44 protein-coding genes (2 of these 44 cut by a window edge) are annotated in these 57671 nt (G+C 71.3%); 27 read left to right on the top strand and 17 right to left on the bottom strand.

Annotation, left to right across the window (positions count from 1 at the left end; genetic code table 11):
* Window positions 1-437, bottom strand: the 5' portion of a protein-coding gene (locus ADL29_RS02495; protein WP_245689099.1) for a phosphatase PAP2 family protein. The gene continues 259 nt to the left of window position 1, outside the view; only the first 437 of its 696 coding nucleotides appear in the window; its start codon is at window positions 435-437; the stop codon falls past the left edge of the window.
* A gap of 171 nt (window positions 438-608) precedes the next feature.
* On the opposite strand from ADL29_RS02495, the gene ADL29_RS02490 reads away from it, so the two are divergent.
* Both ADL29_RS02490 and ADL29_RS02485 read left to right on the top strand, forming a co-directional pair.
* Window positions 609-1010, top strand: a complete 402-nt coding sequence (locus ADL29_RS02490) for a BlaI/MecI/CopY family transcriptional regulator (RefSeq protein WP_053922098.1) — start codon at window positions 609-611, stop codon at window positions 1008-1010.
* The gene (locus tag ADL29_RS02485) at window positions 1007-1963 is read left to right on the top strand and encodes a M56 family metallopeptidase (RefSeq protein ID WP_053922097.1); all 957 of its coding nucleotides are present in this window, start codon (window positions 1007-1009) and stop codon (window positions 1961-1963) included. Before ADL29_RS02490 ends, ADL29_RS02485 begins: the two co-directional genes overlap by 4 nt.
* 13 nt (window positions 1964-1976) lie before the next feature.
* On the opposite strand, the gene ADL29_RS02480 is transcribed toward ADL29_RS02485, so the two are convergent.
* Together ADL29_RS02480 and ADL29_RS02475 are read right to left on the bottom strand one after the other, a co-directional pair.
* A complete protein-coding gene (locus ADL29_RS02480; protein WP_053922096.1) occupies window positions 1977-3461 on the bottom strand; it encodes a sensor histidine kinase in 1485 nt (494 codons plus the stop codon).
* A 1-nt stretch (window position 3462) separates the two neighbouring features.
* Window positions 3463-4230, bottom strand: coding sequence for a response regulator transcription factor (locus ADL29_RS02475; protein ID WP_053922095.1), 768 nt, complete (start codon window positions 4228-4230; stop codon window positions 3463-3465).
* Window positions 4231-4490: 260 nt separating this feature from the next.
* On the opposite strand from ADL29_RS02475, the gene ADL29_RS02470 reads away from it, so the two are divergent.
* The 3 genes from ADL29_RS02470 to ADL29_RS02460 all read left to right on the top strand — a co-directional run bounded on the left by ADL29_RS02470 (window position 4491) and on the right by ADL29_RS02460 (window position 6535).
* Entirely contained in the window at window positions 4491-5045 is a 555-nt protein-coding gene (locus tag ADL29_RS02470) for a GH25 family lysozyme (protein ID WP_053922094.1), read from the top strand.
* Between the two features lie 111 nt (window positions 5046-5156).
* Window positions 5157-5987 carry an ammonia-dependent NAD(+) synthetase gene (gene nadE, locus ADL29_RS02465; protein WP_053922093.1) on the top strand — a complete coding sequence of 277 codons (831 nt, stop codon included), beginning with the start codon at window positions 5157-5159 and terminating at the stop codon, window positions 5985-5987.
* Between the two features lie 185 nt (window positions 5988-6172).
* Window positions 6173-6535 carry a hypothetical protein gene (locus tag ADL29_RS02460; RefSeq protein WP_046925909.1) on the top strand — a complete coding sequence of 121 codons (363 nt, stop codon included), beginning with the start codon at window positions 6173-6175 and terminating at the stop codon, window positions 6533-6535.
* An 83-nt stretch (window positions 6536-6618) separates the two neighbouring features.
* On the opposite strand, the gene ADL29_RS02455 is transcribed toward ADL29_RS02460, so the two are convergent.
* The 7 genes from ADL29_RS02455 to ADL29_RS02425 form a co-directional block, all read right to left on the bottom strand.
* Complete coding sequence (locus ADL29_RS02455) at window positions 6619-7485, bottom strand: cytochrome c biogenesis CcdA family protein (RefSeq protein ID WP_053922092.1); 867 nt, start codon at window positions 7483-7485, stop codon at window positions 6619-6621.
* Window positions 7482-8297: a DsbA family protein gene (locus ADL29_RS02450; RefSeq protein ID WP_046925911.1), complete on the bottom strand. Its 816-nt coding sequence runs from the start codon at window positions 8295-8297 to the stop codon at window positions 7482-7484. Before ADL29_RS02450 ends, ADL29_RS02455 begins: the two co-directional genes overlap by 4 nt.
* A 58-nt stretch (window positions 8298-8355) precedes the next feature.
* Window positions 8356-8814 carry a hypothetical protein gene (locus tag ADL29_RS02445; protein ID WP_053922091.1) on the bottom strand — a complete coding sequence of 153 codons (459 nt, stop codon included), beginning with the start codon at window positions 8812-8814 and terminating at the stop codon, window positions 8356-8358.
* Between the two features lie 86 nt (window positions 8815-8900).
* Window positions 8901-9428 (bottom strand): ATP-binding protein, encoded by a 528-nt coding sequence (locus tag ADL29_RS02440; protein ID WP_425424188.1) that lies wholly within the window; start codon window positions 9426-9428, stop codon window positions 8901-8903.
* A 287-nt stretch (window positions 9429-9715) separates the two neighbouring features.
* On the bottom strand, window positions 9716-10483 hold the full coding sequence (locus ADL29_RS02435) for an enoyl-CoA hydratase/isomerase family protein (RefSeq protein WP_046925914.1): 768 nt from the start codon (window positions 10481-10483) through the stop codon (window positions 9716-9718).
* Window positions 10484-10567: 84 nt separating this feature from the next.
* A complete protein-coding gene (locus ADL29_RS02430; protein WP_053922090.1) occupies window positions 10568-11815 on the bottom strand; it encodes a L,D-transpeptidase in 1248 nt (415 codons plus the stop codon).
* Window positions 11816-11990: 175 nt separating this feature from the next.
* A complete protein-coding gene (locus tag ADL29_RS02425) occupies window positions 11991-13301 on the bottom strand; it encodes a L,D-transpeptidase (protein WP_245689098.1) in 1311 nt (436 codons plus the stop codon).
* Window positions 13302-13585: 284 nt separating this feature from the next.
* Here ADL29_RS02425 and glgX point away from each other — a divergent pair, with 284 nt between their 5' ends.
* The 3 genes from glgX to ADL29_RS02410 all read left to right on the top strand — a co-directional run bounded on the left by glgX (window position 13586) and on the right by ADL29_RS02410 (window position 19791).
* Window positions 13586-15868: a glycogen debranching protein GlgX gene (gene glgX, locus ADL29_RS02420; RefSeq protein WP_053922089.1), complete on the top strand. Its 2283-nt coding sequence runs from the start codon at window positions 13586-13588 to the stop codon at window positions 15866-15868.
* Between the two features lie 198 nt (window positions 15869-16066).
* Window positions 16067-17920, top strand: coding sequence for an ABC transporter ATP-binding protein (locus tag ADL29_RS02415; protein ID WP_053922239.1), 1854 nt, complete (start codon window positions 16067-16069; stop codon window positions 17918-17920).
* Window positions 17917-19791, top strand: coding sequence for an ABC transporter ATP-binding protein (locus tag ADL29_RS02410; protein ID WP_053922088.1), 1875 nt, complete (start codon window positions 17917-17919; stop codon window positions 19789-19791). Before ADL29_RS02415 ends, ADL29_RS02410 begins: the two co-directional genes overlap by 4 nt.
* A gap of 61 nt (window positions 19792-19852) precedes the next feature.
* On the opposite strand, the gene ADL29_RS02405 is transcribed toward ADL29_RS02410, so the two are convergent.
* A complete protein-coding gene (locus tag ADL29_RS02405; protein ID WP_053922087.1) occupies window positions 19853-20032 on the bottom strand; it encodes a hypothetical protein in 180 nt (59 codons plus the stop codon).
* Between the two features lie 502 nt (window positions 20033-20534).
* Here ADL29_RS02405 and ADL29_RS02400 point away from each other — a divergent pair.
* From ADL29_RS02400 to glgB, 7 genes are all read left to right on the top strand, one after another.
* Complete coding sequence (locus ADL29_RS02400) at window positions 20535-22817, top strand: M4 family metallopeptidase (RefSeq protein WP_107094865.1); 2283 nt, start codon at window positions 20535-20537, stop codon at window positions 22815-22817.
* 308 nt (window positions 22818-23125) lie between these two features.
* On the top strand, window positions 23126-24766 hold the full coding sequence (locus ADL29_RS02395) for a M4 family metallopeptidase (protein ID WP_053922085.1): 1641 nt from the start codon (window positions 23126-23128) through the stop codon (window positions 24764-24766).
* Between the two features lie 468 nt (window positions 24767-25234).
* Complete coding sequence (locus ADL29_RS02390; RefSeq protein WP_053922084.1) at window positions 25235-26530, top strand: sensor histidine kinase; 1296 nt, start codon at window positions 25235-25237, stop codon at window positions 26528-26530.
* 484 nt (window positions 26531-27014) lie between these two features.
* Window positions 27015-29018 carry an alpha-1,4-glucan--maltose-1-phosphate maltosyltransferase gene (locus ADL29_RS02385; protein WP_053922083.1) on the top strand — a complete coding sequence of 668 codons (2004 nt, stop codon included), beginning with the start codon at window positions 27015-27017 and terminating at the stop codon, window positions 29016-29018.
* The gene (gene treS / locus ADL29_RS02380) at window positions 29015-30736 is read left to right on the top strand and encodes a maltose alpha-D-glucosyltransferase (protein WP_046925924.1); all 1722 of its coding nucleotides are present in this window, start codon (window positions 29015-29017) and stop codon (window positions 30734-30736) included. Before ADL29_RS02385 ends, treS begins: the two co-directional genes overlap by 4 nt.
* 221 nt (window positions 30737-30957) lie before the next feature.
* The gene (locus ADL29_RS02375; protein ID WP_053922082.1) at window positions 30958-32400 is read left to right on the top strand and encodes a maltokinase N-terminal cap-like domain-containing protein; all 1443 of its coding nucleotides are present in this window, start codon (window positions 30958-30960) and stop codon (window positions 32398-32400) included.
* A gap of 75 nt (window positions 32401-32475) precedes the next feature.
* Entirely contained in the window at window positions 32476-34773 is a 2298-nt protein-coding gene (gene glgB, locus ADL29_RS02370) for a 1,4-alpha-glucan branching enzyme (RefSeq protein WP_078970662.1), read from the top strand.
* 136 nt (window positions 34774-34909) lie between these two features.
* Here glgB and ADL29_RS02365 read toward each other — a convergent pair whose 3' ends face one another.
* Window positions 34910-36316 (bottom strand): cation:dicarboxylate symporter family transporter, encoded by a 1407-nt coding sequence (locus tag ADL29_RS02365; RefSeq protein ID WP_053922081.1) that lies wholly within the window; start codon window positions 36314-36316, stop codon window positions 34910-34912.
* A 174-nt stretch (window positions 36317-36490) separates the two neighbouring features.
* On the opposite strand from ADL29_RS02365, the gene ADL29_RS02360 reads away from it, so the two are divergent.
* The 8 genes from ADL29_RS02360 (at window position 36491) to ADL29_RS02325 (ending at window position 46473) form a co-directional block, all read left to right on the top strand.
* Complete coding sequence (locus ADL29_RS02360; RefSeq protein WP_053922080.1) at window positions 36491-38158, top strand: sensor histidine kinase; 1668 nt, start codon at window positions 36491-36493, stop codon at window positions 38156-38158.
* Complete coding sequence (locus tag ADL29_RS02355) at window positions 38155-38835, top strand: response regulator (RefSeq protein ID WP_053922079.1); 681 nt, start codon at window positions 38155-38157, stop codon at window positions 38833-38835. The genes ADL29_RS02360 and ADL29_RS02355 overlap by 4 nt, the downstream gene beginning before the upstream one ends.
* A gap of 68 nt (window positions 38836-38903) precedes the next feature.
* Window positions 38904-40268 (top strand): extracellular solute-binding protein, encoded by a 1365-nt coding sequence (locus ADL29_RS02350; RefSeq protein WP_053922237.1) that lies wholly within the window; start codon window positions 38904-38906, stop codon window positions 40266-40268.
* Window positions 40265-41173, top strand: coding sequence for a carbohydrate ABC transporter permease (locus ADL29_RS02345; RefSeq protein ID WP_078970661.1), 909 nt, complete (start codon window positions 40265-40267; stop codon window positions 41171-41173). The genes ADL29_RS02350 and ADL29_RS02345 overlap by 4 nt, the downstream gene beginning before the upstream one ends.
* 8 nt (window positions 41174-41181) lie before the next feature.
* Window positions 41182-42006, top strand: coding sequence for a carbohydrate ABC transporter permease (locus ADL29_RS02340; RefSeq protein WP_053922078.1), 825 nt, complete (start codon window positions 41182-41184; stop codon window positions 42004-42006).
* 119 nt (window positions 42007-42125) lie between these two features.
* Window positions 42126-42827, top strand: a complete 702-nt coding sequence (locus ADL29_RS02335; protein ID WP_053922077.1) for a helix-turn-helix domain-containing protein — start codon at window positions 42126-42128, stop codon at window positions 42825-42827.
* A gap of 190 nt (window positions 42828-43017) precedes the next feature.
* On the top strand, window positions 43018-43815 hold the full coding sequence (locus ADL29_RS02330) for an ABC transporter ATP-binding protein (protein WP_053922076.1): 798 nt from the start codon (window positions 43018-43020) through the stop codon (window positions 43813-43815).
* 93 nt (window positions 43816-43908) lie between these two features.
* Window positions 43909-46473: an ABC transporter permease gene (locus tag ADL29_RS02325; protein ID WP_053922075.1), complete on the top strand. Its 2565-nt coding sequence runs from the start codon at window positions 43909-43911 to the stop codon at window positions 46471-46473.
* A 148-nt stretch (window positions 46474-46621) separates the two neighbouring features.
* Here the strand turns inward: ADL29_RS02325 and ADL29_RS02320 are convergent, their stop codons facing one another.
* A complete protein-coding gene (locus tag ADL29_RS02320; RefSeq protein WP_053922074.1) occupies window positions 46622-47647 on the bottom strand; it encodes an ATP-dependent 6-phosphofructokinase in 1026 nt (341 codons plus the stop codon).
* Between the two features lie 249 nt (window positions 47648-47896).
* Between ADL29_RS02320 and pta the strand changes: the two genes are divergently transcribed.
* From pta to pyk, 3 genes are read left to right on the top strand one after another with little or no spacing between them, the layout of a single operon-like run.
* Window positions 47897-49993: a phosphate acetyltransferase gene (gene pta / locus ADL29_RS02315; protein WP_053922073.1), complete on the top strand. Its 2097-nt coding sequence runs from the start codon at window positions 47897-47899 to the stop codon at window positions 49991-49993.
* A 29-nt stretch (window positions 49994-50022) separates the two neighbouring features.
* Window positions 50023-51258 carry an acetate kinase gene (locus ADL29_RS02310; RefSeq protein ID WP_053922072.1) on the top strand — a complete coding sequence of 412 codons (1236 nt, stop codon included), beginning with the start codon at window positions 50023-50025 and terminating at the stop codon, window positions 51256-51258.
* Window positions 51259-51318: 60 nt separating this feature from the next.
* Window positions 51319-52746: a pyruvate kinase gene (gene pyk, locus ADL29_RS02305; protein ID WP_053922071.1), complete on the top strand. Its 1428-nt coding sequence runs from the start codon at window positions 51319-51321 to the stop codon at window positions 52744-52746.
* Between the two features lie 101 nt (window positions 52747-52847).
* Here the strand turns inward: pyk and ADL29_RS02300 are convergent, their stop codons facing one another.
* The 4 genes from ADL29_RS02300 to ADL29_RS02285 form a co-directional block, all read right to left on the bottom strand.
* A complete protein-coding gene (locus tag ADL29_RS02300) occupies window positions 52848-54005 on the bottom strand; it encodes a hypothetical protein (RefSeq protein WP_245689097.1) in 1158 nt (385 codons plus the stop codon).
* Between the two features lie 85 nt (window positions 54006-54090).
* Window positions 54091-54660: a DUF6114 domain-containing protein gene (locus ADL29_RS02295; protein WP_053922069.1), complete on the bottom strand. Its 570-nt coding sequence runs from the start codon at window positions 54658-54660 to the stop codon at window positions 54091-54093.
* A 132-nt stretch (window positions 54661-54792) separates the two neighbouring features.
* Window positions 54793-55410, bottom strand: coding sequence for a DUF6230 family protein (locus ADL29_RS02290; RefSeq protein WP_053922068.1), 618 nt, complete (start codon window positions 55408-55410; stop codon window positions 54793-54795).
* Between the two features lie 612 nt (window positions 55411-56022).
* Window positions 56023-56991 (bottom strand): tetratricopeptide repeat protein, encoded by a 969-nt coding sequence (locus tag ADL29_RS02285; RefSeq protein ID WP_053922067.1) that lies wholly within the window; start codon window positions 56989-56991, stop codon window positions 56023-56025.
* Window positions 56992-57389: 398 nt separating this feature from the next.
* Between ADL29_RS02285 and ADL29_RS02280 the strand changes: the two genes are divergently transcribed.
* A protein-coding gene (locus ADL29_RS02280; RefSeq protein ID WP_046925941.1) for a TetR/AcrR family transcriptional regulator crosses the window boundary here: on the top strand, window positions 57390-57671 show its start. 366 nt of this gene lie beyond the right edge of the window; 282 of the gene's 648 nt are visible here — the first part of the coding sequence; its start codon is at window positions 57390-57392; its stop codon lies beyond the right edge, outside the window.

Raw genomic sequence — 57671 nt, 5'->3', positions numbered from 1 at the left:
GCCGCCAGGGCGGAGGTGGTGGCGTGGCCCGAGGGGAAGGAGTAGTGGGCGGCGTGTCCGGCCCAGTCGGCGGCGGGTGGGCGGGGGCGGGCGAGGAGTTCCATCAGGCCGTAGCGGAGGGCCTGGCCCACGGCCAGTACGGCCACCGTGCAGGCCGCCGCGCGGAGCCGGCCGAGCGGGTGGCGCCCGGCCAGCAGACCGGCGAGCACCGCCATGAGGTACGGGACGGCTCCGGTGCCGGTCGCCGTGACGGCGCGGGCGAGGGAGCTCAGCGGCTCGCCCCGGTGCACGGTCGTCCAGTGGTGGGCCGCGCGTTCGGGGGCGAGCGGGGTTCCGTGGCGTACGGATACGAGGACTGCCGCGGCGGCGAACAGGGCGGCGCAGAGCGCGGCGACGACGAGCGGGGGCAGGAGGCGGCGCGGCCCCGTCCGGGTCACCGCGCGGCCGCGGGGGGTCGCAGGAGCATGGAGGTTCTCCTTCGGGATGCCCGTGGGTGTGCCGGACGGTTCACCGGACCGTGCTGCCGTATGGCCGGTCCGGCCGACTACAGTCGCGTAGACGGTATCGGTCGAGGGAGCCGTAGACGACCACCAGGTGGAGGGCGTTCCATGTCGGAGACCCCAGAGACACCACCCGCGCCACGTCGCCCCGCCGGCGAACTGGAGGCCGGTGTTCTCGCGGCGCTCTGGGCGGCCGCGGGCCCGCTGACCCCCGCAGAGGTGCAGGCCGCGCTGGGCGGCCGGCTCGCCCGGACGACCGTCACGACGATCCTCACCCGGCTGTACGGCAAAGGAGCCGTCTCGCGCTCGCGGGCCGGGCGGGGCTATGCGTACGCGCCGGTACACGACTCCGCGGGGCTGACCGCCCGCCGGATGCGCAGCGAGCTCGACAAGGAGGACGACCGGGGCACCGCGCTGGCCCGCTTCGTGTCGGAGCTGACGGCCGAGGACGAGCGGCTGCTGCGCGCCCTGCTGGACGGGGCGGACGACACCGGGGACGGCACGCCGTGATCTTCGCCGTGTGGATTCCGCTGCTGGTGCCGCTGCTCGCCGTACCGGCCGCCCGGCGTCTCGCCGAGTGGCTTCCGCCGCGCGCCGCCGCGTGGCTGCTGACCGGGTGCGCCGCCGCGCTGGCCGCCTGTGCGACCGCGGCGCTCGTCCTGCTGGCCGCCGCCGGAGCGCTGCGGCTGCCCGCGGTCGCCGCCCCCGGGCATCTCCCGCTGCCGCTGGCCGGCGGCGATCCGGCCCTGACCGCCCCGGTGGCGTACGCCGCGGGCACGTTGCTGACCTTTTGCGCGGTCGCGGCGGTCCGCCGGGCGCTGGGCCACCGCGCCGAGCTGCGCACCGCCCGGCGGACCGCCGACGCCCATGCCACGGCCGGCGACCTGTGCGTCCTGCCGGACCCGGCGGCCGATGCCTACGCCCTGCCGGGCCGGCCGGACCGGATCGTGGTGACGGCCGGGATGCTGCGGGCCCTGACTCCGGCCGAACGCGAGGTCCTCTTCGCCCACGAGCGCGCCCATCTCACCGGCCGCCACCACCACTTCCTGCTCACCGTCGCACTGGCCGCGGCCTGCCATCCCCTCTTGTGCGGCCTTCGCGCACCCTTGTCGTACGCGCTCGAGCGCTGGGCCGACGAATCCGCCGCCGCCCAGGTGGGCGACCGCCGCCTGACGGCGCGCGCCATCGGCCGCGCCGCCCTCGCCGGCTCCCGGCCTTCCCCGCACCGCCCGAGCGCCGTCCTCGGCGCCACGGCGGGACCGGTCCCCCGCCGCGTCGCCGCCCTGCTGTCCCCCGGCCGGCCGGTGGCCCGGCCGCGGACCCGGTCCGGCGCCCGCCGCCTGGCCGCTGCGGCAGTGCTGGCCTGTGTGGCGTGCTCGGCGGCCGGTGCGCTGGATGCCGCCGCCGATCTGCATCGGACGGTGGAGAGGGCGGAGACGGCGCAGGGCGAGGCGGGGAGATGAGGGGAACCCTCGGTCAGTCCCCCACGCCCGCCCCGTCCCGGTACCCCGCCCCCGTTGCGGCGCTTGAGGCGCTCGGTCCCCTCCCCACCGTGAAGCCCAGGACCGCGCCGCCACCGGGCCGGCGGGCGGCGAAGGCATGGCCTCCATGGGCGGTGGCGATCTCCCGCACTATGGCCAGGCCCAGGCCGGAGCCCGGCAGCCCCCGGGCCGCCGGCGCGCGGTAGAAGCGGTCGAAGACGCGGGTGAGGTCGGATGCGGCGATGCCGGGGCCGCGGTCGAGGACCTCGATGCGGGCGCCGATCACCCGGACCTCGATGGGTTCGGTGCCGCCGGCGTCGAATTTGGCGGCGTTCTCCAGAAGGTTGGTCAGGGCCCGGTGGAGGGAGGCCGGACGGCCCGCTGTCCGGGCGGGGCGGATGGTGTCCACGGTGATGTCGCGGCCCGTACGGCGGCGGGCGGAGGCGGCGGCCTTGCCGACCACATCGGACAGGCGCACATCGCAGAGCGGGTCGTCGTCGCGCCGGCCGGCGGCCAGGCCGACCAGCTCGTTGACCAGATCGGTCAGCTCGCGGGCCTCGCCCGCCAGGTCGGCCAGGAGTTCCTCGCGGGCGTCCGGCGGCAGGTCCTCGAACCGCTTGAGCAGCGAGATGTTCGTACGGAGCGAGGTCAGCGGGGTGCGCAGCTCGTGGCCCGCGTCCTGGACGAGCCGCTGCTGGTCCTCGACGGAGTTCGCCAGCCGGCCGAGCATGTCGTCGAAGGCCCGGCCCAGACGGGCGACCTCGTCGCGGCCCGCCACCGGGACCGGCACGTCCAGCCGCCCGTGTTCGGCCACGCTCTCGGCGACCGAGGTGAGCCGGATCAGCCGGCCGGTGATCCGGCGGGCCAGCCACCAGCCGGCCGCCCCGGCGAGCGCGATGACGGCGGCCGCCAGGAGGGCGGTGCGCTGCTGGAGCGCGGCGAGCAGATCCTCGGTCCCGCTGAACTTCTGGGCGACCTGGACCGCCCCGCGCCCGCCGCCCAGCGCCACGGTCGCGACGTGGTACTCGTCGTCGCCCACCGTCGCCTCCCGCCCCGTGCACCGGCCCGCGTGCCGCTCCCCGGCGATCCTGCGCTCCCGGGGCCCGGCCGGCAGCGGCGGACGGCCCCGGTCCACGATCCGGCCGCCGGGGCCCAGGACCTGGACGTCGGTACGGGTAGGGCGGGTGAGGTCGTCGCGCGGCCCGTCGTGGTCGGGGTCGGCGGCCGTGTAGTCGGCGGGCTCGAACGTCTTCTCCCGGACCTGGGTCCGCAGATCCCGTACGACCTCGGAGAACACCGACTTCTCGTCCACCCGCACCAGCCGGGCCGCCGCGTCATAGCTGAGGAAGCCGACGAGGACGGTCACCACCGCGGCCCCGGCGGCGAAGGTCAGCGCGAAGGCGGTGCGCAGGCTGGCCGGTTTACGGGTGCACAGCCAGGCGCCCAGGCGGTCGCGGAGGCGGCGGCGCGGCCCGGCCATCTCAGTGCTCCCGGAGGACGTAGCCGACGCCCCGCACGGTGTGGATCAGCGGGCGGCTGCCGGGCACATCGACCTTGCGGCGCAGGTAGCCGACGTAGACGGCGAGGTTCTTGGAGCCGGGGCCGAAGTCGTAGCCCCAGATCCGGTCGTAGATCGTGGCGTGGTCGAGGACGATTCCGGCGTGCCGGGCGAGGAGCTCGAGCAGCCCGAACTCGGTGCGGGTCAGTTCCAGCTCGCGTCCGCCGCGCCAGGCCCGGCGCGAGGGGCCGTCGATGCGCAGGTCGGCCACTTCGACCAGGCCGGTGTCGCGGCTGCTCGCACCGGCTTCGTCGCCGCCCTCGGGGTGCTCCCATTGGTTCTCCGACGGGCCGCCCTGACCGCCCTGACCGCCGTCGGCCTCCGGGGCCGTACGCCGCAGCAGGGCCCGCAGCCGGGCGAAGACCTCCTCGACCTCGAAGGGCTTGACGACATAGTCGTCCGCGCCGGCGTCCAGTCCGGCGATCCGGTCGGCGGTCTCGACGCGGGCGGTGAGCATCAGGATCGGGGTGCGGTCCCCTTCGGCGCGCAGCACCCGGCACACCTGGAGCCCGTCGACGCCCGGCATCATGACGTCCAGCAGGATCACATCGGGCCGCTCGCGGTGGGCGGCGGCCAGTGCCTGGATCCCGTCGGCGACGGCGGTGACCCGGTACCCCTCCAGGGTCAGGGCACGCTCCAGCGCGGTGCGGATGGGGCGGTCGTCCTCGGCGAGCAGTACCAGATGGGTCACCCGGCAAGTCTGCCAAGGCCGCGGCGGTGCGATGGGGGGTCCCCCCTTGGCGGCCGGGGAGCCTCGGCCGCGGGGGCGGCGCCCGTTCCGGGCCGGCCGGCCAACACCTCGGTTCCGTACGGAACTTCGCCGCCATGATCTGGCGTCCCCAGGGGTGAACATGCCCGACTGCGGGAACTTCCCGGAGACTTCGGGCAGTTGATGCAGATGACGCTGAGATGACGGTTCACACGGCAGGTCCGATCGGCAGGAGGCCGCGCATGCTGCATGGTGTCGATGTCAGTTCGTACAACGCCTCGTATTCCACGGAGGGGCTGGACTTCGTATTCGTCAAGGCCACCGAAGGCCGCTCCTACATCAATCCGCACCAGTCGGCGCAGGCGGCGAAGGCCCGTAAGGCGGGCTGCGTGGTCGGCTTCTACCACTTCCTGTGGCCGGGGAACATCGCGGCACAGGCCAGATACTTCGTCGAGAAGTGCGCCTCGGTGCAGGGCGACATCCTGGCCGCCGACTGGGAGCGCACGGGCGAGGGGACGTATGCGAGCAATGCCCAGAAGGACCAGTTTCTGCTGGAGGTCAAGAAGCTGCGGCCCACCCACCGCGTGATGCTCTACTGCAACCGCGATTTCTGGCTCAACCACGACACCACGTCGTATGCCGCGGACGGGCTGTGGATCGCCGATTACGTCTCCGCCGGGCATCCGCGGATCAAGGCGAAGTGGCGTATCCACCAGTACACCGACCGGCCGCTGGACAAGGACGTCGCGGACTTCGAGAGCAGGGCCGCGCTCAAGAAGTGGGCGCATCCGGCATAAGGTTTCCTCCATTGGCATCATTCGAACGGCGTCCGCACGGCCTGTCCACGGCCTGCGGACGACCGGCACCCGGCGCGCGACCAGCGCCCGCACGACACCGAAGGAGCAGCCGTGAGCGAGTCAGCGGCCCAGGCCCTGCAGGAGGAGATCGCCCGGGATCTCCAGGTGAGCGCGTCCTTCGACGCGGAGCGGGAGATCGAGCGCCGGGTGACGTTCCTCACGGAGCGGCTGACGTCCACGGGGCTGCGGTCGCTGGTCCTGGGGATCAGCGGCGGGGTCGACTCCACGACCACGGGCCGGCTGTGCCAGCTCGCCGTGGAGCGGGCCCGTGCCGCCGGGCACGACGCCACGTTCTTCGCGATGCGGCTGCCGTACGGCGTCCAGGCGGACGAGAAGGACGCCCAGCTGGCGCTGGAGTTCATCCGGGCGGACCGGGAGCTGACCGTCGACATCCGGCCTGCCAGCGATGCGGCGCTGGCCGCGGCGGTGGACGGCGGCGTCACCTTCCGTGACGCACATCACCAGGACTTCGTCCAGGGCAACATCAAGGCCCGGCAGCGCATGATCGCGCAGTATGCGGTCGCCGGTGCCCATGACGGCCTCGTCGTGGGCACCGACCACGCGGCCGAGGCCGTCTCCGGCTTCTTCACCAAGTTCGGCGACGGCGCGGCCGATGTCGTCCCGCTCACCGGTCTGACCAAGCGCCGGGTGCGCGGTGTGGCGGAGGCCCTGGGCGCTCCGGCGGAGCTGGTGTGGAAGGTCCCGACGGCCGACCTGGAGACGCTGGACCCGGGCAAGCCCGACGAGGACGCGCTCGGTGTGAGCTACGACCAGATAGACGACTTCCTGGAGGGCCGGCCGGTCGACGACGCCGCCTTCCAGGCCATCGTGCGGCGCTACCGCCTCACCGACCACAAGCGGGCGCTGCCGATCGCGCCCTGAGGCCGCCCGCGCGCCCAGCCGTCATCCGCCGTCCAGGCCCCGGTCACCGCTTCGGTGCTAAACCGTGGGCCCGGGCGGGCATGCATGCGGCCATGGGAAGCCGCGAAGTGCGACCTCAAGATCAACCACCCGTACCGGATCCTGCCCAAGATCCACTGTCAGTGGGGGCGCCTACGCTCCGGGGCATGGGTTACGCAGACCTGCGCGAACTCCAGTCCGCGCTGACCACCGCCTCCGACATCGCCGCCGCCCTCCAGCGCGCGCCCACCCGCCGGGACGCCGACCAGCTCGTCGACGTGCTCCGGCGAGCGCTGAGCGTCGCCGGCGCGCTGGGCGCCGAAACGGGCCCGACCGGCTGCGCCGAGCACCCCCATGGCGCGGTCGACCCCTTGTACGGCGACCCGGAGGATCCGCTGCCGCCGGGTTACGGCAAATGCCTGCTCTGCAACGACCGCCGGCGGCGGGCGGACGCCCACCATCCGCATCCGCGCCTGCGCCCGCGCCGCCCGCATCTGCAACTGCACCGGCGGCCGCGGCAGAGCGCGTAGGGCCTTCCGCCCTGATCCGCCGGGACAGGCCCGCACCGCACGGGAAACTGCGGGGCGCCCCGCCCCGCGGCCCCGGCCGCCCGCTACTCCTGCCCGCCGTCCGCCCGCTTCGCCGGGTGCTCCGGCCGGTCCGGCCGGTCCGGCCGCAGCGCGATCCGGGCCAGCACCCCGGCCACGATCAGCGCGGCCACCGCGATCAGCACGACGTCCGGTACGCCGTTGCCGATCTTCGCCACCCACTCCTCGAGGCCGAACTCCGCCTCCGCGTCGAGGATGCCGGGCAGCGCGCCGCCCCCGTTGAAGAGCAGGAAGAGCACGCCGATGCCGATGAAGAAGGCGCCGGACAGCACGGAGGTGGTGTGCAGCCGCAGCCTGCCGACGGCGAATGCGCGGCCGCGCAGCCAGCCCCGGGTGCCGAGCTGGAACCGGTCCCACAGCAGCGCGAGAACGAACAGCGGCAGCGCCATGCCGAGCGCGTAGACGGCGAGCATCGAGGCGCCGTACACCGGTGAGCCGCTGACCGCCGTCACCGTCAGCACCGCGCCCAGGATCGGGCCCGCGCAGAAGCCCGTGAGGCCGTAGACACAGCCGAGGAGGAAGGTGGAGACGGCCGAGCGCGGGGTGATCCTGGCCGCGGCGGCCTGGGCGCGCTTGGAGGCGAAGCCCAGGCCCAGGATCTGGGCGACGCCCATCGCGATGACGACCCAGCCGCCGAGGGCGGTGAGCAGATCGCGGTGACCGTTGAAGAGCCGGCTGGCCGCCGTGCTCGCCGCGCCGAGCGGGACCAGGGTCGTGGCCAGCCCCAGATAGAAGACTCCGGTGCGGGCCAGCAGCCGCCCGGGGTCGGCGAGCGAGTACGCGAAGAACGCCGGCAGCAGCAGTGCGCTGCACGGGCTGACCAGGGCGAGCACCCCGCCCAGGAACGCCGCGAGGTAGCCGATGTCGGTCACTTCCCGGCCGCCTCGTCCTTCGCCGGCTTCTGCTTCGCCGCCCGCGCCGCGGCGTCCTCGATGGCCTGCGCGAAGACCTCGGTGGGCTGGGCGCCGGACACCGGCCGCCCGTTGACCAGGAACGACGGCGTGGACTGCACGCCGAGGCCGTAGCCCTCGTCCTGGTCGCGCTTGACGGCCCGCCCGGCGGCCGCGCTGTTCATGTCCGTACGGAACTTCCCGAGGTCCCGCACCCCGCTCTCGCGCGCGAGGTCGACGAGCTTGTCCTCGGCCAGCTCGTCGCCGTGGCGGTTCTTGGCGTACAGCTCGTCGTGCAGCTGCCAGAACCTGCCCTGCTGCCCGGCGGCCCAGGAGGCGCGCGCCGCCCGCTCGGAGTCGGCGCCGCGGATGGTGAAGTTGCGGAACTCGATGCGCAGGGTGCCCGCGTCGACGTACTTCTTGATCAGCTCGGGCTGGGTCTCGCGGGTGAAGCGGCCGCAGAACGAGCACTGGTAGTCGGCGTATTCGACCATGACCACCGGGGCGTCCTTCTTGCCGACGGCCAGCGGGTCGCCGTCCTTGCGCCGGCTGGTGCGTTCGGCGAGGTCGTCGAACATCTTCTGCTGTGCGGCGTCCTCCTTGGGCTGGGCGGAGGCGGCGGCCTGCGGCGCGCCGCTGCCGCCGCTGCCGCGGTCGCCCTCCACGGCCTTGCCGACGGCGATACCGATCGCGAGCACGGCCACGACGAGGGCGATCACCGCGCCGACGGCGGCCAGTCTGCGGGCGGGAGAGGCGGCGGCAGCGGACGTGCGGGGAGAGGTGGATTTGGGCATGCGGGAGCTCCAGACGTACTGAGGAGAGGAATTCGGGCCGTGCGCGTGCGGCAGCGGCCTACATCCGCAGTACGGGCAGGAGCGCGGTGTGATCGGCGGCGGACGAGGCGTCCGTCGGTGGCCGGGCGAGCGCCCACTGGGCGGCGGCGTCGGCGGCGAGCGGCGCGGGGCCCGTGACGGCGGGCGCGAGGGGCTCGGCGCGGTGCGGGGCGGGCAGCGGGACGGATTCTTCGGGCGCGGGGGCGTGCCGCGAGCAGCGCTTGACGGCGTCGGCCACGGCGATGGGGGCATCGGTGGCGTGCGGGCGGCCGGGTCCGGCGTCGGCCGTCCGCGCCGCGGGAGCGGCCGCCGTCGCCGCCTGGCCCGCCGTCGCCGCCTGGCCCGCCGACCAGGCCTGATCGCCGCCGATCCGGCAGAGCATCGGCCCGAAGGTGACCGCGAGGAGGAGCAGCAGGGTCACGGCCGGCGACCGGCGCACACGGTGCCTGTGCCGGTGCGGGTGGCTGGACCCGGGCATCTCCCCTCCTCCTGCGCGCGAGCATGAACAGCCCATCCTACGGACCGCCGGCCGTGCACCGGGGCCCGCGGGGGCCCGGGGCCGCATCAGCGGTCGCCGACGCGCATCTCGAACCAGGTCGTCTTGCCGCGCGGCAGCAGATCCACGCCCCAGCGGTCGGAGAGCTTGTCGACGAGGAAGAGGCCGCGGCCGCTGGTGTCCATCTCGTGCACCGGCATCAGACAGGGCAGCCCGCGGGACGGGTCGCGCACCTCGATACGGATCCAGCCGCGGCGGCGCAGCATCCGCAGCCCGAAGCAGCGGGCGCCAGTGTGCCGTACGGCGTTGCCGACCAGTTCGGAGACGAGGAGGACGGCCTGCTCGGCGAGCTGCGGCGACAGGGACCACTGCTTGAGCAGGACGCAGCCGGTCAGCCGCCGGGCGATGCGCGCGGACTGGGGGCGCGAGGGCAGCCGTACCTCGTCCAGTGTGGGTTCGCCGGCCAGATCGAGCCCGGAAAGCGGACCGCCGGCCACCGGTGCCGGTGTGTCGGCGCCCGCTCCGGGGGTCTCCCAGCGCCCGGCGGCCGTGCCACTTTCCGGCCGCGGCTGCTCCATACCTTCGAGGCCCGCCATGTCCCCCATCATGGCTGCTACTTGGCGGTCGCGTTGGCGGAACCCACGGAATCCCTCGCCCGGAATCGTAGGTTCCGCCATCACTGCGGGACTTGCGCCAACGACGGTCAAGGCTCCCCAGCACCCCGACCGACCTGCGACAACCTGCCGCGGCGGAAAGGTCGGCGGGCGAGAGAACCGCGCCGTGTACAAGGTGGCCTTAAGGCGGGCTTAACTTTTCCGCAATTCGCCCACACGAGGCATCGCGTCCCGGCCAAACACCACCCGACCCGCCAACATCACCGGTCTCAGCGGAACTTGGCCTTGCCGGGCCCCTCCTCGACAAAGCTGCGCATTCCGGTCTCCCGGTCCTCGGTCGCGAAGAGACCGGCGAACCAGTTGCGTTCGATCGCCAGGCCGGTGTCGATGTCCGTCTCCAGGCCCGCGTCGACGGATTCCTTCGCGGCCCGCAGCGCCAGCGCCGGACCGGCCGCCAGCCTGGCCGCCCAGGCGTGCGCCTGCTCGTAGACCTCGGCGGCGGGCACCACCCGGTCGACCAGGCCGATGGCGAGCGCCTCGTCGGCCTTGACATGCCGTCCGGTGAAGATCAGGTCCTTGGCCTTGGACGGGCCCACCAGCCGGGCCAGCCGCTGGGTGCCGCCGGCGCCCGGGATCAGACCGAGCAGGATCTCGGGCTGGCCGAGCTTCGCGCTGTCGGCCGCGATACGGAAGTCGGCGCACAGGGCCAACTCGCAGCCGCCGCCGAGCGCATAGCCGGTCACCGCGGCGACCACCGGCTTCGGGATCCGGGCGACGGCGGTGAACGCGTCCTGCAGGTCCTTGGAGCGGGCGACCATGGCCGCGTGGTCCATGGCCTGCATCTCCTTGATGTCCGCACCGGCCGCGAACACCTTCTCGCCGCCCCAGATCACCACGGCGCGTACGTCGTCGCGGCGCGTGGCCTCGCCGGCCAGCTCGCGCAGCCGGTCCTGGGTGGCGATGTCCAGTGCGTTCATCGGCGGGCGGTCCAGGCGGATGGTGCCGACGCCGTCGGCGACCTCAAGGTTCACAGTCATAGGGGAAGGTTAGTCCGCGTTAACGCGGAAGGGCCCGGTGCGCTGTGTCACAGTGCACCGGGCCGAGCGCCCGTCAGGGGCGCCCTACTGCTCGGCCTTCCACTTCTCCCACGAGAGGTTCCAGTCGCTGAAACCGTTGTCCGGCTGGATCGTTTCGTCATGCGAGTTCTTGACGATCACCACATCGCCGATCGTCGAGTTGCGGAAGAACCAGGCCGCCGGGGTGGAGCCGTCCCCGCCGCCGCGCTGGTCGAACAGGCCCACACAGCCGTGGCTGGCATTACGGGTGCCGAAGGTGGGCTTCCCGGACCAGTAGTTGCCGTGGATGAAGGTGCCCGAGGTGCTCAGCCGCATGGCGTGCGGCACGTCCTTGATGTCGTACTCCCCGCCGAAGCCGACGGTGTCGCCGTTCATCCGCGTCACCGGATGCTTCTCGCTGATCACCATCTGGCCGTTGTAGGTCTCGGTGCCCGGCGCGCCGGAGGTGATCGGGATGGTCTTGATCTTCTTGCCGTCGCGGACCACGGTCATCTGCTTCGACTTGGCGTCGACGGTGCTCACCTGGCTGCGGCCGATGGTGAACGAGACCTCCTTGGCCTGGGTGCCGTAGACACCGGGGCGGCCCTCGACGCCGTTGAGATCGAGCTTGAGGGTGACCTTGGTGCCGGCCGCCCAGTACTTCTCGGGGCGGAAGTCGAGGCGGTCGTTGCCGAACCAGTGGCCCTCGACCGGGACGGACGGCTTCGCGGTGACCTTGACGGCGTCCTCGACTGCCTGGGGATCGGTGATGCCGCGGGTGAAGTGGATCGAGACCGGCATCCCGACGCCGACCTGCTGGCCGTTCTCGGGGGTGTACTGGCCGATGAAGGTGTTCTTGGGGACGAGGGTGGTGAACGTGGAGTGCTCGGCGGCCTCCCGGCCACGGTCGTCCACCGCCACCGCGTCGACGGTGTACTTCGTCGAGGCGCCGAGATGGCCGCTGGGGCGCCAGCGGGCACCGCCGCCGGATATCTTCCCGGCTATTTCATTACCCTTGCCGTCCTTGACCGTGACCGACTTCAGCCGGCCCTTCTCGGCGGTCACCTTCAGCGCCCCGGTGGTGGCGACGTCGTCCGCGCCGTCCTTGGGGGCAATCGTTACTGCGGCCTGCGAGGCGGCCTTGTCGCCCCCGCCGCCCGCCTTGCCGCCCGTCTTCCCGCCGTCGGATCCGTCGTCGCCGCATGCGGTCAGCACCAGCAGCATCGAGCCGAGCAGCAGCGCGAGCGCACCGCCGGCCCCGTGTGGCCTCCGCCGCCGGCGAGCCGGCTCCCCCCGATTCGGCTGCACATTCACGACTTGCACCTTTTCCCTCGCGGCCCGCGGTCCCCCGCACGCGGACGCACCGCGCGCTCGTCGTTAGATAACCACACCGCACTGACAGTGAGAGCCCCCGCCGATGTCACCGTTCCGTCCCAAGTGCGCGGCATATGCCGCATATGCCGCTGCGTCACCTCGGGGCGCTGCCGCATCACCTCAGGGCGCTGCCGCGCTTCCACCGTTCCCACGGAATGTTCCAGCCGCCCAGGCCGTTGTCGGGGGCGACGGTGTTGCCCCGGCGCCCGCCCCGGGAGTGGCGCACCTGCACGGTGTCGCCGACGATCGAGTGGCGGAACAGCCAGCCGGCCGGGGTGTCCCGGCCGCCGCCCTTGACGTCCTTGAGGCCCACACAGCCATGGCTGGTGTTGGTGCCGCCGAAGATCCCCGGCCGTGCCCAGTAGTTGCCGTGCACAAAGGTCCCGGAACGGGTCAGACGCATCGCATGCGGGACGTCCGGGATGTTGTAGTCGCCGCCGAAACCGACGGTGCGCCCGTTCATCCGGGTGACCGAGCGGCGTTCCAGGATCACCATCTTGCCGTTGTAGGTGGGGTTCTCGGCGTCTCCCGCGGTGACCGGGAAGGTGGCCAGCACCCGGCCGCCCCGTCGCACCGTCAGGGTGTGCCGGGCGGCGTCGACGGTGGTGATCTGGTCGCGGCCGACGTGGTAGTGGATTGTCTTGCGCTGGGTGCCGTAGGCGTCCGGCCCGGCCTTGACCCCTTGCAGCCGCAGGTCTAGGGAGATGTCGGTGCCGGGCTCCCAGCGTGCACGGGGGCGGAAGTCCAGCCTCTGGTTGCCGAACCAGTGGGCGGCGACCTCGACAGCGGGGCGGCCGCTGACCGTGACGGCGCGTTCGACGGCCGCGCGGTCGGCGATCGGACGGCTGAACTCCAGCGAGACGATCATGCCGGTGCCGACGGTGGTGTGGTCCTCAGGCGTGAAGAAGCCGACGAAGGCGCCCGGAGGCGCGGAGGTGGTGAAGGTGGTGTGGCGGGCGGCGCGGTGGCCTGCGCCGTCCCGGGCCACCGCATCGACGGTGTACCGGGAGCCGGGGGCGAGTTCGCCGGGCGCCGGGCGCCAGGTCAGGCCGTCCCGCGAGATCCGCCCGGTGACCCGCTGCCGCCCCGCGTCCCCGGTCCGCAGGACCTCGACCCGCTCCAGCCGCCCGGCGGGCACCCGTACCTCGAACCGGCCGCCGGTGCCCACACCGTGCGCGCCGTCGTGTGGCACGACCCGGATCACCTCCTCCGGGGAAGGCGGCCGGCCCCCCGGGAGCCCGTCCGAGGAGCCGCAGCCGACCGGCAGCAGCGCGGCCACCAGCGTGGTCAGGACGGTGCGGGCGGTACGGGCGGTGCGGGGACGGGGCACCCGCGTCCGCGCACGGCCGGGCGCCGGGTTCCTCTCCAGATCCGTCGCCGGGCCGTGTGCCGGCCCCTTCGCTGAGCGCATGTCACCGCCGGTCATGCACCGAATTGTGACGGATGACAGGTAAGCGATCGGGAATGTCGGGCCGACGCATGTCACGGGGCGGCGGATCACCGGGCGTCATCGGACGTCATATGGGTAACGGGCCGGTGCCCCCGCACCCTCGCGGACGGAAAACGTGCGGCAACGCCCGGTTGCGGGCAGAACAACGGAGAGGGCGGGGACGCAGCGCACGGCCGGGACTCTCCCCCAGCTCGCGCTGGGAGATGCCCCGGACCGGACGCCCCCGTCCGACCGAGCCCTGAGCCGCAGGAGGCCGGCACGTGTCGAGCGCACCCGAGCAGGAGGCGGTCCAGGACGGACCGCTCGCCCCGCCCGCCGTTGTCCGGCCCGGCAGCCCCACCCCCCTCGGGGCCCGCTGCCGCACCGCACCCGACGGCGTCACGGGCACCAACTTCGCCCTGTGGGCGGGCGGCGCCGAGGCCGTAGAGGTCTGCCTCTTCGACGACGCGGACCACGAGAGCCGCCATCCGCTGACCGAACTGACCCATGAGATCTGGCACGGCTTCCTGCCCGGCGTACGCCCCGGACAGCGCTACGGCTACCGGGTGCACGGCCGCTGGGATCCCTGGACCGGCGCCCGCTGGAATCCGGCCAAGCTGCTCCTCGACCCGTACGCCAGGGCCGTGGACGGCGATTTCGGTACCTGCACGGAGTCGGTGGGCGCCGGGCGCGCGCTGCCCGCCCAGATCTACGGGCACGTCCGCGACTGGCCGGAGCAGCGGGTCGCGGACACGGTGCGGGACGACCGCGACTCCGCGCCGTACGTCCCCAAGGGGGTGGTGGTCGGCGACGACACCTGGGCCGGCGGCGACGGGGACGACGAATGGCGGGACGACCGCCGCCCCAAGACCCCTTGGCCGGATTCCGTTCTCTACGAGCTGCATGTGCGCGGCTTCACCATGCGGCACCCCGGCATCCCGGAGCATCTGCGCGGCACCTACGCGGGGCTGTCGCACCCCGCCGCGCTGGAGCATCTGGTCCGGCTCGGGGTCACCGCCGTCGAACTGCTGCCGGTCCATCAGTTCGCGCACGAGGACCATCTGATACGCCGGGGGCTGCGCAACTACTGGGGCTACAACTCCATCGGCTATTTCGCGCCGCACGCCGGCTACGCCGCCACCGGGACCCGCGGCCAGCAGGTCGGCGAATTCCGGCGCATGGTGCGGGCGCTGCACGACGCCGGGATCGAGGTCATCCTGGACGTTGTCTACAACCACACGGCGGAGGCCGGCGAACTGGGTCCGACGCTCTCCCTCCGGGGCATCGACAACCGCGGCTACTACCGCCTCCAGAACGACGCCCGCCGCTACGCCGACTACACCGGCTGCGGCAACACCCTGCACGTCGTCCAGCCCAACGTCCTGCGCCTGATCACCGATTCACTGCGCTACTGGGTCACCGAGATGGGCGTGGACGGCTTCCGCTTCGACCTGGCCGCGGCGCTGGCCCGCTCCCTGCACGACGTCGACATGCTCTCCCCGTTCCTGGCCGTGATCGCACAGGACCCGGTGCTGCGCCGGGTCAAGCTCATCGCCGAACCCTGGGACGTCGGCTCCGGCGGGTATCAGGTCGGCGCCTTCCCGCCCCTCTGGACGGAGTGGAACGACCGCTACCGCGACACTGTCCGGGACTTCTGGCGCGGCGCCCAGCACGACGTCCGCGACCTGGGCTACCGCCTCTCCGGCTCCAGCGACCTCTACGCCTGGGGCGGCCGCCGCCCGTACGCCTCGGTCAACTTCATCACCGCCCACGACGGCTTCACCCTGCGCGACCTGGTCACCTACGAGCACAAACACAACGGCGACAACGGCGAGGGCAACCGCGACGGCACCCATGACAACCGGTCCTGGAACTGCGGCACCGAGGGCGAGACCGACGACCCCGGCATCACGGCCCTGCGCCGCCGCCAGCTCCGCAACTTCCTCACCACCCTCCTCCTGTCCACCGGCGTCCCCATGCTGGTCGCGGGCGATGAGATGGGCCGCACCCAGCACGGCAACAACAACGCCTACTGCCAGGACGGCCCCACCAGCTGGCTCGACTGGTCGCTCCTCGACGACCCGCACTGGCGGCAGCTGGCCGACCTGGCCGCCCGCCTCATCGCCCTGCGCCGCGCCCATCCCGTACTGCGCCGCCGCGCCTTCTTCTCCGGCCGGCCGCAGGGACACGGCGGGCTGCGCGACCTCGCCTGGTTCACCGCCGGCGGCACGGAGATGGCCGAACGGGACTGGTACGCCCCGGGGGCCACCCTGGGCATGTATCTCTCCGGCAACGACATCGCCCAGCGCGATGCACACGGCAGCCGCATCATCGACGACAGCTTCCTCGCCGTTCTGCACGCCGACGCCCATCCCCGGCCGTTCGTCCTCCCGGGCCCGCCCTGGGCGGGGTCGTACGAACTGCTGGTCGACACGGCGCAGGAAGGGGAGCCCGAAGAACCCGAGGAGCCGGTGGCGGGGGCACGGGGCACCCGGTACCCGGCGGGGCGCGCGATCACCGTGCCGGGGCGGACGGTGCTGCTGTTCCGGGCGGTGCCGGCCTAGCGTCTTGCGCGCCCTCTCAACTTCCGTACGGCGAAAACCACATGAGCGTTGTCAGTGGTGCACCTTACGCTCGCAAGTGTGGCCGATACCGACAGCGATACCGACACCGACAGCGACTCCGGCACCGACACCGCACAGACGGCGGCCGGACCGACGGCACCCACGACGGGCCCGGCCGCCGTTCCCCGGCGCTCCGCGGTGCGCTCGCTGTTGCGCCTGTGGCCGTTTCTCCGGCCCGTGCGGGCGCGGTTCTTCACGGCGGCGTTCGTGGCGGTGCTCGCATCGTGCATCGGGCTGGTCATTCCGGTGGTCCTCAAGTGGCTGGTGGACGGTCCGGTGGCGGCGCGGGATCCCGGGGGGGCGTGGCTGGGCGGCGGGTATCTGGCGCTGCTCGGGGTCGCCGAGGCGGCGATGTTCGGGCTGCGCCGCTGGCTGGTGGCGCGGCCGCTCGCCGCGGTCGAGGCGGCCATGCGCGAGGCGCTCTACCGCCATCTCCAGCGGCTGCCGGTCGCCTTCCACGACCGCTGGGCCTCCGGCCAGCTGCTCTCCCGCGCCACCACCGATCTCTCCCTGCTGCGCCTGTTCCTCGCCTTCCCGTTGACGTTCCTGCTGGTCAACGGCACGACGATCGTGGTGGGCTGTGTGATCCTGCTGGTGCAGCGCTGGTCGCTGGGGCTGGTACTGCTCGCCCCCGTTCTGCCGCTGATGGTGCTGTGCTCGGTCATCGAGGCCAAGTACGCGCTGGCCGCCCGGCGGGCCCAGGACCAGCTGGGTGATCTGACGACGGTGGTCGAGGAGTCGGTGCTCGGCATCCGGATCACCAAGGGCTTCGGCCGCCACCGCAGCCAGGCCCGGGCCTTCAAGCGGCTGACGCACCGGGTCCGTACGACCGAACTGCACAAGGCGCGTCTGCTGGCCTGGATCTGGGGCGTCATCACCACGCTCCCGGAGATCGCGATCGGTACGGCCCTGGTGCTGGGCACGCTCCAGGTGGCCGACGGCGCGCTGTCCGCGGGCACCCTGGTCGCGTTCCTCTCCACGGCGCTGGCGCTGCGCTGGCCGGTGGATTCCATCGGCTTCCTGCTGGCCATGTCCAACGAGGCGGCGACGGCCGCGGACCGGTATTTCGAGGTGCTGGACGAGGAGCCGGCGGCGGACACGGCCACAGGGGACAAGGCCGCAGGAGACAGGGCTGTGAGCAAGGCGAGCCCGGACGGGACGGGCAGCGGGGAACTGCCCGGCGACGGGCTGCGGTTCGAGGGCGTCGAGTTCCGGTACCCGGACTCCGCCGCGGACGCCCCGCCCACCCTGCGGGGCGTCGATCTGCACATACGGTCCGGCGAGACCATGGCCCTGGTCGGCGCCACCGGCAGCGGGAAGACGACCCTGACGGCGCTGGTGCCGCGGCTCTACGACCCCACCGCCGGCCGGATCACCCTCGACGGCCGGGACCTTGCGACGCTCGGCCGGGAGGAGGCACGCACGCTGGTGTCGGTGGCCTTCGAGGAGCCGACGCTGTTCTCGGCGACGGTGGCGGACAACGTCCTGATGGCCCGCAGCGGCAACGGCACCGCCGGCGACAGCGAGGGCGAGGGCCGCGGCGACGGCCATGACGAGGAAGAAGCCGCGCTCTCGAGGGCGTTGGAGGTCGCGCAGGCCGACGGCTTCGTCCGTGCCCTGCCCGAGGGCGCCGCCACCCAGGTGGGCGAGCAGGGCCTGAGCCTGTCCGGCGGACAGCGGCAGCGGCTCGCCCTGGCCCGTGCCGTGGTCGGCCGTCCCCGCTTCCTGATCCTGGACGATCCGCTGTCCGCACTCGATGTCCACACCGAGGCCCTGGTGGAGGCGGCCCTGCGCCGGGTGCTGGCCACCACCACCGCACTGGTCGTCGCCCACCGGCCGTCCACGGTCCTGCTCGCCGACCGGGTGGCACTGCTCTCCGACGGCCGGATATCCGCCGTCGGCACCCACCACGAACTGCTGCGGGACAACGCCGAATACGCCGCACTGATGTCGGGCGGCGGCAGCCGCCTCGAGGGGGAGGAGGTCCGATGACGACGACCACGGCCGATGCGCCGACCGATGACCACGGGGGGCCGTACCCGGACCGGGCCGCGCAGGCCCCGGAGAAACAGCCCGACGCCTTCGAACAGGATGTGCTCCCCACTCCCCCGGGCGCCTCCCGCACCCTTCTGCGGAGTCTGCTGGCGCCGCACAAGGGGCGCGTCTGGCTGTCCACCGTCGTGGTGCTGCTCCAGCAGGCCGCCGTCCAGGCGGGTCCGCTGATCGTCGCGTACGCCCTCGACCATGCGGTGCCGGCGCTGCGGACCGGCGACTACGGGCCACTGATCACGGTGGCGGTGGCTGCCGCGGTCTGCGCCGTCGCCGCCGGCGCCCTCCAGTTCGCGTTCATCCTCTTCTCGGCCCGGGTCAGCCAGGACGTCCTGCTCGATCTGCGCGGCCGTATCTTCCGCCACGGCCAGGCGCTGAGCCTCGACTTCCATGAGCGCTACACGTCCGGCCGGCTGATCTCCCGGGCCACCAGCGACGTCGAGTCGCTGCGCGAACTCCTTGACGAGGGCCTCCAGGAACTGATCATCATCGTCCTGCAGACCCTCTACATCACCGCGACCCTCATCTATCTGGACTGGGGCCTGGGGACCGCGGCCATCCTCTCCGCCGCGCCGCTGTATCTCCTCGTACGGTCCTTCCAGCGACGCTCCCGGCGCGCCTACAGCGCCAAGTCCAGCGCGACCGCGGCCGTCATCGTGAAGTTCACCGAGACCCTCAACGGCATCCGCCCGGTGCAGGCCTTCCGCCGCGAGCGGCCGAACGACGCCGCATTCGCCCGGCTCAACCACCGCCATGAGCGGCTCAACGGCGACGCCATCCTGGAGATGGCCCGCTATGTCGTCTCCTCCCGGCTGGTGGCCAATATCGCGGTGGCCGCGATCGTCCTGTGGGGCGCCTACCGCGTGGCCGACGGCGGTCTCGCGCTCGGGGTGATGGCCGCCGCGACGCTCTATCTGCGCCGCCTCTACGACCCCATCGACCGGCTCGGGATGTTCCTGAACTCCTACGAGTCCGCGGCCGCTTCGCTGGAGAAGATCGCCGGTCTGCTCGCCCAGCAGCCCACCGTCCCCGAGCCGACCGCACCGCTCCCGCTGCCCGCCGTGGCCGCCGGCCGGCCCGGCCGGGAGGCCGACTTCCGCGGCGTACGCTTCGCCTACCGCACCGGCGGCGAAGTGCTGCCCCGCTTCGATCTGACCCTCGCGGCCGGTACGACCACCGCCGTGGTCGGCGCGACCGGAGCCGGCAAGTCCACCCTCGCCAAACTGCTGGCCCGCTTCTACGACCCCACCGAGGGCCGTGTCCTCCTCGACGGCGTCGACCTGCGCGACCTGTCCACCGCCGAGCTGCGCCGCGGTGTCGTGATGGTCACCCAGGAGGCGTTTCTCTTCTCCGGCACGGTCGCCGACAACATCGCCATCGGCCGCCCCGACGCCACCCGCGCGGACATCGAACGCGCCGCCAAGGCGATCGGGGCCCATGACTTCATCGCCGCCCTCCCGGACGGCTACGACACCGATGTGCGCAAGCGCGGCGGCCGCATCTCCGCAGGCCAGCGTCAACTCGTCGGCTTCGCCCGGGCCCTGCTCGCCGACCCGTCCGTCCTGATCCTGGACGAGGCCACCAGCTCTTTGGACATCCCCGGCGAACGCGCGGTGCAGCGCGCCATGGACACCGTCCTCCGCGGCCGGACCGCAGTGGTGATCGCCCACCGCCTGTCCACGGTCGAGACGGCCGACCGGGTCCTGGTGATGTCCGACGGCCGGGTGGTCGAGGACGGCCCGCCCGGCGAACTCATAGCCGGGCGGGGCCGGTTCGCCCAGCTGCACCGCGCCTGGCGGGAGAGCGTGGGGTGAGCGGCGGCGGGCCGTCCGACCCGCCGCACGGGGACTCCGGGCTCGTGCGGCCCGGCGACTGCTACTGCAGGTCCCGCTCGATCTGCCGTTCCTGGATCTCCTCGAGCTGGTTGGTCCTTTCGTTCTGGATCGTGTAGCGCGCCTTCTGCCCGCTGCCTTCGGCCCGCATGATCTTGCCCTGCTGCATCTCGCCCGTTTTGTCGTCCCGGTACTCCACACGGTCTGCGGGTCGGTGGGTCATGGCTCTCTCCACATCTGAGGTAGGTCGGCTGGGCTCGTTCGACGACGGACGCTCCGCATGGGCACGCAACCGCCGCGGAGCGCCGCACCCCAGCCCACCCCCGCCCCGGCCGCCCGGCAACCGCAGTGGTCCGAATGGAGGGCCCGGAACCTGGGCCGCTCCGACGGGTTCCCATGGCCGGACCCGTCCGTCTTCCGGACACCGATTCCGCCCAACGGACGTTTTCCGGCCAATTAGTTGAACGGAGCCTGACAACCGGCCATCCGTGGTGGGACTCTTCCCCGCAACCGCCGCACGGGCCCCCACAGCCCCACGCCCGGCGGCAGCTCGTACCACGGACAACCGGCTGCACCCGCGCACCCGTACGTCTCCCCCCACACGCTCCACGAGTTCTGCCTCGCTCTGCCCGGACGGCCGCTCCGCCGCCCGGTCCCCCTCGGCCGCCCCGACATATCGCGGCCCCGCAGAAGGAGTCAGTGTGAGACGCACCCCCCATGGGTCCATGCACAGAAGCCGCACCTCCCCCAGACGCACCGTGGCAACCGGTGCGCTGGTCGCCGTCACCGCGCTGCTGGCGGTCGGCGTCCAGGCCGGCACCGGCACGGCCGCGGCCCCGAAGCCGGGCGCCGCGCAGGCCACGCCCGACGCGGGCGCGCTGCCGGTCAGGCTCTCCCCGTCCCAGCGTGCAGAGCTGATACGGGAGGCCGACGCCACCACCGCCCGGACCGCGCAGCGGCTGCGGCTCGGCGCGAAGGAGAAGCTGGTCGTCAAGGACGTCTCGAAGGACGCCGACGGCACGCTGCACACCCGCTACGAGCGCACCTACGCCGGCCTGCCCGTCCTCGGCGGCGATCTCGTCGTGCACGAGAGCAGGGGCGGCAGGCTCAAGGGCGTCACCAAGGCCGTCCGCTCCCAGCTCAAGGTCGCCAGCACCACCGCCCGGATCAAGCCCTCCGCCGCCGAGGCGAAGGCCGTCGGTGCGGCGCGGGCGCTGGGGTCGAAGAAGACCGCGGCCGCGAAGGCGCCGCGCAAGGTGGTGTGGGTCGCCGACGGCAAGCCGGTCCTCGCGTACGAGACGGTGGTCGGCGGACTGCAGGAGGACGGCACGCCCAATGCGCTGCACGTCATCACGGACGCCACGACCGGCGCCAGGATCTTCCAGTACCAGGGCATCGAGAACGGCGTCGGCAACAGCGAGTACAGCGGCAAGGTCACCATCGGGACGTCGGGCTCGGCCCCGAACTTCACGATGACCGACGCCACCCGCGGCAACCACAAGACGTACGACCTCAAGCACGGGACGTCGGGGACGGGTTCGCTGTTCACCGACGCCGACGACACCTGGGGCGACGGCACCCCGCAGAACGCACAGACCGCGGGTGTGGACGCCGCCTACGGCGCGCAGGTGACCTGGGACTACTACAAGAACGTGCACGGCCGCAGCGGTATCCGCGGGGACGGTGTCGGCGCCTACTCCCGGGTCCACTACGGCAACAGCTACGTCAACGCCTTCTGGGACGACGGCTGCTTCTGCATGACGTACGGGGACGGCAGCGGCAACTCCCACCCGCTGACCTCGATCGACGTCGCCGGGCACGAGATGTCGCACGGTGTCACCGCGGCCACCGCCAACCTGGAGTACAGCAACGAGTCCGGCGGCCTCAACGAGGCGACCTCCGACATCTTCGGCACCGCCGTGGAGTTCTACGCCAACAACGCCGCCGACCCGGGCGACTACCTCATCGGCGAGAAGATCGACATCAACGGCGACGGCACCCCGCTGCGCTACATGGACAAGCCCAGCAAGGACGGGGCGTCGGCGGACTACTGGTCGAGCAATGTCGGCGACAAGGACGTGCACTACTCGTCCGGCGTCGCCAACCACTTCTTCTACCTGCTGTCCGAGGGCAGCGGGCCGAAGGACATCGGCGGCGTGCACTACGACAGCCCGACCTACGACGGTCTGCCCGTTCCGGGTATCGGCCGGGCCAACGCGGAGAAGGTGTGGTTCAAGGCGCTCAGCCAGTACATGAGCGCCAACACCGACTACGCGGGCGCCCGCACCGCCACCCTCAAGGCCGCGGCGGACCTTTTCGGCCAGGGCAGCGCGTCGTACAACACGGTGGCCAACACCTGGGCGGCGGTCAACGTCGGCGCCCGGGTCCCGGACGGCGGGGTCACCGTCACCAACCCGGGCAACCAGACCAGCACCGTGAACCAGGCGGCCAGTCTGCAGATCAAGGCGAGCAGCGGGACGGCGGGCGCGCTGTCGTACGCGGCGAAGGGCCTGCCGGCCGGGCTGTCGATCAATGCGGGCACCGGTCTGATCTCGGGGACGCCGACCGCCGCCGGCACCAGCAGCGTGACGGTGACGGTGACCGACGCGGCGAAGAAGACGGGCACGGCCACCTTCACCTGGACGGTCAACCCGGCCGGTGGCGGCAGTGTCTTCGAGAACTCCGACGACGTACCGATCCCGGACGCGGGCGCGGCGGTCACCTCGCCGATCACCGTCAGCCGCGCCGGCAATGCGCCCAGCACGCTGAAGGTGACCGTGGACATCGTCCACACCTACCGCGGTGACCTGGTCATCGATCTGGTCGCGCCGGACGGTACGGCGTACCGGCTGAAGAACTCCAGCGCGTTCGACTCGGCGGCCGACGTGAAGACGACGTACACCGTCAACGCGTCGACGAAGGCGGCGAGCGGCACCTGGAAGCTGCGGGTGCAGGACGTCTATGCGGAGGACTCGGGCTACATCAACGGCTGGAAGCTCACCTTCTGACCGTGAAGCTCCATCTCGGCTTCACCTTCGTGTGCCAGAGGAGGCCGAGGGCAGGCCGGTCCGAAAGGCTTCGACACCAACCGGCCCGCGAATAGGGGAAGTTGAAAGCAGAGCAGGGCGTCGTTCCCGGAGCTTCCGGGGGCGGCGCCCCTTTCCGTTTAACGGACGGCGGTCACCTCTCTACGGACGATTTTCAGCCAACCTTGCAACACCCTCCTGACATGCACGCGTTCGAATGGCAGTCTTCCGACGCGTCACACCCGCATCGCTTTGCACCCCCACCACTTGGCAAAGTTGAAGGAGTCCGCGTGACCCCCCGCATATCCCGTAAGACCCGTGTCACTGGTACCGCCCTTGCCGCCGCGGCCCTGCTGGCCGCCGGCATCACCGTAGGTACCGCCGGCGCCTCGCCGGCCCCGAAGCAGGAGGCCAAGGCACTGGGCGGCCAGCCGCTCGTGCTGAGCGCCTCCCACCGCGCCGAACTGCTGCGCGACGCGGACGCCACGAAGGCGATGACCGCCAAGTCCCTCGGCCTCGGCGGCCAGGAGAAGCTGGTCGTCAAGGACGTCATCAAGGACGCAAACGGCACCACGCACACCCGCTACGAGCGCACCTTCGCCGGACTGCCGGTGCTCGGCGGCGACCTGATCGTGCACTCCGCCAAGGGCGGCGCGGTCAAGAGCACCACCAAGGCGACGAACAAGACCATCACGGTCGCGTCCACCACGGCGAAGATCGCCCCGTCGGCCGCGCAGAAGTCGGCGCAGGGCGTCGCGGCCAAGTCCATCGGCGCCAAGTCGCCCGCCGCGAAGACCGCACGCAAGGTCGTCTGGGCCGCGTCCGGTACCCCCACCCTCGCGTACGACACCGTCGTCACCAGCGTCCAGAAGGACGGCACGCCGAGCCGGCTGCACGTCATCACCGACGCCAACACCGGCAAGAAGCTCTTCCAGTACGACGAGATCCACACCGGCAAGGGCGAGAGCGAGTACAGCGGCAGCGTCGAGCTGGGCACCAAGAAGGACGGCAACAAGTTCACGCTGACCGACGACGGGCGCGGCGGTCACAAGACCACCAACCTCGGGAACAGCGAGAACGGCGACGGCAAGCCGTTCACGGACGACGACGACGCGTGGGGCACCGGCAAGCCCGATGACCCGCAGACCGCGGCCGTCGACGCGCACTACGGCGCCGGCGTGACCTGGGACTACTACAAGAACGTCCACGGCCGCAGCGGCATCAAGGGCGACGGCAAGGGTGCCTCGTCCCGCGTCCACTACGGCGACAGCTACGTCAACGCGTTCTGGGACGACAGCTGCTTCTGCATGACGTACGGCGACGGCGAGGGCAACAAGCACCCGCTCACCGCCCTGGACGTGGCGGCGCACGAGATGTCGCACGGTGTCACCTCCGCCACCGCCAACCTGGAGTACAGCGGCGAGTCCGGCGGCCTGAACGAGGGCACCTCGGACATCTTCGGCACCTCGGTCGAGTTCTACGCCAAGAACGACAAGGACCCGGGCGACTACCTCATCGGCGAGAAGATCGACATCAACGGTGACGGCTCCCCGCTGCGCTACATGGACAAGCCCAGCAAGGACGGCCAGTCGAAGGACTTCTGGGACTCCGAGACCGGTGGCCTGGACCCGCACTACTCCTCGGGTGTCGCCAACCACTTCTTCTACCTGCTGTCCGAGGGCAGCGGCCCGAAGGAGATCGGTGGCGTCAAGTACGACAGCCCGACGGCGGACAACTCCAAGGTCGAGGGCATCGGCCGGGACAAGGCCGAGAAGATCTGGTTCAAGGCCCTGACCGAGTACATGACCTCGAACACCGACTACAAGGGCGCGCGCGAGGCGACCGTCAAGGCCGCCACCGACCTCTACGGCAAGGACAGCGCCGAGGTCAAGGGCGTCGAGTCCGCGTGGACCGGTGTCGCGGTCAAGTAAGCAGCAAGGTCGAGTAACCACCTCTGCACGGGCGTTCGGCCACGTACCGGCGGCCCAGAGGTGACGTGACCCCAAGAGCGGGCGGTGTCCGGAGAACCTCCGGACACCGCCCCTTCGTATACGACGGGGGTACGGACTGAGCCGGACGGTCACAGTGCTGCCGGCCGACGACGAGCCGATGCCGCGGACCGGCCGTGGTGATGCCGACGACGTTCTCCGACGACGCGTATGTGGCGGACGCCCTCGGCTCCGGTGCCGCCGGGTTCCCGCTCAAGTCCGGTGATCCACGGGAGCTGATCACCGGGCTCCGGGCCGTCGCGGAGGGCGGCGCCGCGCTCTCCCCGGCCGTCGCCCGCCGGGTCATCACCTGTCTCGGCGAGGACCGGCCGGCCCGGATCCGCTCGGCTTCAGGAACCGGGTGCAGGCGGCGATCCTCGCGTACGAGACGGGGCTGGTCCCGGAGGAGTCATGACCGGCCTCCGCCGCCCACGGCTCCCCGGGCTCGGGCTCTGGCTGATTCTTTGCGTTCCGCCGCTCATCGCGTTCGACGGCCGGTCCGGAATGCGGTGGTGGGCCACCGCGGCCGCCTTCCCGCTGCTCGCCGTGGCCGTCCTGGTGCGCAGGCGGCTGCCGTTGGTGTCGGTGGCGCTGCCCGTCCTGGCGAGCCTGGCGGTGTCCCGGGACCTGTTCACCGTCGCGTACTGCCTTCCGATGGCCGTCTTCGGCGCTCTGGCGGGCGTCCGGATGCCGCGCGCCCGCCCCGCGCTGTGGACCTTCACCGCTCTCGCGGCCACCGGACTCCCGCTCAGCGCACTGGCCGACCGAACGATCTGGCCGTGGTTCTCGGCACTGCTGACGCCGCTGCTCCTCGTGGTGCTGCCGTGGCTGCTGGGCCGCTACCGCCGTCAGTACGGCGAACTGGTCCGCACCGGCCGGCAGCTCGCCGCGCGGAGGGAGTGCGAGCAGCGGGCCGTCGCCGACGGCGCCCGGTTGCGCAAACGCACCCGGATCGCCGGGGACATGCATGGCCCCCTCGGCCATGATCTGGCCCTGATCGCCTTGCGCGCGCGGGCACTTGAGGTCGATTCCGGGCTGGATCCGCGGCGCCGAACGGCTGCAGGAGATCATCGGCGTCCTGCGCACCGACGACGAGAACGCGCCACCGGCACCGGCCGACGCGAGCGTGACCGCGCCGGTGCGGATCGAACGGTCCGCGGAACACCTGGACATCACGGTGGCCAGCGGCCCCCGCCCGGCCGGTCCCGCGCCGGATCCGAGCTCGGCGGCACCCTCCACGCCGGGCCCGCTCCGGAGGGCGGCTTCACCGCCTCGGCGTCCCTGCCGACCGTCATCGGCGCACCACCCCCGCCACCGAAGCGCCACGAACCCACCACATTCCAGGGGGAGTTGGCGCAGGCACAACACCGGGTGCGGCGCCGCCTGCGGCAGACGGTGCCCCTCCCCTTGGCGCCGCCGGCGGCCCTGGTGGCACCGATGGGCGTCTCCCGCCTCGCCATCCCGTCCCGGACGGTCCTGGACCGCGCCCGCTACGACGGCCTGCGCATCGGCACGCCCCGCACCGAGGCCGACAAATCCCTGCCGTTCTTCGCCCTGGACGCCCCGCCCGACGGCACCCCGCCGCCCCCGCACGGCTGGTCCTGCACGTACTACAGCACCGGCACCCGCACCGCGGCCGCCTATGAACTCCGCTTCGCCGGCGGCCGGCTGGCCGGGAAAGCCCTCGTCCGGCGCGCGCAACCGTAGGCGGTGCCGCGTCGGCCGGCCCCACGGCCCCCGGGAACACCGCCCGCACCCCGCAGCACCGTCCGTACCGCCGGGTCCGCCGATATGGCTGATTCCACCCCCTCATGCGCTCTTGTACGGACCCCCTCCTGGCGAGAGGCTGCGGTGTGGCGCCGACGGGCCCGGCGCGGCACCGGACCACCGCACACCGCAACTCCCTTGTGATTCAAATCTCTTGTGATTCACCCGAGTTGAGGAGGCGAACCGATGCGTCAGCGCCTTTCCGCGGCCGCCCGCGAGGTGTTACGAACGAGTAGTTCACCTGCGCACCGGATTGCCCCGCCGCACGCCACGGGCAGGCTCACCTCGTAGGCCGCTGCCCGCCGCAGCCACCGCCAACCGAGTGAAAGCGGACAGGAGCGCCCATGCCCGGAGCCCGTCCCCCTACCGTGGAGCGGCTACAAAGGACAAAACCCCGCAAAGCATCACTAGCCCAGGTGAGCCCATGATCGGTCGCATCCCTGTACTGGACATCCGCCCGCAGATCGACTGCGGCCGCCGCCCGGCGAAGGCGGTGGTCGGCGAGAGCGTCGAGGTCTCGGCCACCGTGTTCCGGGAAGGACATGACGCGGTCGCCGCGAACGTGGTGCTGCGCAACCCCGCCGGCCGCTGCGGCCCCTGGACGCCGATGCGCGAGGCCGCGCCCGGCACCGACCGGTGGACCGCCGAGGTCACCCCCGCCATCGAGGGCCGCTGGACCTACACGGTCGAGGCCTGGTCCGATCCGCTCACCACCTGGCGACGGCATGCCGCCGTCAAGATCCCGGCGGACATCGACACCGAGCTGGTGCTCGCCGAGGGCGCCGCACTGCACGAACGGGCCGCCGCCGACGTGCCCAAGAGCGACGGCCGCGAGGCGGTGCTCGGCGCCGTGGACGCGCTGCGCAACGGCCGGCTCCCCGCCGCCGCCCGCCTCGCCGCCGCCCTGGACCCCGAGGTCACCGGCGCCCTCGACCGCCATCCGCTGCGTGAGCTGCTCACCGTCTCCCGGCCGATGCCGCTGGTCGTCGAGCGCCAACGGGCCCTGTACGGCTCGTGGTACGAGCTCTTCCCGCGCTCCGAGGGCGCGATCACCGCCCCGGACGGCAGTGTCATCAGCGGCACCCTGCGCACCGCCGCCGAACGGCTGCCCGCGGTCGCCGCCATGGGCTTCGACGTCGTCTATCTGCCGCCCGTGCATCCGATCGGGACCGCCTTCCGCAAGGGCCCCAACAACGCGCTGTCCGCGGGACCGGACGACGTCGGCTCCCCCTGGGCGATCGGCTCCGCCGACGGCGGCCATGACGCCCTCCATCCGGACCTGGGCACCTTCGAGGACTTCGACCACTTCGTGCGCACCGCCCGCGAGCTGCGGATGGAAGTGGCCCTGGACTTCGCCCTCCAGTGCTCCCCCGACCACCCCTGGGTCGAGCAGCGCCCGCAGTGGTTCCACCACCGCGCCGACGGCTCCGTCGCGTACGCGGAGAACCCGCCGAAGAAGTACCAGGACATCTACCCCATCGCCTTCGACACCGACTTCCGCGGGCTGGTGCGCGAGACGGAGCGGCTGCTGCGCTTCTGGATGGCCAAGGGCGTACGGATCTTCCGCGTCGACAACCCGCACACCAAGCCGGTGGTGTTCTGGGAGAAGGTGCTCGCCGACATCGGCCGCACCGACCCCGATGTCCTCTTTCTCGCCGAGGCGTTCACCCGTCCCGCGATGCTGCACACCCTCGCCCAGATCGGCTTCCACCAGTCGTACACCTACTTCACCTGGCGCAACACCAAGCGGGAACTCACCGCGTACCTCACCGAACTGTCCGGTGAGAGCGCCGACTACCTGCGGCCGAATTTCTTCGTCAACACCCCGGACATCCTGCACGCCTATCTCCAGGACGGCGGCCGCGCGGCCTTCGAGGCACGCGCCGTGCTGGCCGCCACGCTCTCCCCGACGTGGGGCGTCTACGCAGGTTACGAGCTGTGCGAGGCGACCGCGCTGCGCCCGGGGAGCGAGGAGTACCTGGACTCGGAGAAGTACCAACTGCGGCCCCGCGACTGGGATGCGGCGGCCCGTGAAGGGCGTACCATCGCCCCGCTCATCACGGCGCTCAACCGCATCCGGCGCCGGCACCCCGCGCTCCAGCAGCTGCGCAACCTGCACTTCCACCACGTCGACAACGATTCCGTGATCGCGTACTCCAAGCGTTCGGGGCACGGGGACGGGGCCGACACGGTGCTCACAGTGGTCAACCTCGATCCGCACCACACCCACGAGGCGACGGTGTCGTTGGACATGCCGGAACTCGGCCTCGGCCGGCACGATTCCTTGCCGGTGCGCGACGAGCTCACCGGCGACACCTACCACTGGGGCAGGGACAACTATGTGCGCCTGGAGCCGGGCCGTGCGCCCGCGCCCGCTCATGTGCTGTCACTGCGACCGTCCTCACCGATCGGAGGGTCACCCAATTGATCGTCAATGAGCCCGTCCCCGACACGTTCGAGGACACACCGGCGAAGGACCGCGATCCCGACTGGTTCAAACGGGCCGTCTTCTACGAAGTCCTGGTGCGCTCGTTCCAGGACAGCAACGGCGACGGCGTCGGGGATCTCAAGGGCATCACGGCGAAGCTCGACTATCTGCAATGGCTGGGGGTGGACTGCCTGTGGCTGCCGCCGTTCTTCAAATCCCCTCTGCGGGACGGCGGATACGATGTCTCCGACTACAACTCGGTGCTCCCCGAATTCGGCGATCTGGCCGATTTCGTGGAATTCGTGGACGCCGCACACCACCGCGGTATGCGGGTCATCATCGATATGGTGATGAACCACACCAGCGATCAGCACCCGTGGTTCCAGGAGTCGCGTACCGACCCGGAAGGGCCGTACGGCGACTATTACGTCTGGGCGGACGACGACAAGCAGTACGCCGATGCCCGGATCATCTTCGTCGACACCGAGGCGTCCAACTGGACCTTCGATCCGGTGCGCAAGCAGTACTACTGGCACCGTTTCTTCTCCCATCAGCCGGATCTCAACTACGAGAACCCGGCGGTCCAGGAGGAGATGATCTCCGCGCTGCGGTTCTGGCTCGACCTGGGCATCGACGGCTTCCGGCTGGACGCGGTGCCGTATCTCTACGCCGAGGAGGGCACCAACTGCGAGAATCTGCCCGCCTCGCACGCGTTCCTCAAGCGGGTGCGCGCCGAGATCGACATGCATTACCCGGACACCGTGCTGCTCGCCGAGGCGAATCAGTGGCCGGAGGACGTCGTCGACTACTTCGGCGACTACGCCGTGGGCGGCGACGAATGCCATATGGCATTCCATTTCCCGGTCATGCCCCGGATCTTCATGGCGGTACGCCGCGAATCACGCTATCCGGTATCGGAAATCCTCGCCAAGACCCCGGCGATTCCGTCCGGCTGCCAGTGGGGCATCTTCCTTCGCAACCACGACGAGCTGACCCTCGAAATGGTCACGGACGAAGAGCGTGACTACATGTACGCGGAATACGCCAAGGACCCGCGGATGCGCGCCAACATCGGCATCCGCCGGCGGCTGGCCCCGCTGCTCGACAACGACCGCAACCAGATCGAGCTCTTCACCGCGCTGCTGCTCTCGCTCCCCGGTTCGCCGATTCTCTATTACGGCGACGAGATCGGCATGGGCGACAACATCTGGCTCGGGGACCGCGATGCGGTGCGCACCCCGATGCAGTGGACGCCGGACCGCAACGCCGGATTCTCCTCCTGCGACCCGGGCCGGCTCTCGCTGCCGACCATCATGGATCCGGTCTACGGCTATCAGGTCACCAATGTCGAGGCGGCGATGAGTTCGCCGTCGTCGCTGCTGCACTGGACCCGCCGGATGATCGAGATCCGGAAGCAGAACCCGGCGTTCGGGCTCGGCAGCTACACCGAGCTGCCCTCCAGCAACCCGGCGGTCCTCGCCTACCTGCGGGAATCGCCCGGTACCGGCGGCGCGGACGACGACCTGGTGCTGTGTGTGAACAACTTCTCGCGTTTCGCGCAGCCGACGGAGCTGGATCTGCAGGCGTTCAGCGGCCGCCACCCGGTCGAACTGATCGGTGGCGTCCGCTTCCCGCCCATCGGCGAACTGCCGTACCTGCTCACCCTCGCGGGCCACGGCTTCTACTGGTTCCGGCTGCGCAAGAACCCCGCCGCCTGACGGAACCGCCGCACCGCAGAGCCGCCCCACCGGGCACGGGCTCCCCCGAAATCCGCCCGTACGCGGCCGCACGCGCGTACGGGCGTTTTCTGACCTTTCGGCCGGGCACACTCCCCGGACCTCCGTCTGGGGGTACCCCCACCGCGCCGCCGCACAGTCAAGGCCGCATTCCGGGACACTTTGGGCTATCTGTCGTGTGCCCGGGGAAAGGACGCGACGCCATGTCGGAGACCGCCTCGACCCGTGCCACCCGAAAGACACCGGACCGTCCGCTCGTCACCGCCCCCGATCTGCTGTCGTCGCTCGCACCCCTGCTCGCGGAATGGGTGCCCCGCCAGCGCTGGTTCGCCGGCAAGGGACGGCTGATCACCGGCTTCTCGCTGGTCTCGGCGACCGAACTGCTGTCGTGCACCGCCGAGGGGACCGCACCGGGAATACTGCAGCTGCTGGTGCGGGCCCAGCAGCCCGTGCCGCCGAGCCGGGCGGCCGTCGCGGGTGACTGCTATCAGCTGCTGCTCGGCGTGCATCCGGCGCTGCCGCCGCGGCTGGCGCCCGCCGCGATCGGCCGTCCCGCCGGCGGTCCGCTGCGCGGCCGGACCGTCTATGACGCGCTGCTCGACAACCGGCTGTGCGGACTGCTGCTGGAGCGGCTGCGGATGCCCGGCCGGATCGGTGCGCTGCGCTTCGGCCGCGAGCCGGGCGCCGGCCCGCCCTCCGGACTGCCGGCCCGGCCGGTCACCGCCGAGCAGTCCAACTCCTCGATCGTGTACGGGGATGCGTACATCCTGAAGATCTTCCGGCGCATTGCGCCCGGCATCAACCCGGACCTGGAGCTGCCCCGCGCGCTCACCGCCGCCCGGTGCGCGCGGGTGCCCGCACCGGTGGCGTGGTTGGAGACGGAGGCCGCCGAGGAGGGCGGCGAGCCGACCACCCTGGGCGTCCTCCAGCAGTATCTTCCGGGCTCCTCGGACGGCTGGCGGCTGGCGCTCGACGCGCTGGCCGCACGGGCCGACTTCACCGGCCCGGCGCGGGCGCTCGGCCATGCCACCGCCGAGGTGCACACCGCGCTCGCACAGACGCTGCCGACGACCGAGCTGCACGGCCCGCAGCTGGCCGCCGTCGCCGCCCGGATGACCGCGCGGCTGGAGGCCACCGCCCGCGCGGTGCCGGTGCTCCAGCCCTACCGCGACCGGTTGCGGGCGTCGTTCGACGCGCTGGCCGGCGTCGGCCGGGACGGGCGCGGCTGGGCCGCCCAGCGCATCCACGGCGATCTGCATCTGGGCCAGACCCTGCGCTCACCCGGTGCGGGCCGCTGGTCGCTGATCGACTTCGAGGGTGAACCGGCCCGGCCCCTGGCGGAGCGCCGCCGGCTCCAGCCCGCGCTGCGCGATGTCGCCGCCATGCTGCGGTCCTTCGACTACGCGGCGCGCAGCGGGCCGGCCGGCGGTGACCCCTGGTCGCTGGAGTGGGCGCGGCACACCCGCGACGCCTACTGCCTGGGCTACGCCGAGGCCGGCGGGCTCGACCCGCGCTCGGCGCCCGCGCTGATGCGCGCGTACGAGACCGACAAGGCCGTGTACGAGGTGCTGTACGAGGCGCGGCACCGGCCGGACTGGCTGCCCGTTCCGATGGCCGCCGTCCGACGGCTGGCGGCGGGTGACTGAGCCCGTGCTTCCCGCGTTCCCCCCGGCCCCCGTGCTCCGAACGATGCCCCGCCCCGCCCTGAGGAGGCACCTCACGTGACCGCCCGCCCGTCGCCCACCGCCCCGGACCCCTCGCCAGGCCGGGCCGCCCGCCCGGCCCCCGCCTCCCGCACGGCGAAACCCAAGGCCAGCAGCCGTGGGGTGCGGCCCGCCGCCCCGCTCGCCGACGAGGACCGGATCCGGCTGCTGGGCGGCGCCCATCACGATCCGCACGGGCTGCTCGGCGCGCACCCGGTGCGCAGCGGGCTGCTCTTCCGGGTCCTTCGGCCGTACGCCGTGTCCGTCACCGTCGTGGCGAAGGGGCTGCGCGCCACCCTCCACGCCGAGGGGGACGGGCTGTTCGCCGGGGTGCTGCCGCTGCGCAGGATCCCGGACTACGAGCTGCTGGTGGAGTACGAGGACAGCACGGTGACGGTGCGCGACGCGTACCGCTTCCTGCCCGCGGTCGGCGAACTCGACCTGCATCTCTTCTCCGAGGGCCGGCACGAGCAGCTGTGGCGGGCACTGGGTGCGCGGCCCATGGACCACCAGGGCGTGACCGGCACCCGCTTCACCGTCTGGGCGCCCAACGCCCAAGGAGTCCGGATCGTCGGCAACTTCAACTTCTGGGACGGCACGGCCCACCCGATGCGCTCGCTGGGCTCCTCCGGCGTCTGGGAGCTGTTCGTCCCGGGCATCGGCGAGGGCGAGCTCTACAAGTTCGAGATCACCCGGCCGGACGGCTCGAAGACCCTGCGCGCCGACCCGATGGCCCGGCGGACGGAGTGCCCGCCGGCCAACGCCTCCGTCGTGGAGGAGTCGCACTACCACTGGAAGGACGCCGACTGGATGGCGCGGCGCGGCGAGCGCCCCGTCCACCAGGCGCCGTTCTCCGTCTACGAGGTCCACCTCCCCTCCTGGCGCCCCGGCCTCACCTACCGCCAGCTGGCCGCCCAGCTCCCCGCATACATCAAGGACCTGGGCTTCACCCACGTCGAATTCATGCCGGTCTCCGAGCACCCCTTCGGCGGCTCCTGGGGCTATCAGGTCACCGGCTTCTACGCACCCACCGCACGGATGGGCGCACCGGACGACTTCCGGTACCTCGTCGACGCGCTGCACCGGGCCGGTATCGGCGTGCTGATGGACTGGGTGCCGGCGCACTTCCCGCGCGACGACTGGGCGCTGGCGGAGTTCGACGGGCGTCCGCTGTACGAGCACCAGGACCCGGCACGGGCCGCGCACCCGGACTGGGGCACCCTGGAGTTCGACTACGGCCGCACCGAGGTCCGTAACTTCCTGGTCGCCAACGCCGTCTACTGGTGCGAGGAGTTCCACATCGACGGCCTGCGCGTGGACGCCGTCGCCTCCATGCTCTACCTCGACTACTCCCGCGAGGACGGCGGCTGGACCCCGAACATCCACGGCGGCCGGGAGAACCTGGACGCGGTGGCGTTTCTGCAGGAGATGAACGCAACCGTCTACCGCCGCTGCCCCGGCGTCGTCACCATCGCCGAGGAGTCGACTGCCTGGGACGGCGTCACCCGTGCCACGCACCACGTGGGGCCCGGCGGCTTCGGCGGTCTGGGCTTCGGTCTGAAGTGGAACATGGGCTGGATGCACGACTCCCTCGTCTATGCGTCCAAGGAGCCGGTGCACCGCAAGTACCACCACGGCGAGATGACCTTCTCCATGATCTACGCCTATTCCGAGAACTACGTGCTGCCGATCTCCCACGACGAGGTGGTGCACGGCAAACGGTCGCTGGTGTCGAAGATGCCCGGCGACTGGTGGCAGCAGCGTGCCACCCACCGCGCCTACCTGGGCTACATGTGGGCCCACCCCGGCAAGCAACTCCTCTTCATGGGGCAGGAGTTCGCCCAGGGCGCGGAGTGGGCGGAGAGCCATGGCCCGGACTGGTGGCTGCTGGACCCCGCCTACGAGGCGGAGCCGGACCACCGGGGCGTACGCGATCTCGTGCGCGACCTGAACCGCCGCTACGCCGGGACGCCGGCGCTGTGGGAACGCGACACCGACCCGGCCGGCTTCTCCTGGATCGACGGCGACGCCGCCGACGACAACGTCTTCTCCTTCCTCCGCCACGCGGCCGACGGCACCCCTCTCGTCTCGGTCACCAACTTCTCCCCCGTCGTCCGCCACGCGTACCGGCTGGGCGTCCCCGGGCATGTGCCGGCCTGGGACGAGGTCCTCAACACGGATGCGCTGCGCTACGGCGGGAGCGGCGTCACCAACCCGGAACCGCTGAAGTCGGAGCCGGTGCCGTGGAATGGCCGGGAGGCCTCGCTGGTGGCTGTGCTGCCGCCGTTGGCCACGGTGTGGTTTCTCCCTGCGTGACGCTGTGCTTGGCTTCGGCCGTACGTTGTCGTCTGCGGCGCCGTGTGACGTCTCGCCGTTGCGCCTGGCGGCGGGCAGCGGGGGAAGAGGCCGCTGGGGGCGGGCGTAGCAGCCCGCCCCCAGGCACAACGGTCCGTCAGACAGAGGCGGACGACTTCGCGCCACCTCCCCGCGGCCCGACAACGCCCCCGTCCGCCACCGGTGGCGCCCCGCCGTCGTCGGCCGACGCCGTCTCGGCAAACGGCAGTCGCCCGGCCAGCACCTCGGCCATCCGCGCCTTGTCGATCTCCTTGGTCCAGGTGCCGACCAGGACGGTCGCCACCGCATTGCCCGCATAGTTCGTCAGCGCCCGCGCCTCGCTCATGAAGCGGTCGATGCCGACGATCAGCCCGACGCCGTCGACCAGTTCGGGCCGGTGCGACTGGAGGCCGCCGGCCAGTGTGGCCAGGCCCGCGCCGGTGACGCCCGCCGCGCCCTTCGACGCGATGATCATGAAGAGGAGGAGCGAGAGCTGCTCGCCGAGCGAGAGCGGCTTGCCCATCGCCTCGGCGACGTACAGCGAGGACATCGTCAGATAGATGGCGGTGCCGTCCAGGTTGAAGCTGTAGCCGGTGGGGACGGTGATGCCGACCACCGGCTTGCTGACGCCCAGGTGCTCCATCTTCGCGATCAGCCTGGGGAGCGCCGACTCCGACGACGAGGTGGACAGGATCAGCAGGAATTCGCGGGCCAGATACCTCAGCAGCAAGAAGATGTTGACGCCCGCGACGAGGCGGAGCACCGTACCGAGCACCACGATCACGAACAGCAGGCAGGTGAGGTAGAAGCCGGCCATGATGATGGCCAGGGACTTCAGCGCATCCAGCCCGGTCTCGCCGACGACCGCCGCGATGGCGCCGAAGGCACCCACCGGCGCCACCCACATGATCATGGCGAGCATCCGGAACACCAGCTTCTGGAGGTGCCCGACGCCCCGCAGCACCGGCTCGCCGGCCGCGCCCAGCGCCTGCAGTCCGAAGCCGGCCAGCAGCGCCACCAGCAGCGTCTGCAGCACCTCGCCCTGGGTGAAGGCGGAGACCAGGGTGGTGGGGATGATGCCGAGCAGGAAGTCGGCGGTCGACTCGTGGCCGCCCGCGGTCTGCGCCTGGCCCGCGTGCCGGACGGTCTCCGTCAGATGCAGGCCCGACCCGGGCTCGAGGATATTGCCGACGACCAGGCCGATGGCCAGCGCGACGGTGGACATCACCATGAAGTAGCCGAGCGCCAGCCCGCCGACCGCACCGACCTTGGCGGCCTTACGGACCGAGCCGACGCCGAGCACGATGGTGCAGAAGATGACCGGCGAAATCATCATCTTGATGAGGCTCACAAAACCGGTGCCGAGCGGTTTGAGCTGGACGGCGACACCGGGGGCGGCAAAGCCCACGATGACGCCGAGCAGCACCGCGCCGATCACGGCGATGTAGAGATAGTGGGTCCGGTCCCGCTTGTGTGGTGCGGTCTCCGCGGTGGTGCCCCCGGACGGCGGGGTCTGTGCAGCCACGGCTGCCTCCTCGGGTTACGGCTGTGCGCTGGTCTGCGGCTCAGGTGCGCAACGTCCCGGCGACTATGCACGCCGCTGTGGCGCCCGTCACCCTTACGTGCATTTCGTTCACGGGAAAAGTGCGCGTGCGCACCGTGCGGGCCGCCGGGAAAGTGACCGTGCAGACTGTTCTGTATGCGACTCCCCCGTCCCTGGCCGTCCCGGCGGCTGCGCGGCCCGCGCAGTCTGGCCGGGCAGCTGTTCGCCATGCAGGTGGTGCTGGTGGCGGTGGTGGTGGCGGGCTGTGCGCTCTTCGCGTATCTGAGTGCACAGCGGCAGGCGGCGGCGACCGCGCGGCGGCAGACGACCGCCGTGGCCACCGCCGTCGCCGATTCCCCGGTGGTGGTGGCGGCGGCCCGTACGAAGGATCCGACGGCTGTGCTCCAGCCGTACACCGAGCGGCTGCGGCGCGACGCGGGCGTCGACTTCGTGGTGGTGATGGCGCCGGACGGGACGCGCTGGACGCACCCGGATCCGGCGGCGATCGGCAAGACGTACCTGGGGCACACCGGGCCCGCACTGCGCGGACGGATCTTCCCCGAGACGTATCAGGGGACGCTCGGGCCGTCCGCACGGGTCGTCGCGCCGGTGCACGATCCCCGGCAGGGCGGCCGGATCACCGCCCTGGTCAGCGCCGGGATCACCGTCGAGACGATCAGCGAGCAGCTGCGGGACCAGGTGCTGGCGGTGCTCGGGGTGGCCGCGGGCGCGCTGGCGCTCGGCGGGCTCGGGACGTATGTCATCAACGCCCGGCTGCGGCGGCACACGCACGGGATGAACGCCGCCGAGCTGAGCCGGATGCACGACTACCACCAGGCCGCGCTGCACGCCGTACGCGAGGGGCTGCTGATGCTCGACGGGCAGCGCCGGGTCGCCCTGATCAACGACGGCGGGCGGGAGCTGCTCGGGCTGTCCGGCGATGCCGTGGGGCTGCCGGTCACGGAGCTGGGGCTGCCGCAGCCGCTGACCGAGGCGCTGCTGGCGCCCGGCCCCCGGGTCGACGAGCTGCATCTGACCGCCGAGCGGGTGCTGGTCGTCAATGCGGCCCCGGTCTCCGGCGGCGAGCGGCTCGGCAGCGTGGTCACCTTGCGCGATCACACCGAACTCCAGGCGCTGTCGGGCGAGTTGGACTCCGTACGGGGCTTCGCCGAGGCGCTGCGTTCGCAGGCGCACGAGGCCGCCAACCGGCTGCACACCGTCGTCTCGCTGATCGAGCTGGGGCGGGCCGAGGAGGCGGTGGACTTCGCGACCGCCGAGCTGGAGCTGGCGCAGGCGCTGACCGATCGGGTGGTCGGCGCGGTGGCCGAGCCCGTGCTCGCCGCGCTGCTGCTCGGCAAGGCGGCGCAGGCCAACGAGCGCGGCGTCGAGCTGGTGCTGACCCCCGACAGCCGGATCGACGACGGGGTGCTGCCGCCCGGGCTGCCCGCCCGCGATCTGGTGACGGTGCTGGGCAACCTGATCGACAACGCCATCGACGCCGCCGCACCGCCGCAGGAACGCGCCGCTGCCGTGCGGGTGACCGCGCGGGCGGCGGGCGGCGAACTGCTGCTGTGCGTTGCCGACAACGGCCCCGGCGTGGCGGCGGGCGCCACGGAGGAGATCTTCCGGCGGGGCTGGTCCACCAAGTCCGGGCCGGGCCGCGGCCTGGGGCTCGCCCTCGTCCGGCAGGCCGTCCGCCGTAACCGCGGCACCCTCACCCTGGACCCGGCGCCCGGGGGCGGCGCGCGGTTCACCGTACGGCTGCCGCTGCACGCCCCCGGCGGCGCACCGGGCGGCCCCCGCACCACGGGAGGCACCCGGTGAGCGGCCCCGGCATCCGGGTCCTGGTCGTCGAGGACGATCCGGTCGCCGCCGACGCACACGCCCTGTACGTCGGGCGGGTGCCCGGCTTCACCGTCTCCGGCACCGTGCACTCCATGGCCGACGCCCGCCGCCACCTGGACCAGCACCCCGTCGACCTCCTGCTGCTCGACCTCTATCTGCCCGACGGCCACGGGCTGCATCTCGTACGGACCCTGCGCGCGGCCGGGCACGGCGCGGACATCATCGCCGTCACCTCGGCCCGCGACCTGGCGATGGTGCGCGAGGGCGTCTCGCTCGGCGTGGTGCAGTACGTGCTCAAGCCCTTCACCTTCGCCACCTTGCGCGACCGGCTCACCCGTTACGCCGCGTTCCGCGCCACCACGGGCGAGGCCAGCGGCCAGGACGAGGTGGACCGGGCGATCGCCGCACTGCGCGCGCCGCGGCCGGCCGCGCCGCCCAAGGGGCTGACCGCCGCCACCCTGCGCGCGGTGACCGAGGCGCTGCGGGCCGCCGGGGGCGGGCTGACGGCGGCGGAGACGGCCGCCGCCGTGGGGATCTCGCGGATCACCGCCCGCCGCTATCTGGAGCATCTGGTCGAGAGCGGCCGGGCCGCCCGCGCCCCGCAGTACGGCCAGGTGGGCCGCCCGGAACTGCGCTACCGCTGGTCGGGGCATTGACCGACGGTGAGCGGTGACTTACTTTCGGCAAGCAACACGCCGTGGTTAGTGGCTAGTTGGAGGTCGCCGTGCGCCCCACCGCCCCGCTGATTCTGCTCACCGCCGCCGTCCTTGCCGCCGGTACGCTCACCGCCTGCGGCAGCAGGTCCGGGAGCGACCGGAACACCGTCAAAGTCGCCTTCATCAAGGACACCAACGGCAAGGTGCTGGTCCGCGACCAGTACATCGCCCTCGTGGCCCGGGAATTCGAGAAGGCCAACCCCGGGAAAAAGGTCAGGCTCATTCCGATCCAGGCGTCGGAGAACGACTACTACACCAAGATCCAGCAGATGATGCGCTCCCCGAGGACCGCGCCCGATCTGGTCTACGAGGACACCTTTCTGGTCAACTCCGATATCAAGGCGGGGCTGTTGCGCCCCCTGGACGGCTATCTGGCCAAGTGGAAGGACTGGCACCAGTTCGAGGCGAGCGCGAAGACCGCGGCAAAGGCGCAGGACGGCAGGACGTACGGCGTCCCGGACGGCACCGACACCCGGGGGCTGTGGTTCAACAGGAAAATCTTCGAGAAGGCGGGGCTGCCGGCGCAGTGGCGGCCCCGGACCTGGGACGATGTGCTGTCCGCGGCCCGCACCGTCAAGGACCGGGTCCCCGGCGTCATTCCGCTCAACGTCTTCACCGGAAAGGGCGCGGGCGAGGCCGCCGTGATGCAGGGCTTCGAAATGCTGCTGTACGGGACCGGAGAACATCCGCTCTACGATCCGGGCGCAAAGAAATGGGTCACCGGCAGCAAGGGATTCCGGGACAGCCTGAAATTCCTCGACACGGTTTACCGGGAAAAGCTCGGGCCCGATGTCTCCGATGCCCTGAGCCCCAACATCCAGACCAGTGTGGCCGCGGAGCTGCTGCCCGAGGAGAAGCTGGCGATCGACCTGGACGGATCGTGGCTCGGCCAGCAGTGGCAGAAGACGGGCGGCGGCAACCCGTGGCCCGCATGGTCGACGACGCTCGGCCAGGCGCCGTTCCCCACCCAGCACGGCGCCGCCCCCGGCAAGGTCAGCCTGGCCGGGGGCTGGACCTGGTCCGTACCGCAGAAGTCCCAACAGCCCGACCTCGCCTGGAAGTTGATCGAGACGTTCCAGTCACGGAAGAACGCCCTGGAATGGTGCGTACGAGGCGCGCAGATCGCGGTCCGCAAGGATGTCGCGGCCGATCCGCGCTATCGGCGGTCCGTCCCCGGCATCGGCTTCTTCACCGGCCTGGTCGAGGTCAGCCGGTACCGGCCGGCGCTGCCCGTCTACCCCAGGGTCTCCGCGGCCATCGGTGAGGCGATGGAGGCCGTCACCGCCGGCACCGCCTCGCCCGAGCAGGCCGCCCGGGACTACGACGGGCAGCTGACGTCCCTCGTGGACGGCCAGGTCGTCGCCAAGCCATGAGCCGGAACCGGACCCGGAGCCGTAACCGTCCGCGTGCCCGTACCCGTACCCGTACGGCCCTGCTGCGCTGGTCCCCCCTCGCCCCCGCCACCGTCCTCCTCCTGCTCTTCCTCGCCGGCCCGATCGGCTACTGCGTGGGGATCGCCTTCACCGACACCCAGCTGACCGGCCAGGAGTCGGCGTCCTTCGTCGGGCTGGCCAACTTCCGGCACGCCGTCACCGACCCGGACTTCCTCCACGCGGTCGTGCTCACCCTGGTGTTCACCGTGGTCTCCTCGCTCCTCGGCCAGAACACCCTGGGGCTGGCGCTGGCCGGTCTGATGCGGCGCGCCTCGCGGCCGCTGCGGACCCTGACGGGAGCGGTGGTGATCACCGCCTGGGTGATCCCGGAAATCGTCGCCGCGTTCCTCCTCTACAGCTTCTTCGAGCGGCGCGGCACCCTCAACGCCCTCCTGGAGTGGCTCCGTCTGCCCACCCAGAACTGGCTGTTCACGCTGCCCATCCTGGCCGTGTCGTTCGCCAACGTCTGGCGCGGCACCGCCTTCTCGATGCTCCTCTACGGCGCGGCGCTCGACGGGATCCCCCAGGAGGTCACCGAGTCCGCGGAGGTCGACGGCGCGGGCGGACCGCGGCGGCTGTGGCACATCACGCTGCCGATGATCCGCCGCTCCATCGGCACCAATCTGATGCTCAACACCCTCCAGACGCTCTCCGTCTTCGGCCTGATCTGGACGATGACGCGCGGCGGTCCGGGCAACCGCAGCCAGACCCTGCCGGTGTTCATGTACGACCAGGCCTTCCTGAAGTCCCTGATCGGCTACGGCACCGCGGTGGCGCTGCTGCTGCTCCTGGTGGGCGCGCTGTTCGCGGCCGCGTATCTGCGGCTGATGCGGGAGGAGGTGTGAGGCCGGTGATGTCCCGCCGTACCCGCCGCCGGCTCGCCGCCGACGCCGCCCTGCTGGTGGTGGCCGCGGCCTTCGCGCTCCCTCTGGTCTGGCTCGTCCTGTCCTCCGTGAACGCCGAGGCGACGCTGCGCGTACGGCTCCCGAAGCCGCCCACCCTGCACAACTTCTCGGCGGTCCTGACCGACGAGATCACCTTCACGCCGATGCTCAACAGTCTGCTGCTGTGCGGCGGGGCCACCCTGATCACGGTCGTCTGCGCGGCGCCGGCCGCCTATCCGCTCTCCCGTTTCCGCGCCCGCTTCAGCCGCCCGTACCTGCTGACCCTGCTGTTCGCGACCTGTCTACCGATCACCGCGGTCATGGTCCCGGTCTACGGCCTGTTCGTGCAGGTCAACCTGATCGACACGAGGTACGGCACCGCCCTCTTCCTGGCCGCCTCCCAACTGCCGTTCGCCATCTGGCTGATGAAGAACTTCATGGACGGGGTGCCGAAGGCTCTGGAGGAGGCCGCCTGGACGGACGGCGCCTCCTGGCCGCAGACGCTGCTGCGGATCGTCCTGCCCCTGATGGGCCCCGGTCTCGCGGTCGTGACCGTCTACACCTTCATCATGATGTGGGGCAATTTCTTCGTCCCCTTCATGCTGCTGCTCTCCCCCGAGCAGCTGCCCGCGTCCGTCAGCGTCTTCACCTTCTTCGGCAGCAAGGGCAGCGTGGCCTTCGGGGAGCTGGCCGCGTTCTCCCTGCTGTACTCGACGCCGGTGATCATGCTGTACGTGCTGATCGCGCGGCGGCTGGGCGGCGGGGTCGCGCTGGGCGGAGCGGTGAAGGGGTAGCGGGCGCGGCGGACCCGGGGGCCGGGGCGGAGCGATCTCTTGCTGCACCCGTACGAAGCTATGAGTTAACAACTTGTTCATATACCCAATAGGTGCGAAAGCCCCAGGTCACTTACCGTGTGCCCGTGAACACGCACGTCCAGGAGCCCCACAGGCCCCCTTTCAACGCCGAGGCCGCCCGCCGGCTCCGCGAAGCCCTCGGCATGACGCCCGCCCATGTGGCGTACGGGATGGCGGCCGCCTACGGGCTGCGGGTGCCGCCCGCCACGGTGGCGGCGTGGGAGGCGGGCGAGAGCGCCCCCACCGATGCGGAGCTGACCGCGCTGGCGGGTGCGCTGTGGTGTGCGCCCGGGGAGCTGCTGGGAGCGCCCGGGACGCTGCGCGAGTACCGGCTGGCGCAGGGGCTCGCGGCGGACGATCTGGCGCGCGAGATCGGTATGGACCGGCGGGCGTACGAGCGGCTGGAGGACGGCGGGAAATGGACCGGCAACGACCGGCAGGCTGCGGCGCTCGGCGAGGTGCTCCGGCTGCCGTCGGCCGCGCTGGTGCGGTTCACCGGGCGGGACGAGAAGCTGACCGAGCTGCTGACCAGCGCCGTCACCACGCGGTGGCAGGCGTATGTGCGGCCGGTCGGCAAGGTCGTACCGGCGCCCAAGGAACGGATCCAGGAGGTGCTGCAGGAGCTGCACGGCGAGTATCAGGCGGGCATGGCCGGGACGCTGAACTGGGGCGGCGGGGGCGGCGCCGAAGAGGCCGGCGAGGCGGGGCGCGCGTTCCTGGCGAGGCTCCTGGCGGAGTTCTGGGAGCGGATCGAGCGGTAGGGTCCGCGGGCGGCGCGTCGGCCTGAGGTTCCGGCCCGGGTCCACCCACGGTATGACGTGGGGGCGGACGTAGCACTTCCTGCCGAGCCGGTATTGGGAACCTGGGGTTGACGTCCGGCTGACCTGCGGATTCGAGAATAGGGACATCACCACGACCGTCCCTTTCCGACTGTTCCCGTCAGGAGTCCCCGTGTCCCACGCGGCCGCCGCCTTCCCCGGTTCCCCCGCTTCCTCCGCCCGCGCCGCCGCGGCTGTCGCCGCCCGTGCCAGTGACCTGAGCAAGGTCTACGGCGAGGGCGAGACGCGCGTGGTCGCGCTGGACTCCGTCTCCGTCGAGTTCGGCAAGGCCCGCTTCACCGCGATCATGGGCCCGTCCGGCTCCGGCAAGTCCACGCTGATGCACTGCATGGCGGGGCTGGACGGGATCTCGTCGGGCTCCGCACGGATCGGCGACGTCGAGCTGGCGTCGCTGAACGACCGGCAGCTGACCCGGCTGCGCCGGGACAAGATCGGCTTCATCTTCCAGGCGTTCAATCTGCTGCCGACGCTGACCGCGCTGGAGAACATCACGCTGCCGATGGACATCGCGGGCCGCCGGCCCGAAAAGGAGTGGCTGAGCAGGGTCATCGAGACGGTCGGCCTGTCCGGGCGGCTGGCGCACCGGCCGGCGCAGCTGTCGGGCGGTCAGCAGCAGCGGGTGGCGGTGGCGCGGGCGCTGGCCGCCCAGCCGGAGATCATCTTCGCGGACGAGCCGACCGGCAATCTCGACTCCCGGTCCGGCGCCGAGGTGCTGGGCTTTCTGCGCGAGTCGGTGCGGGCGATGCAGCAGACAGTGGTGATGGTCACGCATGACCCGGTCGCCGCGAGCTATGCCGACCGGGTGGTCTTCCTCGCCGACGGCCGCATAGTCGAGGAGCTGTACGACCCGACCGCCGACGCCGTCCTGGACCGGATGCGGCTCTTCGAGGCCAAGGGCCGTACGAGCTGACGCCCCGGGCCCTCCCCGCCGGCGCGATGCGCCCCGCCGTCCCGTTCCCTCCGTAATCCAGAGCCATCTGACTCCAGGACTGACACCACCACCATGCTGCGAACCGCCCTGCGCAACGTCCTTGCGCACAAAGCCCGATTGATGATGACCGCGCTCGCGGTCCTGCTCGGCGTCGCCTTCGTCGCCGGCACCCTGATCTTCAGCGACACCGTCGGCGAGGCCGTCAAGAACGCCTCGGCCAAGAACCTCAAGGACGTGGCCGTCTCCGTCCAGGCCGCCAACGACGCCCCCGAAGCGCCCGATGCCGTCGACGCGGGCAAGGACGGCAAGCGGGCCACCGCCCTCGACGACAAGCTGGCGGACCGGATCCGCGCGCTGCCCGGGGTGGCCTCCGTACGGTCCGATGTCACCGGCGAGGCGACCCTCGCGGGAAAGGACGACCAGCCCATCGGCAACGGCTGGCAGAACCGCGCGGTCAACTACCAGCCGGGGAAGGACGGCAAGGACAGCCGCTATCCGCTGGTGCAGGGGCGCGGTCCGGCCGGTGCGGGCGAGATGGCGCTGGCCGAGAGCACGGCCGAGGCCGCCGGGTACCGCGTCGGGGACACCGTGCGGTTCGCGACCGACGGGCCGGTGCTGAAGAAGAAGCTGGTCGGGATCGTCGCGTCCGACGATCCGCAGGTGACCGCGGGCGGCAGCCTGGCGCTGTTCGACACCGCGACCGCGCAGAAGATGTATCTGCACCCCGGGCAGTTCGACGAGCTGGTGGTGGCGGCCACCCCCGGCACCGACGAGCGGGCACTGACCGCAAAGGTCCGAGACGTCCTGCCCAAGGGCCGCGCCGAGGCGACCAGCGGCGCCGAACTCGCCTCCCAGCAGGCCAGGATGATCGCCGAGCAGAACAGCGCGCTGAGCAAGACCCTGCTGACCTTCGCCGGGATCGCCCTGTTCGTCGGGGTGTTCATCATCGCCAACACCTTCACCATGCTCATATCCCAGCGCAGCCGCGAAATCGCGCTGCTGCGCGCGGTCGGCGCCTCGCGCCGGCAGGTGGTCCGCTCGGTGCTGGCCGAGGCAGGTCTGCTGGGCCTGATCTCCTCCGTCGTCGGATTCGCGCTGGGCGCGGGTATCGCGGTCGGTCTGCGTGCGGTGCTGGATGCCAACGGCGCGGGCTTCCCGGACGGGCCGGTCGTCATCCGCCCGGCCACGGTCCTGGCCGCGCTCGGTGTCGGTGTCGTGGTGACCGTACTGGCCGCCTGGCTGCCGTCCCGTAAGGCCGCGAAGATCGCGCCGGTCGAGGCGCTGAGCACCGTCGAGGCGCCGGCCGCACCGCGCAGTCTGGTCATCCGCAACTCCATCGGCGCGGTGATCGGCGGCCTGGGCGTCGCGGTCATGCTCTATGTCTCGACCCTGAAGTCCGGCGACGATCTGCCGATCGCCATGGCGGGCTCGATGCTCACGCTGACCGGCGTGATCATCCTGGCGCCGCTGCTGTCCCGGCCGCTGGTCTCGCTGGCCGGGCTGGTCACCACCCGGCTGTTCGGCATCGGCGGCAAGCTGGCCAAGGAGAACGCGCTGCGCAATCCGCGCCGTACGGCCGCCACCGCGTCCGCGCTGATGATCGGTCTCACCCTGATCACCGGGATGACGGTCGTCGGGCACTCCGCGCAGCGGGGCATGGACAAGATGGCCGCCACCGGCCTGACGGCCGACTACAAGATCGCGACGTCGACGTTCACCGGTCTGGACCCCGAACTGTCCAAGAAGGTGGCGAAGGTTCCGGGCGTGGCGGCGATGGTCCCGTTCCGCGAGACGGTCATCGGCAGCGGCGGAGGCTTCGGCGTTGTCCGCGGCACCGACCTCACACAGGTCGACAAGGTCACCCAACTCACCTTCAAGCAGGGTTCGTTGAAATCCGTCGGGGGTGACGGTATCGCGGTCTCGCAGAGCTGGGCCAAGCAGCGTGGCTGGCACGCCGGTGACGTGGTGGACGCCGAGTTCAATGACAAGAAGAAGACGAAGCTGAAGATCGCCGCCATCTATGCGGACAACGAGGCGCTCGGCGACGCCATCGCCGATCTGTCCCTGGCCACCCCGCACATGGATCGGGTCAAGGACGACGAACTGCTGGTCAAGGCGACCAACGGCGCTTCCGATGCGCTGGTCAAGGAGATCCGGCACGCCCTCGGTGACAGCCCGCTGCTGAAGATCCAGAGCCAGGACGACATGCGCAAGGAGAACGCCAAGCAGATCGACACCGTTCTGAACATGGTCTACGGGCTGCTGGGCATGGCCGTCATCATCGCGGTGGTCGGCGTCGTCAACACCCTGGCGATGTCGGTGTTCGAGCGGACCCGGGAGATAGGGATGCTGCGCGCCATCGGGCTGGCGCGCAGCGGCATCAAGCAGATGGTCCGGCTGGAGTCGGTGGTCATCTCGCTGTTCGGCGCGGTGCTCGGCATCGGCGTGGGGATCTTCCTGGCCTGGGCCGGCGGCAGCCTGGTCGGGTCGTCGTTCCCCACGTACGAGATGGTGCTGCCCTGGGGCCGGCTCGGCCTGTTCCTGCTGATCGCGCTGGTCGTGGGCGTGCTGGCGGCCCTGTGGCCGGCCCGCCGGGCGGCCCGGCTGAACATGCTGGAGGCCATCGGCGCGCAGTAGGCCGTAAGGCACCGGGCCCGTGAAGCGGCGGGCCCGTAACGCACCAGAAGGCGGCGCGCCCACCGGCGCGCCGCCTTCTGTACAGCGGTTTCCGTACCGCGGCCTCCGTACGGTCGCTTTCCGTACGACGGCCTTCGGTGACGTGGGGTCAGAAGACCGACTCGGCCTCGTCCATGCGGTTCGCGGGGACGGTCTTCAGCTCGGTGACCGCGTCGGCCAGGGGCACCATCGTGATGTCCGTACCGCGCAGCGCGGTCATCTTGCCGAAGTCGCCGCGGTGGGCGGCCTCGACGGCGTGCCAGCCGAAGCGGGTGGCGAGGACCCGGTCGTAAGCGGTGGGGGTGCCGCCGCGCTGGACATGGCCGAGGATGACCGGGCGGGCCTCCTTGCCCAGGCGCTTCTCCAGCTCATGGGCGAGGGCGGTGCCGATACCGGAGAAGCGCTCATGGCCGTACTGGTCGATGGCGCCCTTCTTGTAGTCCATGGTGCCGGGGGCCGGGTGCGCGCCCTCGGCGACGCAGATCACGGCGAACTTCTTGCCCCGGGCGAAGCGTTCCTCGACCATCGCGACCAGGTCGTTGACATCGAATCCCCGCTCCGGCAGGCAGATGCCGTGGGCGCCGCCGGCCATCCCGGACTCCAGCGCGATCCAGCCCGCGTGCCGGCCCATGACCTCGACGACCATGACCCGCTGGTGCGATTCCGCGGTGGTCTTGAGGCGGTCGATGGCCTCGGTCGCAACGCCGACGGCGGTGTCGAAGCCGAAGGTGCGGTCGGTGGAGGAGATGTCGTTGTCGATGGTCTTGGGCACACCGACGACGGGCAGCCCGGCGTCCGACAGCATCCGGGCGGCGGTGAGGGTGCCCTCGCCGCCGATCGGGATCAGGACGTCGATGCCGTAGTCCTTGGAGTGGTCCTTGGCGTCCTCGCAGGCCTCGCGGAGCCGGGCCCGCTCGAGCCGGGACGAGCCGAGGATGGTGCCGCCGCGGGCGAGGATGCCGCTGACCGCCTCGAGGTCGAGCTTGCGGAAGCGGCCGTCGAGCAGACCGGCGAAGCCGTCCTCGAAACCGATGACCTCGTCGCCGTGGCCGGTGAGGGCGCGGTGGACAACAGACCGGATCACAGCATTCAGGCCGGGGCAGTCGCCGCCTGCGGTGAGGACTCCGATACGCATCGTGCTGTGTCTCCTGTGCTCGCTGTTGGTTCTTGTGAGCCGGTCCGATTGTTTCACGGTCCCACCGCCCCGCGCGCACCTCGCGGGCCACCCCGTGCCGTCTCCCCGCCCGGCCCTCAGGGAGACTGGGAGAGCGGCTTAACCATCCGCGCAGGTATTGTCAAGAGGGGCACGCCCACCATATCGGCTAATTTTGATCGTGTGAGTCACACCGCGGCTCACCCACAACGCGAGGGACGGAGAGCACGCGTGACGCGCAGCGTGTACGTGACCGGGATCGACCGCGGCGACGGCCGCCAGGTCATCGAGCTGGGGGTCATGGAGCTCCTGACCCGCCATGTCGACCGGGTGGGCGTCTTCCGCCCGCTGGTCCACGACAACGGGCCCGACCGGCTGTTCGACCTGCTGCGGGCACGCTACCGGCTCACCCAGTCCGCCGACACCGTCTACGGCATCGGTTATGCGGAGGCCGCCACCCTCCAGGCCGAGCGCGGCACCGACGAGCTGGTCTCCCGGCTCGTCGACCGCTTCCACGCGGTGGCCCGGGAGTACGAGTACGTCCTGGTCCTCGGCTCGGACTACGCCGACACCAACCTCCCGGCCGAGCTGGCCCTCAACGCCCGGCTCGCCAACGAATTCGGCGCCGCGGTGCTGCCCGTGGTCGGCGGCCAGGGCCAGGACGCGGAGTCGGTGCGCGCCGAGGTCCGCAACGCCTACCGCGCCTACCACTCGCTGGGCTGCGATGTCGTCGCCATGGTCGCCAACCGGGTCGCCCCCGAGCTGCGCACCGCCATCGTCGAACGGCTCGCCGCCCGCCTCCCGGTGCCCTGCTACGCGCTCCCCGAGGACGGCTCGCTCTCCGCGCCGACCGTCGGCCAGATCGTGCACACCCTCGGCGCCGAGGTCCTGCTCGGCGACGACTCGGGCCTCGCCCGGGACGCCCGGGACTTCGTCTTCGGCGGCGCCATGCTGCCGACCTTCCTCAAGGCGCTCACCCCCGGCTGCCTGGTGGTCACCCCCGGCGACCGGGCCGACCTGGTCATCGGCTCGCTCGCCGCGCACAGCGCCGGCGCCCCGCCGATCGCCGGTGTGGTGCTCACCCTCGACGAGCGGCCCGGCCCGGACATCATGGCGCTGGCCGAGCGGCTCGCCCCGGGCACCCCGGTCGTCTCCGTACCCGGCGGGTCCTTCCCGACCGCGGGTGAGCTGTTCGCCATCGAGGGCAAGCTCAATGCCGCCTCGCCGCGCAAGGCGGAGACCGCGCTCGGCCTGTTCGAGCGGCATGTGGACACCGTGGAGCTGACGAACCGCATCTCCGTCGCCCGCTCCGGCCGGGTCACGCCGATGATGTTCGAACACGAGCTGATCGAGCGCTCCCGCTCCGGCCGCCGCCGCGTCGTGCTGCCCGAGGGCAGCGAGGAGCGGGTGCTGCGCGCCGCCGATGTGCTGCTGCGCCGCGATGTCTGCGATCTGACGCTGCTGGGCGAGGAGGAGTCGATCCGCAAGCGCGCCGCCGACCTGGCCATCGACCTGGCCGGCGCGCAGATCATCGACCCGCAGACCTCCGAGCTGCGTGAACGGTTCGCCGAGCGGTACGCGAAGCTGCGCGCCCACAAGGGCGTCAGCTACGAGCTGGCGTACGACGTGGTCGCGGATGTCTCGTACTTCGGCACGCTGATGGTGCAGGAGGGGCTGGCCGACGGCATGGTGTCGGGAGCCGTCCACTCCACCGCCGCCACCATCCGCCCGGCCTTCGAGATCATCAAGACGAAGCCGGGCGCGCAGATCGTGTCGTCTGTCTTCTTCATGTGCCTGGCCGACCGTGTCCTGGTCTACGGCGACTGCGCGGTCAACCCCGACCCCGACGCCGAGCAGCTGGCGGACATCGCCATCCAGTCGGCCACCACGGCCGCGCAGTTCGGCGTCGAGCCGCGGATCGCGATGCTGTCGTACTCCACCGGCACCTCCGGCTCCGGCGCGGATGTGGACAAGGTCCGCAAGGCGACCGAGCTCGTGCGCGAGCTGCGGCCGGATCTGCTGGTCGAGGGGCCGATCCAGTACGACGCGGCGGTGGACGCGGCGGTCGCGCGCACGAAGCTGCCCGACTCCGACGTCGCCGGCAAGGCCACCGTGCTGATCTTCCCGGACCTCAACACCGGCAACAACACCTACAAGGCCGTCCAGCGCTCGGCGGGCGCGGTCGCCGTCGGCCCGGTCCTGCAGGGTCTGCGCAAGCCCGTCAACGACCTCTCGCGCGGCGCCCTCGTACAGGACATCGTCAACACCGTCGCCATCACGGCCATCCAGGCACAGGGCGCCCGGCCCGGCGCCGGACACACCGCCTGAGCCCGTCCCCTCTCACCGGAAAGCTGTACATGTCTGCCACTGCCACCCGCGTCCTCGTCCTGAACTCCGGCTCCTCGTCGGTGAAGTACCAGCTGCTCGACATGAGCGACACGGAGTCGAAGAGCGGCTCCGCCGCGGGCCGGCTCGCCGTCGGCCTGGTGGAGCGGATCGGGGAGGAGACCTCGCGTCTGGCGCACACCCCGCTCGCCACCGGCGGTGCCAAGCGCGAGACCGAGGGCCCGATAGCCGACCACGAGGCCGCGCTGAAGGCCGTCGCCGCGGAGCTGACCGCCGACGGGCTCGGGCTGGACTCGCCGGAGCTGGCCGCGATCGGCCACCGGGTGGTGCACGGCGGGCTGAAGTTCACCGCGCCGACCGTGATCGACGAGGCGGTGCTCGAGGAGATCGAGCGGCTGGTGCCGGTCGCCCCGCTGCACAACCCCGCCAACATCACCGGCATCAGGACCGCCCAGGCGCTGCGCCCCGACCTGCCGCAGGTCGCGGTCTTCGACACCGCGTTCCACACCACGATGCCGGAGTACGCGGCCCGCTACGCCATCGACGTCGAGACCGCCGACGCGCACCGCATCCGCCGCTACGGCTTCCACGGCACCTCGCACGCCTATGTCTCCCGCAAGACGGCGGAGCTCCTGGGCAAGGCGCCGGAGGAGGTCAATGTGATCGTCCTGCATCTGGGCAACGGCGCCTCGGCCTCCGCGGTGGCCGGCGGCCGCTGTGTGGACACCTCCATGGGGCTGACCCCGCTGGAGGGCCTGGTCATGGGCACCCGCTCCGGTGACATCGACCCGGCGGTCACCTTCCACCTCAAGCGGGTGGCGGGGATGGACGAGGACGAGGTGGACGTCCTGCTCAACAAGAAGAGCGGCCTGATCGGGCTGTGCGGCGACAACGACATGCGGGAGATCCGCCGCCGGATCGACGAGGGTGACGAGCGCGCCCGGCTCGCCTTCGACATCTACATCCACCGGCTGAAGAAGTACATCGGCGCCTACAGCGCGGTGCTCGGCAAGGTCGACGCGGTGGCCTTCACCGCGGGCGTCGGCGAGAACGCCGCCCCGGTGCGGGAGGCCGCCATCGCCGGTCTGGAGGAGATGGGCATGGCGGTGGACGCCGCGCGCAACGCCGTACGGTCCGACGAGCCCCGGCTGATCTCGCCCGACTATGCCCGGGTCGCGGTCGCCGTGGTACCCACCGACGAGGAACTGGAGATCGCCCAGCAGACATACGCCCTGGTCAACGCCTAGAAGTTGGTGTTTCCGCCCACCGGAATATTCCGCTCCGAAACAAACCGATAGGATTTAGCCATGCGCCGTTCCAAAATCGTCTGCACCCTGGGCCCTGCCGTTGACTCCTTCGATCAGCTCAAGACACTGATCGAAGCCGGTATGAACGTGGCCCGTTTCAACATGAGCCACGGGACCCACTCGGAGCACGAGGAGCGGTACCACCGCCTCCGCAAGGCCCAGGAGGAGACCGGCCGCGCCATCGGCGTGCTGGCCGACCTCCAGGGCCCCAAGATCCGTCTGGAGACCTTCGCCGACGGCCCGGTGGAGCTGGTGCGCGGCGACGAGTTCGTCATCACCACCGAGGACGTGCCCGGCGACAAGACCATCTGCGGGACGACCTACAAGGGCCTGCCCGGCGATGTCTCGAAGGGCGACCCGGTCCTGATCAACGACGGCAACGTGGCCCTCCAGGTCGTCGAGGTCGACGGCCCGCGGGTGCGCACCATCGTCATCGAGGGCGGGGTCATCTCCGACCACAAGGGCATCAACCTGCCCGGCGCCGCGGTGAACGTCCCCGCGCTGTCCGAGAAGGACATCGAGGACCTGAAGTTCGCCCTGAACATGGGCTGCGACATGGTCGCGCTGTCCTTCGTCCGGGACGCCAAGGACGTGCAGGACGTCCACCGCGTCATGGACGAGGTCGGCCGCCGGGTGCCGGTCATCGCCAAGGTGGAGAAGCCGCAGGCGGTGGCCAACATGCAGGAGGTCGTGATGGCCTTCGACGCGGTGATGGTGGCCCGCGGTGACCTGGCGGTGGAGTATCCGCTGGAGAAGGTCCCGATGGTGCAGAAGCGCCTGGTGGAGATGTGCCGGCGGAACGCCAAGCCGGTGATCGTGGCGACCCAGATGATGGAGTCGATGATCACCAACTCCCGGCCGACCCGCGCCGAGGCGTCCGACGTCGCCAACGCCATCCTCGACGGCGCCGACGCGGTGATGCTCTCCGCGGAATCGTCCGTGGGGCAGTACCCGATCGAAACCGTCAAGACGATGTCGAAGATCGTCGAGGCGGCCGAGGAAGAGCTGCTGTCCAAGGGCCTGCAGCCGCTGGTGCCCGGCAAGAAGCCGCGTACGCAGGGCGGCGCGGTGGCCCGTGCGGCCTGCGAGATGGCGGACTTCCTGAACGGCAAGGCGCTGGTGGCCTTCACCAAGTCCGGTGACACCGCCCGCCGCCTGTCCCGCTACCGGGCCGCGCAGCCGATCCTGGCCTTCACCACCGATGTCTCCACCCGTAACCAGCTGGCGCTGAGCTGGGGCGTGGACGCCTTCGTGGTACCGCATGTCGACAACACCGACGCGATGGTCGACCTGGTGGACGCCGAGCTGCTCAAGCTCCAGCGCTACAGCAAGGGCGACACCATGCTGATCACCGCCGGTTCGCCCCCCGGTGTCCCCGGCACCACCAACATGGTGCGGGTGCACCACCTGGGCGGCCAGAGCGCCTGACACCCGGTACGTGAAACGGCTGTGGGCCGCCCCTCCTGGGAGGGGCGGCCCACAGCCGTTTCTGCGGCTCCCGGTAAGGCTCGGGCCGGGTGGTTCTCCGGTCAGTCCTCGATGGACACGTTCATGCCCGGGACGTGGAGATTGCCGCCGAACTGGCCCGCCTGGTCGATCTTCACCTTGGTGAAGTACGCGAACGGGACATTGATCGGCGGCGGGTGCTCGGGATCGAAGACGATCGGGATCAGTCCGAAGAGATTGCCCTGCAGCCGCTCGGTGTACATCGTCACCTTGCCGCCGCGGATCGTGGACGTGGACCCCGGTGTCGACCGGACGTGGTAGTGCTTGCCGGACGTCGGGTCGTCGACGATCTGGTGGAGATCGGCGATGTCGATGCTGTCGGCCGTGAACTTCAGGGCCTGCTTGGTACGGCCGCCCTGCGTCGTGACATTGACGACGCCCTCGTAGTTCAGACCGCGCAGCGTGAGCCCGCTGGACTCGAGGTGCCAGGGGTCGTCGGGCAGGGTGACGGGCGTCTGCTCGTCCTTGCCCTTCTGCTTGTTCTCGACGACGCAGGGGAAGGACTTCTTGCCGCTGGCGTCCTTGCCGTCGAGACCGCCGCCCGGCAGGGCGTTGTCCACCGTGCCGATGCCGCCGTGGACGGTGTCGTTGACCGTCTTGCCGGCATCGCCGTTGTTCGTCACATGCTCGACGGTGTCCTTGACCGGCTGGGTGATCTTGTCGGTCGCGGATCCGTCGGACCCTGAGTCCTTGGACGCGGAGTCCGTCGGCGTGGCGTCCTGGGACGCGGATGCGGACGGCGAGGGGCTCGGCGAAGCAGCCGGCTCCTCCTCCTCGGACTTGTCGCCGCCCAAGAGGCCGCCGAGCGCATCACTGATGCCGCCCAGCACTCCCCCGTCGTCCTTCTTCTCCTCGGAGGCCGACGGCGACGGGCTCGGGGAGCTCGACGGCTGGTCGGTCTTCTGGGACTCGGACGGCGTGGGATCCGGCGTCTTGGCCGCGTCCTTGGTGGGCGAGGGGGAAGGCTTGGCGGACGGCTTCGCGTCCGGCTTGTCCTTCGCCTCCTCCTTGGCCTTGGCGTCCTTCCCGTCCGTCTTGTCCGGGGCAGTGACGCACGGGCCGTCCTTGAAGGGGCTCTTGGGCGGCGCCGACTTCGCGATCGCCATCTGGGGCGTGAGCCCCATACCCATGAGCACGGCGGACGGCATGGCGGCGATGGCTATGGCCTTGCCCGCGGGCACGTGGAGCCGAGTCAGCAGCGGCTTCCTCGGCGCCGCGTGCCGCGGCCCGGTTCTCGGCCCGGCGGCTGCGTTTTCGTGCAGCTCGTCACCCGGCACGGTGCCTCCCGTTCGTTCCGTTGGTCGGGCTCGTTCCTGACAGGTCGTCCAGTCCGAAGCCCGACCCGGAACCGCCACCGGTGGCCGGTGCGGGGTTCGTGGCGACCACCGGTCCGGCGATCACCTCGCGGGCCGGCTCACCGGCGTCGCCCTCGGCCTGTGGCTTGCCCGGCGCCCAGGCCACGGCCAGCGCGCCGCCGATCAGCCCCATCAGGTAGCCGGCCAGGAAGCCGCCGAAGTTCGAGACGACCAGTGAAACCAGGGAGAGCAGAATCGCCGCCACACCCGCGAAGACACGCGAGACGGGCTGGAACCACATGGTGAGACCGAGCACGACCAGCAGTACGCCGATGATCAGCGAGCCGGCGCCGGCGGTGGTCGCCATGCTGAGGGTCATGCCACCGAGCGAGAGATGCGCGTAAGGGAAGTACATGATCGGGACCCCGCCGAGCACAGTCAGCAGGCCGCCCCAGTACGGGCGGCGGCCGCGCCACTCCCGGAACGAAAGGCGCTTGTGGCCGATGGTCTCGATCAGCCGTGGTCGCGTGTCGGCGCTCATGTTGTACAGCTCCTCGGGACTGGCAAATCGGTGGTACTGAGCGGGAGTGCCTACGTGGCGCAACCGGCGTACGGGTACGGGGCACGGCCAGGAACGCCGTACAGCTCGCCCCGCACCCGCACGCTCAGTGCGTCAGTAGCACTCGTTCTTGCCCTTGCTGACGCTCATCTTGAGGCCGCTGAGCTTGAACGTGCCGGCCGAGGTGGCCCAGGCACGCTGCTGGACGTGGGTCAGCGTGGCCGAGTCGGCTTCCTGGGCGAACGAACCGGGGTCGGCCTTGTCACCCTTCTTGATGCCGGGGCCCTTGGACGTCGAGCCCGCAGCAACACCGATGTTGATGTTGTTGAAGGTCGCGTCCGCCTTGAGCTGGTCCAGGTCGATGTAGAGGTTCTTCGCCTCCACCGGCGTGCTGCCGCCGCCGGCCGTCAGCTTCATCGACACATCGCCGAACACCGGGACCGGCACGACGACGGACTGGCACAGGTTGTGGATCTTGGCGTTCGAGAACGCCGAGACCGCCACCGGGACGGTCTTGCCGTCCTTCTGTGCGTCAACGGCTCCGTACTGAACGAATCCGGTGCCGTCCAGGCGGTCGGTGGCGACCTTGAACTGCTGGCCGGACACGCTGAACGACGCCGCGAGCGCACCCTGCGAGAGGGCGACACCGATCGCGGCCGTCGCGGCAACGCTCGGCACCATGACGACGGCGAACCGCTTCCATCTGGTCCCGCCACGAGCCAGGGACTCCATGACTTTCCTCCTTCTCGGACGTACATCTCCGGTACCCGCCCTCGAAGTTGAGGGCAGCCGCACCTGGGATGGGAGAAGTGCTACGTCCTCGGGAAGGAGAGCGCCCGTCCTCGGAGGCGCTGTGCGTTCCGATTACCGGCGATCACCCCCGAGCGACAACCACTGGCCACGCTCTCGCGCAACCTCACCGGACAGGCCCTGCCGGATGGGGCAGAGACCCCCCTGTCCGCGGCCGGCGCTCACTGCCGCCGGCCACTCGGTGGGGACCCAAGTACCCGCGGCACCAACCGGATGCCGGGCTGCGGGAAGGGACCGAGCGTGGCCGATCGTCGTGCATTCGAGGCCGCCGCACAAGGGGCTCGTTACTTGCGGGTAACGGACCGATAACCGAGCCGCGACCCACTGATACCGAACGGCCACACACGGTCGCCCCGGCCGCGACGGGACATCGGTCAATTACGGGCACAACGCCGCAAGACGGCCCACCGGATTTACTCCAAGTAACAGCGCCTGCGATTACCAAGATTTGGTAAAACGCAGGCGCCATTCCGTTTGCCGAGACACCCCGCGGGATCTGTGAAGGTCAGCCGCGGGGCGGGGGAAGAGGGGGCGTCAGAACAGCACGCGGGCCAGGGCCGTACGCGCCGCGGTCACCCGCGGATCCTCCGCACCGATGACCTCGAACAGCTCCAGCAGCCGCACCCGCGCGGCCTCCCGGTCGTCACCGGCGGTCCGCTTCACGGTGTCGACCAGCCGCCCGAAGGCGTCCTCGACATGCCCGCCGACCAGATCGAGGTCGGCGGCGCGGATCTGCGCCGCGACATCCGCCGGGCTGTCCGCGGCCTCCTTGCGCACCGCCTGCGGGTCCAGGTCCTGCACCCGCCGCAGCAGCTCGGCCTGGGACAGCCCCAGCTTGGCCTCCGGGTGGGCCGGGTCGTCGGCGAGGACGTTCTTGTACGCCTGGACGGCGCCGCCCAGATCGCCGGAGTCCAGCGCCTGGCTCGCCGCCTCCAGCAGCGCGTCGTAGGGACCGGCGGGCGCCGGCTTCTCCGCCGCCTGCTCGCCCGCGGCCTGGGCGTCGACCGGCGCGCCCACGATGCCGAACTGCTGCTCGGCGGCCTGCACCAGCTGGTCCAGCACCTGCCGGATCTGCGCCTCGGGGGCCGCGCCCTGGAACAGCGGGATGGGCTGGCCGGCGACGACCGCGAAGACGGCCGGAATGCCCTGCACCCCGAACTGTTGGAAGAGCATCTGGTTGGCGTCGACGTCGATCTTGGCCAGCACGAACTTGCCGGCGTACTCGGTCGCGAGGCGCTCCAGCAGCGGACCCAGCTGCTTGCACGGCTCGCACCACTCGGCCCAGAAGTCGATGACGACCGGGACCTCGGTGGAGCGCTGCAGGACGTCCTGCTGGAACCCCGCCTCATCGACGTCGAACACCAGGCGGGCGCCGCCCGCGGGTGCCTGGCCGGTGCGGGCCGCCTCGGCGCGCGCCTGCTCGGCCTTCTGCTTGGCTTCCCCGGCCGCCTTCACCGCTGCGAGGTCGACGACTCCACTCATGGACATGTTGCGTGGCTGCATGAGTCCATCCTCCCCCCTGGGCGCCTTGTTCCGAAAAGCGATGCGGAAATACCGCTGCGGAATTTGCGGCGGGATGGCACCGTCGTACCTGCCCCCGCCGGACACCCCGCCGCGCGTACGCCCCGCCGGATTGCCGGCGTACGTCCGGGTAGGCACCCGTGCCGGCCCGAGGAGGGCCGGCGTGTGGTCCCGAGGAGGACCGCTTCGTCCGGCCGTGGGTCCCCACCCACGGCCTGTGGTTGCCGCTCGCGCCGGAGCCCGCCGGGTCCCTGCCCCGCGAGCTCTTACGCTACGACCCGTAGCGTAACTGGCCGCGGCCCCCGTCCGTCACCCCGCCTCGGCCCGCCGCGACGTGATCTGCCTCACGGACCGCACCGCCAGTCCGGCTACCGGCCGGTATGGTCGCCCGCATGCACGACTCCACCAGCCCCCGGAAAGGCCGCACCGGCCGCCCGCGCAGCGCCGAGGCCGACCGCGCCATCCTCGACGCGACCCGCGCCGCGCTCGTCGACCTGGGCTGGGGGAAGCTCACCATGGGGGAGGTCGCGGCGCGCGCCGGCGTCGCCAAGACCACGCTCTACCGCCGCTGGGCCAACAAGAACGAGCTCGTCGTGGACGCCGTGGCGGTCCTCTTCGACGAGCTGGAACTCCCCGACCGGGGTTGTCTGAAATCCGATATC

Origin of the sequence: Streptomyces chattanoogensis, from assembly GCF_001294335.1 — a bacterium.
GTDB classification, from domain to species: domain Bacteria; phylum Actinomycetota; class Actinomycetes; order Streptomycetales; family Streptomycetaceae; genus Streptomyces; species Streptomyces chattanoogensis.
This window is presented reverse-complemented; position numbering and strand designations above follow the sequence as displayed.

Bases quoted from the DNA above. Each gene is read 5' to 3' on its own strand.
- ADL29_RS02460 (WP_046925909.1), top strand. From the start codon at position 6,173: ATGGGTTACGCAGACCTGCGCGAACTCCAGTCCGCGCTGACCACCGCC.
- ADL29_RS02445 (WP_053922091.1), bottom strand. From the start codon at position 8,814: ATGCCCGGGTCCAGCCACCCGCACCGGCACAGGCACCGTGTGCGCCGG.
- ADL29_RS02290 (WP_053922068.1), bottom strand. From the start codon at position 55,410: ATGGAGTCCCTGGCTCGTGGCGGGACCAGATGGAAGCGGTTCGCCGTC.
- ADL29_RS02325 (WP_053922075.1), top strand. From the start codon at position 43,909: ATGCTGCGAACCGCCCTGCGCAACGTCCTTGCGCACAAAGCCCGATTG.
- ADL29_RS02490 (WP_053922098.1), top strand. From the start codon at position 609: ATGTCGGAGACCCCAGAGACACCACCCGCGCCACGTCGCCCCGCCGGC.
- ADL29_RS02360 (WP_053922080.1), top strand. From the start codon at position 36,491: ATGCGACTCCCCCGTCCCTGGCCGTCCCGGCGGCTGCGCGGCCCGCGC.
- ADL29_RS02285 (WP_053922067.1), bottom strand. From the start codon at position 56,991: ATGCAGCCACGCAACATGTCCATGAGTGGAGTCGTCGACCTCGCAGCG.
- ADL29_RS02345 (WP_078970661.1), top strand. From the start codon at position 40,265: ATGAGCCGGAACCGGACCCGGAGCCGTAACCGTCCGCGTGCCCGTACC.
- ADL29_RS02470 (WP_053922094.1), top strand. From the start codon at position 4,491: ATGCTGCATGGTGTCGATGTCAGTTCGTACAACGCCTCGTATTCCACG.
- ADL29_RS02390 (WP_053922084.1), top strand. From the start codon at position 25,235: ATGACCGGCCTCCGCCGCCCACGGCTCCCCGGGCTCGGGCTCTGGCTG.
- ADL29_RS02480 (WP_053922096.1), bottom strand. From the start codon at position 3,461: ATGGCCGGGCCGCGCCGCCGCCTCCGCGACCGCCTGGGCGCCTGGCTG.
- ADL29_RS02405 (WP_053922087.1), bottom strand. From the start codon at position 20,032: ATGACCCACCGACCCGCAGACCGTGTGGAGTACCGGGACGACAAAACG.
- pyk (WP_053922071.1), top strand. From the start codon at position 51,319: ATGCGCCGTTCCAAAATCGTCTGCACCCTGGGCCCTGCCGTTGACTCC.
- ADL29_RS02440 (WP_425424188.1), bottom strand. From the start codon at position 9,428: ATGGCGGGCCTCGAAGGTATGGAGCAGCCGCGGCCGGAAAGTGGCACG.
- ADL29_RS02400 (WP_107094865.1), top strand. From the start codon at position 20,535: ATGCACAGAAGCCGCACCTCCCCCAGACGCACCGTGGCAACCGGTGCG.
- ADL29_RS02310 (WP_053922072.1), top strand. From the start codon at position 50,023: ATGTCTGCCACTGCCACCCGCGTCCTCGTCCTGAACTCCGGCTCCTCG.
- ADL29_RS02450 (WP_046925911.1), bottom strand. From the start codon at position 8,297: ATGCCCAAATCCACCTCTCCCCGCACGTCCGCTGCCGCCGCCTCTCCC.
- ADL29_RS02435 (WP_046925914.1), bottom strand. From the start codon at position 10,483: ATGACTGTGAACCTTGAGGTCGCCGACGGCGTCGGCACCATCCGCCTG.
- ADL29_RS02410 (WP_053922088.1), top strand. From the start codon at position 17,917: ATGACGACGACCACGGCCGATGCGCCGACCGATGACCACGGGGGGCCG.
- ADL29_RS02340 (WP_053922078.1), top strand. From the start codon at position 41,182: ATGTCCCGCCGTACCCGCCGCCGGCTCGCCGCCGACGCCGCCCTGCTG.
- ADL29_RS02295 (WP_053922069.1), bottom strand. From the start codon at position 54,660: ATGAGCGCCGACACGCGACCACGGCTGATCGAGACCATCGGCCACAAG.
- ADL29_RS02375 (WP_053922082.1), top strand. From the start codon at position 30,958: ATGTCGGAGACCGCCTCGACCCGTGCCACCCGAAAGACACCGGACCGT.
- ADL29_RS02425 (WP_245689098.1), bottom strand. From the start codon at position 13,301: ATGACCGGCGGTGACATGCGCTCAGCGAAGGGGCCGGCACACGGCCCG.
- ADL29_RS02385 (WP_053922083.1), top strand. From the start codon at position 27,015: ATGATCGGTCGCATCCCTGTACTGGACATCCGCCCGCAGATCGACTGC.
- ADL29_RS02320 (WP_053922074.1), bottom strand. From the start codon at position 47,647: ATGCGTATCGGAGTCCTCACCGCAGGCGGCGACTGCCCCGGCCTGAAT.